Raw genomic sequence first — 57,671 nt, 5'->3', positions numbered from 1 at the left:
TACCAGTATGTTAAGGCTCGCTTAGTTAACCCTAAGGTTGGTGGTTTCCCTGCCAATAACGCCGAAGACAAACTGTATTCAAAAGATATGTATATTAAGGCTGACTAAGAAGCAGCTGAAAAATAAATTAAGCGCTGCTCCCGGGATGGGGGCAGTGCTGGTTGTTTGTATCTTTTTGATACTGACAACACCCTAACTGTCACAGACTGAAATATAAACGGTGTAGTTTATGATTAAATTCATCGCAAAACGGATTTTTGAAGCAATACCAACTTTGTTGGTATTAATAACAATTTCCTTTTTCCTGATGCGTTTCGCACCAGGTAATCCTTTCTCCAGCGAGCGCCCGCTGCCGCCGGAAGTTATGGCAAATATCGAAGCCAAGTATGGTCTTGATAAGCCTGTTTTTGAGCAGTACACAACTTACCTTGGCAATATTGTCCAGGGTGATTTTGGCCCGTCATTCAAATATAAAGATTTCACTGTAAATGAACTGGTTTCAAAAGCTTTGCCTGTATCGGCGAAGATCGGTTTCTTTGCATTTATCTTTGCTTTGGTTATGGGGGTGACAGTCGGAACTCTGGCGGCCTTGAAGCAAAATAGTTGGCTGGACTATACCATTATGTCGACGGCCATGGCCGGGGTGGTGATGCCCTCATTTATACTTGCTCCGGTTCTGATTTATATCTTCTCAATCAATCTTGGCTGGTTGCCTGCCGGTGGTTGGAACGATGGCTCGGTTAAATATATGCTGTTGCCGATGTTTGGTATGTCGCTGCTTTACGTGGCCACCTTTGCCCGTATCACCCGTGGTAGCATGATTGAAACCTTGAACAGTAACTTTATCCGTACTGCTCGCGCGAAGGGCCTGAGTTACCCTTACATCATCATCAAACATGCGCTTAAGCCTGCTTTGCTACCTGTTGTTTCATACATGGGCCCGGCTTTCGTCGGTATCATCACCGGTTCGGTTGTTATTGAAACCATCTTTGGTCTGCCGGGGATCGGTAAATTATTTGTTAACGCCGCCTTTAACCGTGATTACTCACTGGTTCTTGGTATCACCATTCTTATCGGTACGCTGACCATTATTTTCAACGCAGTCGTTGATATTGTGCTTGCGTACATTGATCCGAAGATTCGTTACTAGGAGGCCTGACAAATGATGCTTACAAAAAAAGATAGTGTGAAGGCCGTAGAGAAATTTTCAGAACAACTGGAAATTGAAGGCCGCAGCCTGTGGCAAGATGCGCGCATTCGTTTTATGCGAAATAAAGCCGCGATGTTCAGCCTGGCTATTCTGTTCCTGATCACACTGGCGGTTATCTTCGGCCCGATGTTCAGCTCTTATGCGTTTGATGATACCGATTGGTATGCTTTGCACGCAGCACCGAGTTTTGGTCCTGAAGGCCACTTATTTGGTACCGACAGTCTTGGTCGTGACCTGTATACCCGTACCCTTGTTGGTGGTCGTATTTCCCTGATGGTGGGTATTCTTGGTGCGCTGGTTGCCGTAGTAATCGGTACATTATATGGTGCGACTTCTGGTTTTATCGGTGGCCGAACCGACCGCATTATGATGCGTCTTCTGGAGATCCTTTACTCCATTCCTTTCATGTTCTTCGTTATTGTTCTGGTAACTTTCTTTGGCCGTAACATCATGTTGATCTTCGTAGCGATCGGTGCGATTTCATGGTTGGATATGGCGCGTATCGTTCGTGGTCAGACATTGTCACTGCGCAGTAAGGAATTCATTGAAGCAGCCCATGTTTCCGGCGTAAGCCGCTGGCGTATCATTACCCGCCATATCGTACCGAACGTGCTTGGTATTGTTGCTGTGTACTCAACCCTACTTGTACCGGCGATGATCCTGACAGAATCATTCCTGAGTTTCCTTGGCCTTGGTGTTCAGGAGCCTATGACTAGCTGGGGCGCATTGCTTCAGGAAGGCTCTCAGACTATGGAGGTTGCAATCTGGCAGCTATTGTTCCCTGCTGCATTTATGGTCGTAACCCTGTTCTGCTTTAACTATGTGGGTGACGGTTTGCGTGATGCACTGGATCCAAAAGACAGATAAGGACAAGTAGTTCTTTAGCTCACAGTGGTTAGCAATACGCTGAGGGCTAAAGGCGAAACGTTATAAGGAAGTATTATGAGCTTATTAGATGTCAAAGATCTACGCGTAGAATTTAAAACACAAGACGGTATCGTCACCGCGGTTAACGATCTGAATTTTTCCCTGAAACGCGGGGAAACCTTAGGTATTGTTGGTGAATCTGGTTCTGGTAAAAGCCAGACTGTATTCTCCATTATGGGGCTGCTGGCCAAAAACGGCATGATTAGTGGCAGCGCTAAGTTTGAAGGTCGTGAAATCCTTAATCTGCCGGAAAAGGAACTGAATAAGATTCGTGCTGAGCAGATCGCGATGATTTTCCAGGATCCGATGACTTCTCTCAATCCATACATGAAGGTGAGTGATCAGCTAATGGAAGTGCTGATGCTGCACAAGGGTATGGGTAAGACAGAAGCATTTGAAGAGAGCGTCCGTATGCTTGAGGCGGTGAAAATCCCTGAAGCACGCAAGCGTATTTCAATGTATCCCCACGAATTTTCCGGCGGTATGCGTCAGCGCGTGATGATTGCGATGGCACTGCTTTGTCGTCCGAAACTTCTGATTGCCGATGAGCCAACAACTGCCCTTGATGTGACTGTACAGGCTCAGATCATGGAGTTGCTTAACGAGCTAAAGAGCGACTTTAATACCTCGATCATTATGATCACTCACGATCTCGGTGTTGTTGCCGGTAGCTGTGACAAAGTACTGGTGATGTATGCCGGTCGTACGATGGAGTACGGTAAAATCGATGAGATTTTCTATAAGCCGTCCCACCCATATACAGAAGGCCTGTTGAAAGCTATTCCACGTCTGGATACCGAAGGCGAAGAACTGCCAACTATCCCAGGTAACCCGCCTAACTTGCTGCATCTGCCTGTTGGTTGTCCTTATCAGGAGCGCTGCCATAGGGTGTCGAGTCGATGTAAGCAGGAAGCACCTGTGCTGCAGGGGTTTGCTGACGGTCGTTTACGTGCGTGTTTTTCTGATATGGGGGCGTTGTAATGGAAGCACAGAAAAAATTATTGCTGGACGTTAAGGATTTGAAAGTCCACTTCGATATCGCTCAGAAGTCAGCATGGCCGTGGACAAAACCCCTGAAACTGAAAGCGGTTGATGGTGTTGATATTCGTCTTTATGAGGGGGAAACCCTGGGCGTGGTGGGTGAGTCCGGTTGTGGTAAGTCGACCTTTGCCCGTGCTGTAATTGGCCTGGTTGAAGCAACAGATGGTGATGTGGTTTGGCTTGGTCAGGATTTGACGAAGCTCAGCCATGCCGGTATGCGCGAGAAACGTAAAGAAATCCAGATGATTTTCCAGGATCCGCTGGCATCGCTGAACCCGCGTATGACGGTAGGTGAAATTATCGCCGAGCCTTTGAAGTCCTTTTATCCGGAAATGTCTGCAGATGAAGTGAAGCAGCAGGTTAAAGGAATGATGGCGAAAGTGGGCTTGTTGCCAAACGTGATTAACCGTTACCCACACGAGTTTTCCGGTGGTCAGTGTCAGCGTATTGGTATCGCCCGAGCTTTGATCCTGAAGCCGAAACTGGTGATTTGTGATGAACCTGTTTCAGCACTTGATGTGTCTATCCAGGCTCAGGTAGTTAACCTGCTTAAATCGCTACAGAAAGAAATGGGCCTGAGCCTTATCTTCATTGCACACGATTTGTCGGTTGTTAAGCACATATCAGATCGCGTTTTGGTTATGTACCTGGGTAATGCGGTTGAATTGGGTGAAGGTGATGCGCTGTTTGCTGAGCCTAAGCACCCATATACCAAGGCATTGATGTCAGCAGTGCCGATTCCGGATCCGGCTCTTGAGCGCAAGAAAGAAATAGAGTTGTTGGAAGGCGAGTTACCATCTCCGATGAATCCGCCATCTGGCTGTGTATTCAGAACTCGTTGCTCTCAGGCATCTGCGGGTTGTGCAGAGAAAAAGCCACAGCTTCTGGGTAATGACGTTCACTCTGTTGCCTGTCTGAATGTACATTAATTCAAGCCTGTGACAGGCTTAAAGCGCGGTGTAAAAGCCGCGCTTTTTTTTGCTTGGTTATTCCGTTTGGGAATGGGATTGGTGTGGGTTATTCGACAGGGTACCAGTAACCAAGGTTGATAAGCTGAGTCAGCAGAGCCATAAAGGCCGGGTGATCCAGCTGCTTACCTAGCAGCTCACGGGTTATCTGTTCCTCATCGCACAGATAACCTGCCGCGTGGCCGCATTCAGGTGGTAGTTCAAAACGCTCTCCGTTGATATAAAGAATATGGGGCTGTTCCGGATAATAGAAAGCACGTAGGCCACCAAGGCGCTTGATGATTTCCCCCTCTTCAAGGAACTGGTAAGTTTCACTGATCTGCCATGGCGGTTCCGCGGAAATGATATCCAGTTCGTGGCGACTATTGCTGAGGTATTCCCCCATCCACTGTTTCAGTCTTTCTGGTTCATCAAGCAGACTGCGCATCATTCCTTCAAGAGCCCGGTATTCTGTATCAAGGATTGCACCACTGTTTTCTCGAGCTGGTAAATCCGGGTTGTGGTAGTGGGAATCGCCTATCTCGTTGGCAATAACAAAGTCAGCAAAACTGCTCAGAAGCTCTTGTTTTTTCGGTGAACGGAAGCCAACAGAGAAACTCATTGAGGTTTCGATTGCGTAACCATCATGTGGGAAGCCTGGTGGGATATATAGGATATCGCCGGGCTCAAGCGTTTCATTAATGATTGACTCAAAGTCTTCTATTTGGCGTAGAGCAGGATGCCGACACTTTTCTTCGTAATCATCTGATTTAGGTCCGACGCGCCAGTGGCGCTTACCTGACCCCTGAATGATGAATACATCATACTGGTCGATATGAGGACCAACGCCGCCACCGGGAGTGGAGTAACTGATCATCAGATCGTCAAGCAGCCAGTTTGGCAACTGGCGGAAAGGTGTAACAAGGCGAGCTGCGCCTTCATGCCAGTGGTTTGCAGCTTGGACAACGAAAGACCAGTTATTTTCTGGTACCTTATCGAAGGTTAACGGCCCGTGGTGTACATCCCACTCGTCACCGCGCTTGGCGATATAACGGGAATCGACTTCTTCTTCCATTGCCAGACCAGCCAATTCGTCGGGGCTGATAGGATCGACAAAATCATTAAATCCTCCTCTAATAATGGTCGGTTTTTTCTGCCAGTACTCGGCAAGGAATTCTTCAAATGAAAAAGTCAGCTGATACATATAGTCATTATTGTTGTTGAGCATTGCCGCGATTATAGCGCATTACTTACTAACCGTATTGGTACTTGCTGGTGGCTGTTATTTTGAAACAAGGGGGAAGGGCTGCGTTTGAGGCAATAAAAAGGCCGACATGATGCCGGCCTTGGATAATTCATGACGTTTATGCTTTACAGCTTGTCAGTCAGCTTCACTGCATCACCGATGTAGTTAGCTGGCGTCATCTCTTTCAGACGGGTCTTCTCGTGCTCAGGAAGCTCTAGGCCGTCGATGAAGTTACGCATGCCCTCACCGTCAACACGCTTACCGCGAGTCAGTTCTTTCAGTTTCTCGTATGGTTTTTCGATACCGTAGCGACGCATTACTGTTTGTACAGGCTCAGCCAGTACTTCCCAGTTTTTGTCTAGCTCAGCCTCAAGTGCAGCCTGGTTAACTTCCAGCTTGCTGATACCTTTCAGAGTTGAAGTGTAAGCAATGATAGCGTAGCCACAACCCACACCCAGGTTACGAAGCACTGTTGAGTCAGTCAGGTCACGCTGCCAGCGTGAAACAGGTAGCTTCTGTGCAAGGTGAGCAAAGATAGCGTTAGCCAGACCCAGGTTACCTTCAGAGTTTTCGAAGTCGATTGGGTTCACTTTGTGCGGCATAGTTGAAGAGCCGATTTCACCGGCAATTGTCTTCTGCTTAAAGTGGCCCAGTGCGATGTAGCCCCATACGTCACGGTCGAAGTCCAGCAGGATAGTGTTGAAGCGTGCAATAGCATCAAACAGTTCAGCGATGTAATCGTGTGGTTCGATCTGGGTTGTGTACGGGTTCCAAGTCACACCAAGAGATTCAGTGATGAACTCTTCGCTGAATTGGTGCCAGTCAATATCTGGGTAAGCAGAAAGGTGTGCGTTGTAGTTGCCAACAGCACCGTTGATTTTCGCTAGAATTTCAACGTTTTTGATTTGCTTGAATTGACGCTCCATACGGTATGCAACGTTTGCCATTTCTTTACCCATTGTTGATGGGGAAGCTGGCTGACCGTGGGTACGAGAAAGCAGAGGTACTTCGCGGTATTCGTTTGCCAGAGCTTTAATTGCATCGATGACGTTGCGGATTTCAGGCAGGATTACTGTCTCACGTGCTTCGTGCAGCATGAGTGCATGGGAAGTATTGTTGATATCTTCAGATGTACATGCAAAGTGAATGAATTCGTTCACTGCGTGTAGTTCTGGTACTTCTGCAACTTTTTCTTTCAGGAAGTATTCAACAGCTTTTACGTCGTGGTTAGTTGTGCGCTCGATTGCTTTGATTCGAAGCGCATCTTCTTCACTAAACTCAGCAGCAATACGGTCAAGGAACGCGTTTGCTTCGTCGCTGAATGCAGGAACTTCCACGATAGCATCAGTAGCAGCCAGTTTTTGTAGCCAGCGGATTTCAACGATGGTGCGGTACTTAAGCAGGCCGAATTCGCTGAAGATGCTGCGAAGTACACTTGTTTTACTTCCGTAGCGACCGTCTACCGGGGAAACAGCAGTCAATGCTGACAGTTCCATGTTGCTCTCTCCTGATTAATTAGAGGGTTAATACAATGTGTTACAAAATCGCCGGGCTGTATCTGTAAAAGGTTTACGACACAGGCAGGGCGACAAAAATGAACATGCCGGATAAGGGCAGGATCAATTAAAAAGGTTAGCAGCGGGCCAGCAGGATTTTGGCTTGCTCGACCATCTGCTTGCGACCAAAGATCAGGTGACGACGTTTACCGCCAACCTGACGCCACAGTACTGCTGAGCGAATAGCAGCCAGCAGCAGGGCTCGCACTTTATGCTGAACGCTTTGCTGCTGCAGGTGCGCCGGTGTGCCTGTAACCTGGATACGAGGTCCCAGCGGGCTGATGATATCAAGGTAAATGCTGGCCAGGTTGCTGATCATTTGGTCTTCAAGCAGCTCGAAGTGATCAACCTGACGTTTCGCCGTATCAATTCGGTCACCCAGTTGTGCCATGCTGTCACGACGGCTGGACAACTTACGTTCCAGTGCCATAACGCTGACCAGGTAACGCGTAATTTCATTGCCAGACGGTGTATTGTCGATTTCGTCTGACAGCGTTTCCAGGCCAATGCGCAAATTCGATTCGCTACCGAAAATTTCCAGGGTATTTGCCGGGTCAGTAACAAGAATACTGTTAAGGCAAGCGTCCAGCGCATCGTTGTCACAGTGGCCGTCGCGGGCCACTTTCTGGACAAGTTTTACTGCCTGGCAAATACCTGCAAATGCGATAGTACGGTCATATAAAGTGTGTGCCACGTGCGACAACTCCTTTAGATTCGCTTCTCAATAATACCGCCACCCATACATACGTCGCCGTTGTAGAACACAGCAGACTGGCCCGGTGTTACAGCAATTTGAGGCTCATCAAAGATAACTTTGATGTTTTCATCATCGATAGGGATGATGGTACATGGGATATCTTGCTGTCGGTAACGGGTTTTCACTGTGCACTTCAGCGTTTCACGGATAGGCTGGCGATCAACCCAGTGAAGCTGGGAAGCAATAAGGCCTTCTGATTTCAGGCGCGGATGATCTTTACCCTGACCAACAATCAGTACGTTGCGCTCAACATCTTTGTCGACAACGTACCATGGGTCTTCACTGCCGTTACCGCCTTTCTGTCCACCGATATGCAGGCCTTTACGTTGGCCCAGAGTGTGGTACATCAGTCCCTGGTGCTCGCCGATCTCTTTACCTTCGGCGGTTTCAATCTTGCCTGGCTGTGCCGGCAGGTATTTACTCAGGAACTCAGTAAATTTACGCTCACCGATAAAGCAGATACCGGTTGAGTCTTTTTTCTTTGCTGTTACAAGACCTTGTTCTTCAGCAATGCGGCGAACTTCTGGTTTCTCCAGTTCACCTACCGGGAACAGGCTGCGCGCGATCTGCTCGTGACTCAGTGTGTACAGGAAGTAACTCTGGTCTTTGTTATTGTCGACACCGCGAAGCATTTGTGGCTTCTCGCCTTCCTGAGTCGGGAAGCTGCGGCGAGTGTAGTGACCCATCGCAATGTAGTCGGCTTCCAGAACTTCATCGGCAAACTCCAGGAATGCCTTGAACTTGATTTCTTTGTTGCAAAGAATGTCAGGGTTCGGAGTACGGCCTGCTTTGTATTCTGCAAGGAAGTACTCGAAGACATTGTCCCAGTATTCAGCTGCAAAGTTGATGGTGTGCAGGTGAATACCTAGTTTGTCACATACAGCTTGTGCGTCTGCGAGATCCTCTGCTGCTGAGCAGTACTCTTCATTATCGTCTTCTTCCCAGTTCTTCATGAACAGGCCTTCCACTTGGTAGCCCTGTTGAAGCAGCAAGTAAGCGGATACAGAGGAATCAACGCCGCCGGACATGCCGACAATGACTTTTTTCTGGCTGTTATCTGACATATTTCTCTTCAATCATTAATGGTGTTAAGAGCGTAATTCTAACAGAAAGCTTTTTACTGAAACAGAGCGAGAGCAGAATCACACTTTAATAATTTTATTGGCTTTTTTGATCTCTGTTCACCATCGTTTTTTCTGGGCTCTAAGCCAGCATGAGCCAAGAATAATAATGTCTTTGTTCTTAACTAGTTACTTTGCTTTAAATGTCACGCAAACGTTTGCGTGGTGGTATGATAGTAGATGCCAGTAAGAATGTGTAGCTTTTTTAAATCAAAATGGGAGAGCTGCCGACAACAGTTGTCGGCAGGTGATTGTTTGATCAGAAGTTATTCGCCGTTAGTCGGGAGCTTAACTTCACGCCATTCGCCCGGCGCAAGCCCGTCAACTGTCCAGTCAGCCATTTGGTAACGGATCAGACGCAGGGTAGGGAAACCGATATGCGCAGTCATGCGGCGAACCTGACGGTTTCGGCCTTCTTTTAGAGTGATTGCCAGCCAGGTTGTCGGAATATTTTTTCTTTCACGGATCGGCGGAACGCGATCCCATACCGTTGGCTCCTCCATGCGCTCAACGCCAGCAGGTAAAGTCGGCCCGTCTTTTAGGGTGACGCCTTTTCGGAGTTGATCGAGCTGCTCTTCTGTTGGTGAGCCTTCGACCTGAACCCAATACACTTTTGCCTGCTTGGATTTCGGCTGGGTCAGTCGTGCCTGGAGGACGCCGTCGTTAGTCAGAACCAGTAGACCTTCGCTGTCTTTATCCAGCCTTCCTGCCGGGTAAATGTCTTTTACCGGGACGAAATCAGACAGTGTTTTATCTCCCGGTTCGCCGGTGAACTGGGTCAAAACGTTATATGGTTTGTTAAATAAAATGATCTTCTGTGGTCCACGAGGACGTTTAGGTTTATTAATTCTTCTTGATGTTCTACGCTCATTAGTTGAACGTCTTTGTTGACGAGGTGAGGTGTTTGGCTTCATAAATAGCGTGTTATACAAGGAATACTAAGTTGACGGGCATATTATACGCGAAAAACATCCTGAGTGGCGTATCGATAAAATTTCAAGTATGATTTGCGCGCATCTTACAAAAAGATAACAAATGGACGCTAGGAGATTTAAATGGATAGTAAAGTAATTGTACCAGCAAATGGTCATAAGATTACTCTGGACGCACAAGGTAAACTGGTCGTTCCTAACAACCCGGTTATCCCATATATTGAAGGTGATGGTATCGGGGTTGATGTAAGCCCTGCAATGATTAAAGTTGTCGATGCGGCTGTAGATAAAGCCTACGGCGGCGACCGTAAGATTGAATGGATGGAAATCTATACGGGTGAAAAATCTACACAAGTTTATGGCGAAGATGCCTGGTTGCCTCAAGAAACCCTGGATTTCATCCGAGAGTACAAAGTTGCAATTAAAGGACCGCTGACTACCCCGGTCGGTGGTGGTATCCGCTCTCTTAATGTGGCTCTTCGCCAAGAGCTGGATCTGTATATTTGTGCTCGTCCTGTTCGTTATTTTGAAGGTGTACCAAGCCCGCTTAAGCAACCTGAACTGACTGACATGGTTATCTACCGTGAGAACTCGGAAGATATTTATGCCGGTGTCGAATATCAGGCCGGTACAGAAGAAGCAGATAAAGTTATTCAGTTTCTGCAGGAAGAAATGGGTGCTACCAAAATCCGTTTTCCACAGCAGTGTGGTATCGGTATTAAGCCTGTTTCAGAAGAAGGTACAAAACGTCTGGTTCGTGCCGCTCTTCAATACACGATCGATAATGACCGCGATTCACTGACTTTGGTTCACAAAGGCAATATCATGAAGTTCACCGAAGGTGCCTTTAAGGACTGGGGCTATGAAGTTGCTGCTGAGTTCGGTGCAGAGCTGCTGGATGGTGGCCCGTGGATGGTGATGAAAAATCCGAATACCGGCAAAGAAATTATTATTAAAGACTGCATTGCCGATGCATTCCTGCAGCAAATCCTGCTGCGTCCTGCCGAGTATGACGTGATCGCAACTATGAATCTTAACGGTGACTATATTTCTGATGCTCTTGCTGCGCAGGTTGGTGGTATCGGTATCGCTCCGGGTGCCAACATCGGTGATGGTGTGGCTCTGTTTGAAGCGACACACGGTACTGCTCCTAAGTATGCTGGTCAGGATAAAGTTAACCCTGGCTCTCTGATCCTTTCGGCTGAAATGATGCTGCGTCATATGGGTTGGACAGAAGCTGCTGATTTGATCATCAGCTCGATGGAAGCGGCTATCAGTAATAAGACTGTAACTTATGACTTCGAGCGTTTGATGGATGGTGCGACGCTCCGTAAGTGTTCTGAATTTGCTGACGATATGATTGAGCAGATGAAGTAAGTCATACCGACTTTGAATCATCACGAAATGCCCGGCCTTGGCCGGGCATTTTTGTTTGATACCAAACAGAACAATAATCGATCCAATCAGAGTGTTGTTACTCGTTTGAGAACAGCCCAAATTAATGGAGATATAGTGGCTCGACATCAAAGTTATCGTATTAAATGATTGAAATTGAGACGGTACCCCTCATTTTTACTATGAGTGGCTGAACGTTGATGTTCGCAGTGAGATTTTAGCTTATGATAAAAGGTGATTGGGTAAATAGCCTGGGATTGTTTATAAAAATGTTAATAAATGAAGGCGAAAATATTCATTAATTATTCACTATTGGAACTTGTTTTTCGCCCGGAACCGGTGTCGAGTAGAGAGAGTGATAGCCTCTTAAGGCTGCGAAGTATTTGTATCAGGTAAAGAAAAGGCGAGCCTTTTGCTCACCTTTTGGAAATGACGTACAAAGTTGAAGTGGTTTACTTCATAGCATCAGCTTCAACCGGGACTATCTCTTTGGCATGGTAACCTTTTGGCCCAGTTTCAACCGTATAGTTGACTTGTTGGCCCGCTTTGAGAGTTCGGTAGCCATCCATCTGGATAGTTGAATAGTGTGCAAAAATATCGCCTTCACCGTCTTCTGGGCAGATAAAACCGAAGCCTTTTGCGTTGTTAAACCATTTAACTGTACCTGTTGCCATGCTTTACATCCCTCTTTGCATTCAAGTTCCATTTTGCATTAGTAGCCACTTCTTTTAACACGATTTGCATACTAATGCTATTTTGATGCAGTTAATATCAAATACAGGTTACACTTTAGTAAAATGAGCTAGACAGTCAAGTGCATATTATAACATTTTCATAAAATGCGTGGTTGTACGTGAGATGATGTAGCAAGCACTTGAACAAATGACTAAGATGAGACTATGAGCAAGTTATATGAATGGATTATTCCTGAGTCTGATGTACTAGACGAGGAAGAGACTCAGGTTAAGCCGCCATCGATGTATAAAGTAATTTTAAACAATGATGATTACACTCCGATGGATTTTGTGATAGAAGTGTTACAGAAGTTCTTCTCCATGGATCTGGAGAAAGCAACACAGTTGATGCTTACTGTGCATTATGAAGGGAAAGCAGTATGTGGAACCTTTACCGCTGAAGTCGCCGAGACGAAGGTGGCACAAGTGATGATGTATGCAAAGGAGCATGAACATCCGCTACTGTGTACGATGGAAAAAGCCTGACTTTTTCCGGCACACCATAATTAAGTGGTATTTAGGGGAGGTGCCTTATGCTAAACAAAGAACTTGAAGCTAGCTTGAACGGTGCTTTTGCACGAGCGAGAGAAAAGCGCCATGAGTTTATGACTGTCGAGCATTTGCTCTTGGCATTGTTGGAAAATGCCGCAGCGCAAGAGGCACTGTTAGCTTGTCGTGCGGATCTGGATAAGCTGCGTAAAGAGCTTGATTCATTTATTGAACAGACCACACCTTTGATTCCGGCAGATGATGAAAGTCGTGAAACTCAGCCAACACTGAGCTTCCAGCGTGTTCTTCAACGTGCGGTTTTCCATGTTCAGTCTTCTGGTCGGAGCGAAGTGACCGGCGCAAACGTGCTGGTGGCGATCTTTAGTGAACAGGAATCTCATGCAGCTTATCTGCTTAAGAAGAGTGACATTAGTCGTCTTGATGTCGTTAATTACATTTCTCACGGTACAGTTAAAGACAGTGATAACGACGATCTGAATGGTCCGGATGTGGGCGGTGATGAGCCGCGTGCAGAGCAGGGTTCTGAAGATAAACTGGAAAATTTTGCGACTAACCTGAACCAGTTGGCACGTGCCGGTGGTATCGATCCGTTGATTGGTCGTGATTTTGAACTTGAACGAACGGTACAGGTACTGTGCCGACGCAGGAAGAACAACCCGTTGCTGGTAGGTGAAGCCGGGGTGGGTAAGACTGCGATTGCTGAAGGTCTGGCTTGGCGCATTGTTGAAGGCCAGGTGCCGGATATCATCAAAGATTGTGTGATTTACTCGCTGGATATCGGTTCATTGCTTGCCGGTACTAAGTATCGCGGTGATTTCGAGAAGCGTTTCAAAGGCATCTTGAAGCAGCTTGAAAAAGAAGAGCATGCCATCCTGTTTATTGATGAAATCCATACTATCATTGGTGCCGGTGCAGCTTCTGGTGGCCAGGTGGATGCGGCTAACTTGATCAAACCGCTGTTGAGTAGCGGTAAGATCCGCTGCATGGGTTCAACGACTTATCAGGAATACAGCAATATCTTTGAGAAGGAACGTGCGCTGTCACGCCGCTTCCAGAAGATTGATATTGTAGAGCCGTCACTGGATGACACCACTAAGATCCTGATGGGTCTGAAGCCGAAGTACGAAGCTCATCACGAAGTTCGCTTTACCAATAAGGCAATTCGTGCGGCTGTTGAATTGTCGGCCAAATACATCAATGAGCGTCACCTGCCGGATAAGGCAATTGACGTTATTGATGAGGCGGGTGCTCGCTGCCGTCTGGCTCCGGCCAGCAAGCGTAAGAAAACCGTTAATGTCAGCGACATTGAGGCAATGATTGCCAAAATGGCGCGTATTCCAGAGAAGTCAGTATCATCGAGTGATCGAGATGTTCTGCAGACTCTGGATGAGAAGCTGAAAATGCTGGTGTTCGGTCAGGATGAGGCTATCGATGCTCTATCTGAAGCTATTAAGCTAAGCCGTGCAGGTCTGGGGGAAGAGAATAAGCCTGTTGGTTCATTCTTGTTCGCCGGTCCGACCGGTGTCGGTAAGACAGAAGTAACCGTTCAGCTTGCTCGCACACTGGGCATTGAACTACTGCGCTTTGATATGTCTGAATACATGGAGCGCCATACTGTGAGCCGTCTGATCGGTGCGCCTCCGGGTTATGTTGGTTTCGATCAGGGGGGGCTATTGACTGATGCGGTTATTAAGAGTCCGCACTCTGTTGTACTGTTGGACGAAATCGAGAAAGCTCACCCGGATGTCTTCAACCTGCTACTACAGGTTATGGATAACGGTACGCTGACTGATAACAACGGTCGCAAAGCGGATTTCCGTAACGTTATTTTGGTGATGACAACCAACGCTGGTGTGACAGAGACAGTACGTAAGTCGATCGGTTTGATCCAGCAGGATCACAGCCATGATGCGATGTCTGAAATCAAGCGAGTGTTTACGCCGGAATTCCGTAACCGTCTCGATGGTATCATTTGGTTCAACCATCTTGAAAAAGAGGTTATTTCTCAGGTGGTGGATAAGTTCATTGTTGAACTGCAGGCTCAGTTGGATGCCCGCGGTGTTTCAATGGAAGTGTCTGCGGCTGCCCGTGAGTGGTTGGCAAATAAAGGCTACGATAAATCTATGGGTGCTCGTCCGATGGCACGGGTAATTCAGGATAACCTTAAGAAGCCAATGGCTAATGAGTTGTTATTCGGCGAGTTGGTCAACGGAGGCTCTGTGCGAGTTGACTTGGTCGATGACAAGCTGGATTTCCAATTCAGTAGCGAGATGGAACCTGTTCATTAATCGCTACTAAGTAATAAAAATAACCGCCTTTATGGCGGTTATTTTTTACGCTGATTCACGTGATTATCATCCAGCTTGATAGGCTGAATGGATTTTCAGATAAAATAAAACCCGGCCTTCATGCCGGGTTTTATTTTGTCTCTTTAATCTTGGTACAAGATTAACGCGCGCGGAAGACGATGCGGCCTTTAGACAGGTCGTATGGAGTCAGCTCCACAGTCACCTTGTCACCAGTAAGAATACGGATGTAGTTCTTGCGCATTTTACCAGAGATGTGAGCGGTAACTACGTGACCGTTTTCCAGCTCAACGCGGAACATAGTGTTAGGTAGTGTATCAAGTACAGTACCTTGCATTTCAATTACGTCTTCTTTTGCCATTGAATCCTCTTAGGCTACCAGCCATTCTTCTGATCGGGCTGGATAATGCCTCGAAACTGTTTAAGTGTAAAGTTTAGGCCGCAATTTTACCCTTGCTCTAATCCTTTGTCAGCTACTGTGACCTATTAAAACGTATTTTCTCCATTTTTTTGCCGAATTGGGTACTACGTAAACACAAATCAATGTAATGAATGTTTATTGCCAGTGACCATCAAGTAGTTTCTGGTAAGGCTTGAAGCGAACTTTATAGTTCATTGCCTTGCAGTCATCGATTTGGTAGCCGGGGTAGAGCCATTTTCTGTCGGTTAGCTGGCAGTATCGGATTTGATACAACACACAAAATGTACCGAGAGATAAATGAGAGTCGGGGTCGAAAAAACTGTATACCGCACTGAGCGCGTCATGAAACACATCTGTGACAGCAACGGCCACTAGAGTATCGTTTTCATAGACGTGCAGGAACAGAGTATCCATCCACTCTGCGGTACAGAAATCATAGAATTGCTCACGGTTGGCCGGGTACATACTCCCTTTAGCATGTCGGGCCCGGATATATTTTTCATAGAGCTCAAACCAATTATTATCGAGCTCGCTTTTAAATTCCCAGCGCAGCTGTTTCATCTGATTTAGCTGTCGTTTCTGGCTTTTGGATGGTGTGAAGTGTTCACAGTCAATCCGGAGTGGAGTGCAAGCATGGCATTGTTGACACATCGGACGATAAACGGCGGTACCGCTGCGACGGTATCCCGAGGCAATCAGTACGCCATAACCCGGTGCTGTCAGCCAGTGATGATCCATCACCACGCCTAACTGCTCTTGTTCATCTGGTAAATAATTACATGGCGACACAGGGGTAAGGCCAATCCGAAGTGAAAGTTTGTTATAGCTTGTCATGATTATGCCTGATATAGCTCCCGCGGTTGGAAACAGCCTTCTTTAAGTATGGCATCTCTTTGCAATTGTAAAAATTGCATAAAAGGTCCGCGTTCAATTTCGACAGCGCCGAGTGAAGCAAGGTGGTCGTTCATGATTTGACAGTCGATCAGAGTGCCGCCATGAGCTGTGAAATGCTGACAGAATATCCACAGGGCTATTTTCGAGGCGTTATCTGCCAGCGAGAACATAGACTCACCGCAAAAAATGGTGCCGACCTGAATGCCGTATAAGCCCCCGATTAGTTCGTCGTTGCGCCAGACTTCCACTGAGTGACAGTGCCCGAGGTTATGCATCAGCTGGTAGGCCTGCTTCATTTCATCGGTGATCCAGGTCTCTTCCGCCCCGCGGCTGTCGGCACACAGTCGGATTACCTCGTGACAGGCTTTATTCAGGGTGACCTGATACCCTGATTTTCGGAAGTACTTACGCAGGCTTTTGCTGGGCTTAAACTGATCCGGAAGAAAGATGGCACGGGGGGCCGGGCTCCACCAGAGAATGGGTTCGCCATCGGAGTACCATGGAAAGATACCGTGACGGTAGGCTGAGATCAGTCGCTCCGGGCGTAAATCACCACCGAACGCCAACAAGCCATTGGGTTCATCCAGGGCCGTTTCGGTCACCGGGAATTGAATATGCACCGGGTCAAGCTCCGGTAAGTAAATTGCCATAAGTTCTGTGTATCTGGTTTTGAAAATAGTGTTGCCGGCCTGAAAAGCTGTCGGAATATTTACCGCATGCTATCTCTGTTTATTAGGTCGGTCAGAGCATAAAATAAGGATAAATTACCAGTCTTGGGGAAATTATAAAATGAGAAGGCTATTAATGTTACTGCTATTACTACCAATAGCAGTGACTGCTGCACCGTATAACCGAAATGAAGCCCGTACCGTCAATCAGGTAGTCTTCGGGGAAGTTGACTCTGTTCGCTATATAACCCATCAGGAAGTCGTGAACTCACAGCGTAATGGCTGGGAAACCTTGTTAGGTGGTGTTATCGGCGGCTTGGTAGGTAATCAGTTCGGTGGCGGCAGCGGACGTGAAGTCGCGACAGCTGTTGGTGCGGTCGCCGGAGCCAGTATTGCTCACCATCGTCAACCGACTCAGAAAATTGTGAATTACCGTTTGGTTGAAATTTTGATTAAAGCAGAAGACGGACAGTTGATTGATGTAATACAGGATGTTGATCAGCAAATGCTTTTCCAACGTGGTGACAGTGTCCGGATTCTGTATTTCGACGACGGTGTCAGGGTTGATAAAACATTCTGATACTGAAAGAAAAAACTAAAAAGCGAGAGCCATTTGGCTCTCGCTTTTTTTTGTATCAACGGATCTTAGATTCGGTTACACAGTTCAGTATAGCGGCCATTCAGCGCCAGCAATTCAGTGTGTTTACCGCGCTCAATGATTTCCCCTTCGTCCATCAGGCAAATCTGATCCATCTCTTCAAGACCGACCAGGCGGTGGGTGATGAACAGAACGGTTTTCTCTTTTGCATGCTCGATTAACAAAGAAATGATCTGCTGCTCAGTTCGGCGATCAAGACCTTCGGTTGGTTCATCCATCAGCAGGATAGGGGCATCATGCAACAGAGCACGGGCAATCCCGATACGACGACGCTCACCACCGGACAGCTGACGACCACCTTCTCCAAGCCATGTATCCAGACCTTTACCTTTAAGTAGGGTCTCAAGGCCGACTTTCGTTAATACCTTGCTGAACTCTCTATCTGAGCCCTCAGGTTTTGCCATCAGCAGGTTTTCACGCAGGGTGCCGTTAAAGATGTCCACTCGTTGGCTGACGACTGTGATAGCCTGACGTAGCGAAGCTTCCTGCCACTTCGGTAGCTCAACACCATCAATACTAATTTTACCTTGCTGTGGATCCCAGTTACGAGTCAGTAGTTGAAGCAGGGTGGATTTACCACAACCGGTACGGCCGAGCAGAGCCAGTTTCTCGCCCTGTTTCAGGCTGATAGAAATGTTCTTCAGCACAGGTTGGTCACTGTCGTAGTAGGTATAACTGATATCGTCGATAGCAATATCACCGTTAACCTGAGCCTCGTGGCCTTCTGGATCAAACGGCGTATCAGGTGTTGCTTCAATGATTTCATTGAGGCGGCGTGCTGAAGTCAGCGTTTGTCCCAGATACTGGAACGCACCGGCAACTGGCATCATCAGTTCAAAGCTTGCCATGGTTGCGAAGGCCACCATAGCAACGAGCGGATCCGGTGTTCCTCCGCCTATACCATCAGCGGCAATCCAGGTGATCAAGACTAAAGTCCAGCCTGTTGCCGCCATCAGGATAGCATTGGCAAGACCGGTCAGGCTGGCCATCTTTCGTTGCGCTGCCAGAAGGGTATCCTGTTCAGACAGGGCTTGTTCGCGATAGCGTTCTTCGGCATTAAACAGAAGTAACTCAGCTTGCCCCTGAAGCCAGTCAAGCAGCTTCACCCGGTAATTGGCTTTGGCATAGGTCAGCGCTTCGCCATTAGTTTTACCTAGGCGGTAGAAAATAACCGGTAGCGAAAACATCAGCAGCAGTAGGATGAAGCCCAGCATCAGTCCGACAGTCAGGTCAAACCAGGCAAGAAAAGCCGTTATCGTAAGTAGCCCGATAACCCCCACAATTAGTGGGCTGACAAGACGCAGGTAGACATGATCCATAGCATCGACATCCGCAACCAGGCGGTTTAGCAGATCTGCATCACGAAGGTTTGCCTGGCGGCCCGGGATCAATGGTGTCAGCTTACGGAAGAAGAACAGGCGCAGGTCTGCCAGTAGCTTGAAAGTCGCATTGTGGCTGACGACACGTTCGCCCCAGCGACCGGCAGTTCGGGCCATCGAAAAACCACGGACACCGGCTCCCGGCAGCATGTAGTTGAACGTCTCACGGGCGATCGTCAAACCGGCAACAGCCGATGCGGCAATAAACCAGCCGGACAAAGTCAGTAGGCTCATGGCAGACAGCAGGGTTGCCAGGCCAAGCAGCATACCCAGTGTCAGGCCGAACCAGTGTTTACGATATAGTTTCAGGTAAGGGATTAAATCACGCATCGAGATCCCTCTTGTCAGTATTAGCCAGCATGTCAGCCAGTAACCCTTGATGTTTAATGTGGTCGAAGTGACCGTTTTGTACCAGCTTGCCGTTTTCCATCACCAGAACCCGATCCATTACTGAAAGCTGGTCAAGTCGATGGCTGACCATCAGGGTCGTTTGTCCTTTAGTAGCCATGGCAAGACTGTCCAGAACCAGATGTTCACTGTTGGCATCCAGGCTGGCTGTCGGTTCGTCCAGCAGCCAGAAGCCACCGTTTTGCAACATGGCACGGGCAACAGCAATTCGTTGGGCCTGACCGACCGACAGACCTCCGGAGCGATCACTGACCTGATGCTGGTAGCCTTGTTCAAGGCGACCGATAAACTCATCGGCATAGGCCTGGCGTGCTACCTGGCTTACGTGATCATCAGTCGCTAATGGATTACCGAGTGTAATGTTGTCTCGTACTGAGCCATGAACCAGAAGCGGGTTTTGACCGACCCAGCTGATAGTTTGGCGCCATTCGCTATGGTCCAGTTCTTTCAGTTCGATGCCGTTAATTTTTAGGCTGCCGCGGTATGGCAGAAAACCGAGCAGGGCATTCAGCAAACTGGTTTTACCGGCACCACTTGGACCGACAAGCGCAATTTGTTCCTGGGAGTTAATATCAAAACTTAACGGACCAGCCAGCACCTGACCTTGAGGGCTTAGTACTTCAAGGTTTTCTGCGTTGATTTGAATCGTTTCCGGCGATGGCAGTTCTTCTGAACCTGCCGACATCTCATCTGCTTCGGTATTCAGGAATTCAACAATGGATTCCGCTGCACCGATTGCTTGTGCTTTGGCATGGTAAAAGGTGCCCAGATCGCGCAGAGGCTGGTAGAACTCAGGTGCCAGAATCAGGATAAACAGTCCGGTAAAGAGTGAAACTGACGTACCGTAGTGACCGAAATCCAGCTCACCGATATAAGTGAAACCGAAGTAAACGGCGACGATCGCCACCGAAATGGCAGAGAAAAACTCCAAAACAGCAGATGAAAGAAATGCCAGACGAAGTACTTCCATGGTGCGCTTGCGCAATACATGCGATGCGGCATGCAAGTTCTCAGCTTCAACTTCAGCACGGTTGAACAGTCGAAGTGTAGACAGACCTTGCAGGCGGTCGTAAAAATGCCCGGACAGGCGTTGTAGTGCTTTGAAGTTGCGTCGGTTGGCATCAGCAGCCCCCATCCCGACCAGAGCCATGAAAATAGGGACCAGTGGCGCAGTGATTAGGAAGACCAAACCTGCTGCCCAGTTCAGCGGGAACACGGCAAACAGGATAACCAGTGGAACCAGTACCGCAATCGACATTTGTGGAATGTAGCGAGCGAAGAAATCCTGCATTTCTTCAACTTGTTCCAGCACCAGGCTTGCCCATGTACCGGCAGGTTTGCCTTTCATGTAGGCAGGGCCCAGGGCGTGTAATCTGTTCAGAATAAGTTGGCGGATGTGGAGACGAACTTGTTCGCCACAGCGGTAGCCGCAGATTTCACGTCCCCAGCTACAGACGGCCCGAAGACCAACAATTACAATCAGGCCGAAAAAGCTGCCGACCAGCTGATATTTGTCAGTATGTTCGATGATAAGTTGGTGAAGGATATGTGCTAAAAAGGCTGCCTGACCAATAAGCAGCAACCCTGAAAGGAAACCAAGTCCGACACTTAGAATCAGCCAGCGTTTGGCCAGTTTGCTCTGTGATTTCAACCACTTGGTTAAATTGCGTTGTAATTTTTTATCCATAAGAATTCTTGAGCTGCGACGGGCAGCTATCAGAAAAAGAGAAGGCTCATTTGCGGCCGCTTCAGGTAAAAGCGGCCAGATTTATTATTGTTGTTCTTCTAAGGCATCCAGGAAGCGCTCAGCATCGAGTGCTGCCATACAACCAGTACCTGCCGAAGTAATTGCCTGGCGGTAGGTATGATCCATAACGTCACCAGCAGCGAAAATACCGTCAACGCTGGTTTGTGTCGCATTACCTTCAGTGCCAGACTGAACCTTGATATAGCCATTGGCCATTTCTAGCTGACCTTCAAAGATTTGTGTATTTGGCTGGTGGCCGATTGCAATGAAGGCTCCCATTACATCCAGATCTTCGGTAGTCTCAGACTGAGTATCTTTGATACGAACGGCGGTAACGCCCATGTCATCACCCAGCACTTCGTCCAGTACTCGGTTGGTATGCAGGACGATATTTCCATTCTCAACCTTGTCCATCAGACGCTTGGTCAGAATTTTCTCTGAACGGAATGTGTCACGACGGTGGATAAGGTGAACTTCAGAAGCAATATTGGAAAGGTAAAGTGCTTCCTCAACGGCAGTGTTACCACCACCTACAACGGCAACTTTCTGATTGCGGTAGAAGAATCCGTCACAGGTTGCACAGGCAGAAACACCACGGCCTTTGAAGTTTTCTTCCGACTCTAATCCTAGGTATTTTGCCGAAGCGCCGGTAGCAATGATTAACGCATCACACGTGTACTCACCATTATCGCCTTTTAGGCGGAATGGACGCTGGCTGAAGTCTGTTTCGCTGATATGGTCGAAGATGATTTCAGTCTCGAACTTTTCAGCGTGCGCCTTCATTCGTTCCATTAGCGCCGGGCCAGTCAGGCCTTCCGCATCACCAGGCCAGTTTTCCACATCAGTGGTTGTTGTTAACTGACCGCCTTGCTGCATTCCTGTTACCATCACCGGATTTAGGTTAGCGCGGGCTGCATAGACAGCGGCTGTGTAGCCAGCCGGACCAGAACCAAGGATGAGCAGTTTACAATGTCTTACGTTACTCATTACTTCTCCAGGCTGAAATGAGATTATTATCATGTAGAAAGCTGATTGTAGGTAAATTAATGGCGTAATGAAAGAGTCCCAAGTCTGTCTCGCCCTGATGATGACATGCTTGGTAAGGATTCGTTGTAAAGCAAGGTTGCTGAAAACAGAAACGGGAAGCCTGAAAAAGCTTCCCGAAAGTTAGAAGTCGCTATTTATCAACAGGATAAGTCAGTGCATGCTTATCGCTACTGCCGGGTCGGTAAAATGCAGGTCGAAGGCTTCAGCGACTTCCTTATAGGTGACTTTTCCTCGCATGATATTTAGCCCGGCAAGGAAGCCCGGATCATCAAGCAGCGCTTGCTTGTAGCCAAGCTGAGCCAGTTTAACCACATAGGGAAGGGTTGCGTTATTCAGAGCAAAGGCTGATGTTCGGGCTACAGCTCCCGGCATGTTGGCCACGCAATAGTGAACGACATCATCAACAATATATATCGGCTCAGTATGAGTCGTTGGCTTCGATGTTTCGAAGCATCCTCCCTGATCAATAGCGACATCGACTAAGGCTGAACCTGCTTTCATTATCTTTACGTGCTCTGCGGTAATGAGCTTTGGCGCAGCCGCTCCGGGGATAAGCACAGCTCCGATAATGGCATCCGCTCCGGGTACCAGCTTATCGATAGCCTCGTCGGTGGAATAGATAACTTTGGCCTTGCCCTGAAATTCCCGGTCAAGGGCCCTGAGTGTATCCAGGCTGCGATCCAGAATAGTGACATCTGCCCGCATTCCCACAGCCATCCTTGCCGCATTGGATCCGACAACACCTCCACCCAGAATAATGACCTTCGCCGGTTCTACCCCCGGAACACCGCTGAGAAGCAGTCCTCGTCCCCCCTGAGAATTCTCTAAAGCCTGGGCGGCAGCCTGGATAGACATTCTGCCGGCGACTTCCGACATCGGGGCTAATAACGGCAATCTTCCGTAATGATCCGTGACTGTTTCATAAGCGATACAGATAGCTTTGCTGTCGATTAAGTCTTTTGTTTGTGGAAAATCTGGTGCAAGATGGAGATAAGTGAATAAAATTTGTCCTTCGCGGAGCATAGCTCTTTCTTCTGCCTGAGGCTCTTTTACTTTGACAATCATCTCTGATCTGGTAAAAACTTCTTTGGCAGTTGGAATAATAGAAGCACCGGCAGCCTGGTAGTCTTCATCAAAAAGACCAATACCTGCACCGGCATTGGTTTCGATGAGTACCTGATGGCCTAAGGAAACGAGTTCACGAACACTGCTGGTGACGAGTCCAACTCGATATTCGTGATTTTTAATTTCTTTGGGAACGCCAATGATCATCCTGCTTCTCCCTTGGCATCGTAGTTCTAATTGCTATTGACAAGGTTGTAAATGCGAAGATAAAGGCAGTATAGTTTGACTATCAGAGTATTTGATTCTAAAAATTAAAAAGTTGTAGTATATTTTTTTGCAAGGAAGTAAGAAGGTGGAATAAAAAATGGTAGATACCAAGAAGAAACCATCCAAGGAATTGGATAGAATTGACCGTAACATCCTGAATGAACTGCAAAAAGACGGTCGTATTTCAAATGTCGAGTTATCTAAACGTGTAGGTTTGTCTCCAACTCCATGTCTTGAACGTGTTCGCCGATTGGAACGTCAGGGTTATATCAGCGGCTACACTGCGCTGCTAAATCCTCAGTTCCTTGATGCCTCTCTTTTGGTATTCGTCGAAATTACGCTTAATCGTGGTGCCCCGGACGTATTTGAACAGTTTAACAAATCTGTTCAGGAGCTTGAGGATATCCAGGAATGTCACCTTGTTTCCGGTGATTTCGATTACCTTCTCAAGACCCGTGTATCGGATATGTCAGCCTACCGTAAGCTGTTGGGTGAAACCCTGCTGCGCTTACCGGGCGTGAACGATACTCGTACCTATGTTGTAATGGAAGAAGTTAAGCAGACCAATAACCTGGTTATTAAGACTCGCTAATTTCTGCAACATCACCGTCTTAACGGTCAATAATCAAGCGGCTTCGGCCGCTTGATTTGTTTCTGCATCTTATCAATTTTACTGTTGAGTCGATGTGATTAAAAGTTGAGCGCTTGTCAGGCTAATTGACACAGGGATGAACTTATCTGAAGCGATCGCGTTTACAATAGGATAAGCGCTATGTTGAGGGATGGTTTTTATCGTCCTTTACATCTCTTTATTAGTCAAAAAGTGACGCTAAGTAGTATAAGATAGTGCGATAGATTTGAAGCCGCCTGAATGATTGCGGGAGAACCGCCGAACTATCCTGACATGCACAAGAAGCGGATAGTGCAGGGGATAGCTATCGGTTCAGGCGAAAAATAAGAAGATAGTTACACCGGAGTGTTTTTTGAGGAAAATTAAAGGCAAACAGCAGCCCAAACCGCGCCTTTCAGGAGGGCAGCGCCTGCTAGAAAGCTTTTTGATCCTGGGGATTTTAGCCGCCATTTTTATCATGATTGCCCTCGTCAGTTTTGACCCGGCTGATCCTTCGTGGTCGCAAACGGCCTGGGAAGGGCCGGTGCAGAACAAGGCAGGCGCTTTGGGTGCACTAGTTGCTGACACCTTCTTGTTTACTTTGGGCTCTCTGGCTTACCCGCTACCAGCTGCAATAGTTTTGGGGGCCTGGATTCTCTTCCGTCGCCGTGAAGAACGTGAATCTATTGATTACATGATTTACGGTACCCGTTTACTGGGGCTTCTCCTGCTTTTTCTTACCGGCTGTGGTCTGGCAGACTTGAATTTTGATGACATCTGGTATTTCTCATCAGGTGGTGTGATCGGTGATGTGGTTTCTAATATGGCCTTGCCGATATTTAATATCCTCGGAACGACTCTGGTTCTGATGTTCTTCTGGGCTGTAGGTTTTACGTTGTTTACCGGCATTTCGTGGCTAACGGTTGTCGATACTTTAGGCGAGACGACGTTGAAGGCTTTTGCATGGTTGTTCAATAAGTTCCGCTCTGACAAATCAGAAACCTTGACGCCGTTTGAGGCTGAAATTCCGGGTGAGAAGCAGACATCTTATGCCAGTCAGCTTTCTCCTGAGCCCGAGCTTGCCCATGATGCTGATGATGTCCTGCTGGCTCCAAGTAAAGACAAAGTCGATGACGTATTAGTTGCTGATCATAAAGAACCTTTGCTGAATGAACCTGACTGGAGTCATGAATCATCAGAACCTAAGATTGTGATGCCGGAGCGAGCGAGGTCTGTTACAGCTCAGCATCCGGAACCTGTTGTTGAACAGCATGATAGTGCAACACTGATTGCTGAAGCTTCGACAGACGTTCCTGAACCGCAGGCCCCTGTGACCTCAACCACGCAAGCAAAAGGTATGACAATCTCCGAGCTTGAGCGGGAACTCGAGCGGGATGAAAATTTCACTGTTTATATGGAAGAAACTGAGGTTTCTGACTTCTCTGAACAGCAGACTGTTGAGCCACCACTGACTGTGGAAGATGTTCAGCGAGAGCCGGAACCGCAGCCTGAACCAGTGATTCATACACCAGAATTGCAGTCACCAGTGGCAGAGCCTCAACCTATAAACAGCCAGTCAGAGCCTGTTGTTGATTCCGCTTTCGCCTCAACTGAAGTTCTGACTCCGATACAGGAATCTGTGGTTGAATCCCCTGAAGAATATTCACATTCAGTTCAGACTGAGTCCGTAGAATCGGAACCTGTATCAGAGACGATAAGCGAACCGATACCTGAACAGGTCACTGAACAGGTCACTGAACAGGTATCAACAACGAACGTTACTGATACGGTTGCTGTTGAAGAAGAACAGGTTCCGGCTATCAGTCATGATATTGAAATTGGTGTTCAGGACGGCATGTCTGAGCTCGAGCGCGCCTCTCATGAACAAGATGAAGAGGAAATGAGCGATGAGGAAGCCTTCCTGAAGAAAATCAGGGATGCACAAAAAGCGGAGGCTCATGCTGCTGGCCTTGATAATCCGTTCCTGATGAAGAAAGAGGCGGATTTGCCTGCTCCGACATCACCGATGCCAACGTTGGATCTGCTGGCACCGGCCAAACAGAATGTACAGCCGGCCAGTGAGGAAGAGCTAAAGCAGACGGCGATGCTCGTTGAAAATAAACTGGCTGATTATAAGATCAAAGCTAAAGTGGTTGGTGTATATCCGGGACCGGTTATTACCCGCTATGAGTTGGATCTGGCACCGGGAGTTAAGGTTAGCCGCATTTCCGGGTTGGCAAAAGATCTGGCGCGTGCATTGTCAGCTTCTGCTGTTCGTGTGGTTGAAGTCATTCCGGGAAAGCCTTATATCGGTTTGGAACTACCGAATGTAAACCGTGAAACCGTGTATATGTCAGAAGTGGTTGGTAGTGAGCGCTTCCAGAACATGAAAGCTGCACTGCCGATTGTTTTGGGCTATGACATTGCCGGTGAAGCGGTTGTTGCTGATCTGAGTAAGATGCCTCACTTGCTGGTGGCCGGTACGACAGGTTCAGGTAAGTCGGTTGGTGTGAACGTCATGATTGTGAGCTTGCTTTATAAGTGTAAGCCTGAAGACTGCCGCTTCATCATGATTGACCCGAAAATGCTGGAACTTTCAATTTATGAGGGGATCCCGCATCTGTTGACTGAAGTTGTTACTGACATGAAAGATGCCAGCAATGCGCTACGTTGGTGTGTTGGTGAAATGGAGCGTCGTTATAAGCTGATGGCTGCCGTCGGTGTTCGTAACCTGGCCGGCTTCAACGCCAAGCTGGAAGAGGCCGCCGCTGCTGGTCACCCAATCCATGATCCTTTGTGGAAGCCTGGTGACAGTATGGATGAATATCCGCCACGACTGGAAAAAATGCCGAGTATCGTGGTGATCGTTGATGAATTTGCCGACCTGATGATGGTGGTCGGTAAGAAGGTGGAAGAACTGATTGCTCGATTGGCTCAGAAAGCACGTGCTGCCGGTATCCACCTTGTGTTGGCGACTCAGCGCCCATCGGTTGATGTTATTACTGGCTTGATCAAGGCAAATATTCCAAGCCGTATGGCCTTTACCGTATCTACCAAGACTGACTCAAGAACCATTCTTGATCAGGGCGGAGCTGAATCTTTGCTTGGTATGGGTGATATGCTTTATCTGCCAGCAGGTCAGAACCATCCGGTGCGCGTTCACGGGGCGTTTGCTTCCGATGACGATGTTCACAACGTAGTAAACGACTGGAAAGCCCGCGGTAAGCCACAGTATATCGATGGTATTCTCAATGCCGATCAGGGTGCTGAAGGTCTGCTGCCAGGTGAGACTCCGGTAGGTGGTGATGACGATCTGGATCAGTTGTTTGATCAGGTTGCAGCATTTGTTGCTGAAAGCCGCCGTGGCTCAGTTTCTGGTGTCCAGCGCAAGTTTAAGATCGGTTATAACCGTGCTGCGCGAATTGTTGAGCAATTGGAAGCTCACGGCATTGTCAGTGCACCGGGACATAATGGTAACCGTGAGGTATTGGCTCCGCCACCGCCACCACGAGACTAAATGGAATCACTACAAGGTAAAGAGAATGATTAAAAAAGTAGTCATGGGGTTGCTGATCGCAGCGCCTGTCTTATTGTCATCTGCCGCATGGGCCAACCCTCAGCAGGAGTTGAGTGCTCGTTTGAGCAAGGTGAATGCCTTCAGTGCCGATTTCAAACAAAAGGTTGTTAGCCCGGAAGGTGATCTGTTAGTTGAAGGCGAGGGGGATGTCGCTATTCAGCGTCCGAATCTTTTCCGCTGGAATACCGTGGTGCCTGATGAAAACCTGTTGATCTCTGACGGCAGAACGTTGTGGTATTACAGCCCTTTTGTTGAGCAGGTGACGGCGATGTGGCTGAAAGATGCAACTGAGCAGACGCCGTTTGTGCTGTTAACTCGAAACAGTGCTGCCGACTGGGAAAAATACAATGTCGCTCAGACTGCCGATACGTTTACTCTGACGCCAAAAGACAAAACGGTTCAGGGCGGTAAATTTGTCGTAACAGTGGCCCAGAACGGTGAAGTGCGAGGCTTTACTGTAGTTGAGCAAGATGGTCAGCGTAGTAACTTCAGTTTCAGTAAATTCACTGCGCGTACGCCAACTGGTGATCTGTTTAAGTTCACACCGCCAAAAGGTGTCGAGCTGGATGACCAGCGTAATTAATATGTTTTAGAGCTGAGTCTCTGAACGTGAAACTTCTTTAAAACTGGTGGTACTTGATACCACCTTTTTCTGTATTTGAGGGTTGTTATTTTGAATAACTTAAGCCTGGATTTTTCTTCTGATTTCCGCCCGCTGGCCGCAAGAATGCGACCTCGTACCGTTGATGAATATATTGGTCAGCACCACATTCTAGGTGAGGGTAAGCCACTTCGTCGAGCTCTTGAAGCTGGTCATTTGCACTCTATGATTCTGTGGGGACCACCGGGAACAGGAAAAACAACCTTAGCTGAAGTGGCAGCAAACTACGCGAATGCAGAAGTTGAGCGGGTGTCGGCGGTAACATCCGGCGTTAAAGATATTCGCGCTGCGATTGATAAGGCTCGTGACAACAAGATGGCCGGACGCCGAACCATTCTGTTTGTGGACGAGGTGCATCGTTTTAATAAAAGCCAGCAGGATGCTTTTCTACCGCATATTGAAGACGGAACGGTTACTTTTATCGGCGCCACGACAGAAAACCCGTCGTTTGAACTGAATAACGCACTTTTGTCCCGTGCCCGGGTATATAAGCTGAAATCCCTCGAAACAGATGAGATTCTGCAAGTGATTGATCAGGCACTGAACGATAAGAATCGTGGTGTCAGTGATACGAACCTTTGTTTCGTTGACGATGTAAAAGATCGCTTGGCAGATTTGGTATGCGGTGATGCTCGCATGTCCCTGAACTATCTTGAACAGCTGATTGACATGGCAGAAGAGGATTCTCAGGGCGTTAAACAGATCACTTTGCCGCTGTTGGCTGAAGTCGCCGGTGAGAAAATCGCCCGCTTCGATAACAAAGGCGATCTTTGGTATGACATGATTTCTGCGGTCCATAAGTCGATTCGGGGTTCAAGCCCGGATGGAGCACTCTATTGGTTTGCCCGTATGCTTCAGGCTGGTTGTGATCCGCTTTATGTTGCGCGTCGTCTGCTGGCGATTGCTTCTGAGGATATCGGTAATGCCGATCCGCGGGCGATGCAGGTTGCGATTTCTGCTTGGGATTGCTTTACCCGTGTTGGCGCTTACGAAGGTGAGCGAGCAATCGCTCAGGCGATAATTTATCTTGCTTGTGCGCCGAAAAGTAATGCTGTCTATACTGCCTTCAACAAAGCTAAGCAAGATGCGCTCAATCATCCCGATTATGAAGTGCCGAACCATCTTCGTAATGCACCGACCAAATTGATGAAAGAGCTGGGCTATGGTCAGGAATACCGTTATGCCCATGATGAGCCGGGCGCTTACGCTGCCGGTGAATTTTATTTACCACCAGAAATGAAAGGAACTCGTTACTATTTTCCAACAAATCGGGGATTGGAAACTAAAATTGCCGAAAAGTTAGATTATCTTGCTTCTTTAGATGCAAAAAGCGCGTTAAAGCGCTATCAATAATAAGGCTTTTTGGGTATTGTTGAATGATCAGCGTTAGGTTGCCTAACGCCTTCTGAATTAAAAGTTATTTAGCCATCAATCCGGTTAAATAATCTGCATTTTAGAACACAACGAGCACAGGATTAGCATGCTAGATTCTAAATTACTTCGAACTGAGCTGGACGCAACAGCCGAAAAATTAGCGCGCCGTGGTTTCACTCTGGATGTTGAGCAACTACGTTCCCTAGAAGAAAAACGTAAGTCTCTTCAGGTTAAGACTGAAGAACTTCAGGCTCTGCGTAACTCGCGATCGAAGTCCATTGGTCAAGCGAAAGCTAAAGGTGATCACGAAGAAGCTGAACGCATCATGGCTGAAGTTGGTAACCTGGGTTCTGAGCTGGATGAAGCGAAGAAAGGTCTGGCTGATATTCAGGCAGAGCTGGATGCTATCACGCAATCTGTACCAAACGTACCTCATGATTCTGTACCAACCGGTAAAGACGAAGATGAGAATGTAGAAATTTCTCGTTGGGGTGAGCCGAAGGCTTACGACTTCGACGTTAAAGATCACGTTGACTTGGGTGAAATGGGTGACGGTCTGGACTTCGCTAGTGCAGTTAAACTGTCTGGTTCACGTTTCATCGTAATGAAAGGCCAGTTCGCTCGCCTGCACCGTGCAATTGCTCAGTTTATGCTGGACCTTCACACTGAAGAGCACGGCTACACTGAAATGTACGTACCTTACCTGGTAAATGCAGACAGCCTGTTTGGTACAGGTCAGCTGCCTAAGTTTGGTGAAGACCTGTTCCACACTAAGCCAGCTACTGAAGAAGGTATCGGTATGTCGCTGATCCCTACTGCAGAAGTACCGCTGACAAACATGGTTCGTGATACTATCACTGAAGAAGAAGATTTGCCTATTAAGATGACTGCTCACACACCATGTTTCCGTTCTGAAGCCGGTTCTTACGGCCGTGATACTCGCGGTCTGATCCGTATGCACCAGTTCGATAAAGTTGAGCTTGTTCAGATCACTCGTCCTGAAGATTCAATGGACGCGCTTGAAGAGCTGACTGGTCACGCAGAAAAAGTACTTCAGCTGCTTGAGTTGCCATACCGCAAAGTTGTTCTGTGTACTGGCGACATGGGCTTCGGTGCAACTAAGACTTACGACCTTGAAGTTTGGGTTCCTGCTCAGGAAACTTACCGTGAAATTTCTTCATGTTCTAACATGTGGGACTTCCAGGCTCGTCGTATGCAGGCTCGTTTCCGTCGTAAAGGCGAGAAGAAACCTGAACTGCTTCACACACTGAATGGTTCTGGTCTGGCTGTTGGTCGTACTATGGTTGCTATTCTGGAAAACAATCAGGAAGCAGACGGTCGTATCCGCATCCCTGAAGCACTGCGTAAGTACATGAACGGTGCTGAATACATCGGTTAATTGATTGCCGTAAGTTAAGAAAAACCCAGCCTTATGGCTGGGTTTTTTTATGACGCAATCTTGATGGTAAGTCATCACTGTTAGCTATGTAGTAACAGTGATGAGTTTATTTATTTTGTGCGTTGAATATCTTTAGGCTCAAACGTCGCCATGGCATTACCTGATGCGCCTGGCTGATCGGTCAGTACCTGATTTTGTTCAATGGTGTAGTAGTAGTCGACCAGATCGTCATTGTTGGTAAAGGCATCATCCGGAATTACTTTGATGATTTCGTTAACCAATTCACCGACAATCGCTGCACTCAGTACACCACCGTCAACCTGGCTGGCAATAATCTGAGAAGCTGCCTTCACAATTACTTTCGCCAAATCACGGTAGTTAGTGTTGCTGTCGTGCTCCATCAGAACAATGTTTGCAGCACCCCAGCGGTAACGGTCCCAGTAGATCATGATTTGATTCGGGTAATAGTCTTTACCCTGGTAATCAAGGTAAGGCATTTCCACTACATCTAACTTTGGTTCATCACGGCTTGGGCTCACACCACTTACCAGCGCGTAAATTTCAGCTTTACCTGAAATCCACGGTTCGTGGTCATCCTGAAGAGAAATTTTCTTCAGGACAGTCGTTGAGATGAACTCTTTATCATCAACTGTCGTATCTGCAATTTTTAGCTGGTTTGCAAAGCCTGGCATGTTATTTTCTTCAAACGCAGATTGCATAACAGACAGGCCAGCACGCATCGCTTCTTTTTCATTAACACCTACGATGAAAACAGGTTGTTCTGGCAGAACATCGGCACTGCCAAACACAGTCTCACCGTTAATGTCGAACATTTCGATTGTGTCGCCAGCTTCTACAGAATCAGGCTGGTAAGTAAACAGCGGTTTTTCACCATCCTTCAGCTTTGCAATCATTTCTGGATCTGCAAGGCTGATGTTTAGTAGTGAAGAGGTTTCACCGTTGATACCACGTTTGGTTACAGCAGCTTGATCGGCGCTGAAGACCATTGCCTGCAGATCGTTATCATCGCTGTTAGCGACCAGTTCATTCAGCGGCACACTGGTATAGTCTTCAGAGATTTGCTTTGTTAGCTGTGTTTCGAAGTCTTGATAGTTTGTACTCAGCTCCTGTGCAATTTGGCGTTTGCTTTTCGCTTCTGTACTCAGGTTAGCTGGTTGATCCTGATTATCCTGGCAACCGGCAAGTACCGTTCCCAGGATTAACAGAGTCGCCCCTAAGGTGATTCTTCTCATTATGTGTCGTCCTTATATAAAACATATTGCGTCAATTTATATAAGCGACAGGTTTTATAATGATTTTAATTCGTATTCAACTTGATGACTGTATTTTGAACAGATTTGTTGGGAATAGGTGGGAGGTGGACTGAAAGCTCTTCGGCAATGTCCACTAAGACCATGTCGAACAGTAAATAAATAGTATCAGAAAGTTTCAGTGAATATTGGTAAAGTCTTTCTTTATTATTTGTTAAATTATTATCTTGAAGCGGGATCACATCAAATTCTGCCCGCAGCTCATCCAATTGAAGATGTGAAATAGTGCGATGGTTCAAATGGGCGATTTGTTTCATCCGGCGGTTAATAATATTCGCATGAAGTGCCAGCTCTCGCTGGTGGTTGCTGACCCGCTCGGGCCGATAGTTCTCAATGGAGTAGCGAAAACGGCTCAGACTGTCTATTGCATTGAGCACAATTGGCCAGATTTTTTGGTAGTGCTTAAACTGTGGATCTTTTTCGGCACATAGCAGGCTTTGGGTAATGGTATCGTCAATCAGATACATGACATGGCGGATTGTTTTGCCATGACAAACCTGATTACGCCGAAGTGAATAGTGGGGCCATTCATTAAGTAGTACCGTAATTCGCTTCATCAGAATACGATACATTGGTTTATGGGCCATATCAGCCTGACTGAGCAATGTTTTTATCAAACTCTGAATAGCCAGTGATTCATTGAGGGCTTTATCATGGTTCTCTGTGTGAGGATGACTTAGCACCCAATGAGTTTTGCGACGATGGAAACGCAACAGGTGGATGAGCTGTCGAAGTCCGATAACCTGATTGAATTGTTGCTGAAGTCGGGAGTTATTCTGCTTATTGCGATAGAAATAAAAGCCGATACCAGCTGTAATTGCGATTGAAAGCATTAAAAATAGCATAGTTCCCTCCCGCATTGAGTAATGCTGTATCGGGATTTCTGCAATTAGTATGCCCCGAAAGAAACCGAAATCTGACAATATTTATTGTTAATAATCAGTAGGATATGTTTTGGTTGTTTTAGAGTGGGAAAATGTTGGTGCATTCTGGGGCAGGCATGCCTCAATATGGTGCAAAAGGCCCCTTGCGGGGCCTTTATGTCGCTATTCTTCAATCGTTACTTCTGCTACTTCAGTCAAAGTTTGCAGCTTTGGCTTCTTTGTGAAGATGGACTTCCTCATCTTTTTCACCCGCAGTTGGATCCATGAAGCGATCCATATCAAGTGCACCTTCAGACTTAGCAACAATACAAGTTACAGCGCTGTCACCGGTAATATTTACCGCGGTACGAATCATATCAAGCAGGCGGTCAACACCCATGATGATCGCGATACCCTCAACAGGCAGACCAACTTGGTTCAGAACCATTGCCAGCATGATTAAGCCTACACCCGGAACACCGGCAGTACCGATAGATGCCAGAGTTGCTGTCAGGATTACTGCCATGTAATCACCCATCGACAGGTCAATATTGAATGCCTGAGCGATGAAGGCTGTCGCAACACCCTGCATGATGGCAGTACCATCCATGTTGATGGTCGCACCTAGTGGGACAGTAAATGAAGCAACGCGGTTACTTACACCAAGGCGCTTAGTTGCTGTTTCCATGGTAACTGGAATTGTTGCGTTAGAAGACGCTGTGGAGAATGCGAACATGATGGCATCTTCCATTTTCTTTAGGAACGTCTTCGGACTCAGGCCGGTAAATACCTTTAGCATGGTGCTGTAAACTACCAGGCCATGAAGCAACAGGGTACAGGTTAGTACCAAGAAGTAACCCATCAGGTTGTAGATAGCATCCAGGCCGATACCGGTAAACAGTTTCGCCATCAGGCAGAACACACCGTAAGGTGCGATGTGCATCAGCAAAGCAACAAGCTTCATGATGACTTCATTCAGATCGGCAAAGATACCAGCAATGCGCTCACCGGCTTTACCGGCAGCACTGATTGCAACACCGAATAGAATCGCAAAAACGATGATCTGCAGTGTATTGCCTTTCGCCATAGAGTTGATCGGGTTGGTTGGGAACATACCAATGATCACATCACCCAGAGATGGAGCTTCTTTTGCAGCAAAGGTGGTTGCTGCTGAAAGATCTGCACCTGCGCCAGGTTCAAACAAGTTACCCATGGTCAGTGCCAGGGTGATAGCGATTGCTGTTGTAGTCAGATAGAACAACAGAGTTTTCCCTCCAAGGCGACCAAGGGTGCTGATGTCACTCAGCGTACTGGTACCACAAACAAGGGAAACGAAAACGAGCGGTACGACTAGCATTTTCAAGCTAGCAATGAAGATTGCACCACCAACGTCAAACAGGCCATTCACTATGTATTCGTGAACAAATGAAGTCTCTGCAAAAAGGGAGCGAATAGCGAATCCTGTCAATATGCCCAATACCATGCCGAGGATTACTCGGGCCGTTAGGGACATTTTTTTATTTTGTGTTGGCATGAAATAAACACTCCTTATAAATATTCACTCTGTAAATCATTCACCAGAGCGCGGAGCAGGGTAACAGCAGTTTAGGTGTTAAGGCGAAGTAAAATGCCGTATAAAACATAAAGGTATGTTTCAGATCACACTTTTTTCGTCAGAACGGCATCTTATAAACATTAAAATTAACCTGAATTTAACCTTGCGATTGATAATTAACCGTTTTTACCGCGATATTTGGCTCTAAATGCAAAATAGAGCGATCTCTATTCCGATTTATTACCGGTTTCTGATGTAGATAAAAATAGCCGTTAACATCTAAATTTGCCTATAAAATCTTCTTTTAAGTACGGATACAGAGTGATGGTAATGATTTGGTTAATGGAACTGTAGGCACTCAGAGGTTTTGGCTATTTAAAGTCGCTTTTCTATTAAATGCTGTTAAATGCATTTGAATGAATAAAATGTCATGTTTATTCATTGCCTACATTTTAAGACAAGGGAAAATAATGCGGAATAAAAGTAAAAGAAGAGAAAGATAGCGGTGAGGCTTAAGTAAGAAAGGCCAAGTGGTATAAGAGATGAGGAGAAAAAAAAGGAGCCGAAGCCCCTTTTTATACGGAATTGTCGTTGTAATGCCTTAATTACATTACACGCATGCCAGGCTGAGCACCTTCATGTGGTTCCAGAATCCACAGATCTTTACCACCAGGGCCAGCAGCAAGAACCATACCTTCAGACATACCAAACTTCATCTTGCGAGGTTTCAGGTTCGCCACCATTACAGTGTGCTTGCCGATCAGGTCTTCAGGTTTGTAAGCTGACTTAATGCCTGCAAACACTTGGCGAGTTTCACCACCAAGATCCAACTGAAGTTTCAGTAGCTTGTTCGCTTTTGGCACTTCTTCACAAGAAACGATTTTAGCGATACGCAGATCGACCTTAGCAAAATCATCAAACTCGATTTCTTCTGCAATCGGTTCATCAACTAGCGGGCCTGTAGGTTTTGCTGCCTGCTCTGCTGCTGCTTTTTCTGCCGCCGCGTCTTCTTTAGACGTTTCAATCATTGCTTCAACGTGCTTAGGATCGATACGGTTGAACAGAGCCTTGAACTTAGTGATTTCATGACCAGTCAGTGGCTGGGCAATGCCTTCCCAAGTCAGGGTTTCGTTCAGGAAGCCTTCTGTACGCTCAGCAAGCTGAGGCATTACCGGCTTCAGGTAGGTCATTAGAACGCGGAACAGGTTGATACCTACAGAACAAATTTCCTGTAGCTCCTGATCTTTACCTTCTTCTTTAGCAACAACCCAAGGTGCTTTCTCGTCAACGTACTGGTTAGCTTTATCTGCCAGTGCAGTAATTTCACGGATAGCGCGGCTGTATTCGCGGTTTTCGTACAGTTCAGCAATGCGATCTGCGGCTGCTGCGAATTCAGCGTACAGCTCAGGCTCTGCGAAGTTTTCAGCCAGTTTGCCTTCGAAACGCTTGCTGATGAAACCAGCATTACGAGAAGCCAGGTTAACAATCTTATTTACTACATCGCTGTTTACGCGCTGAGTAAAGTCTTCCAGGTTCAGGTCCAGGTCGTCGATACGGTTATTCAGTTTCGCTGCGTAGTAGTAGCGCAGGCACTCAGGGTCCAGGTGCTTCAGGTAAGTACCGGCCTTGATGAAAGTACCTTTAGACTTAGACATTTTCGCACCGTTTACGGTTACGTAGCCGTGTACGAATACGTTGTTTGGCTTACGCAGACCGGCACCGTCCAGCATTGCTGGCCAGAACAGGCTGTGGAAGTAAACGATGTCTTTACCAATGAAGTGGTAAAGTTCGGTTGAGCTGTCTTTGTTCCAGAACTCATCAAAATTCAGGTCATCGCGCTTGTCACACAGGTTCTTGAATGAACCCATGTAGCCGATTGGTGCATCCAGCCATACGTAGAAGTATTTGCCTGTTTCACCTGGGATTTCGAAACCGAAGTAAGGCGCATCACGTGAGATGTCCCACTGCTGAAGACCGGATTCGAACCATTCCTGCATCTTGTTTGCAGTTTCATCCTGAAGGGCACCAGATTTGGTCCACTCTTTCAGCATGCCTTCGAACTGAGGCAGGTCGAAGAAGAAGTGCTCAGAATCTTTCATTACCGGTGTAGCTCCGGAAACTGCTGATTTCGGATCGATTAGATCAGTCGGGCTGTATGTTTCGCCACAGCTGTCACAGTTATCACCGTACTGGTCTTCTGCCTTACACTTCGGACAGGTACCTTTAACGAAACGGTCCGGCAGGAACATTTCTTTTTCAGGGTCGAAAAGCTGAGAAATTGTACGGTTGGTGATGTAGCCTTTTTCTTTCAGCTGAGTGTAGACAAATGATGCCAGCTCGCGGTTCTCATCAGAATGCGTGCTGTGGTAGTTGTCAAAGCTGATATCGAAGCCAGCAAAGTCAGCCTGGTGCTCTTTGCTCACTTCGGCAATCATCTGCTCAGGTTCCATACCCATCTGCTGGGCCTTAAGCATGATTGGAGTACCGTGTGCATCGTCTGCACAGATGAAATGAACTTCGTTGCCGCGAAGGCGCTGATAGCGCACCCAGATATCCGCTTGCACATGCTCAAGCATGTGACCCAAGTGGATAGAACCGTTAGCGTACGGTAGGGCGCAGGTCACCAGAATTTTTCTTGGATTTGCAGCCATAATTACTTTTTCGCTCATGATGGGTAATAAAGATAGTAAGTTCCAGATAGTACCTGAAGGACGCCGTATTTCCTAGCGTCAAGCGGTGATATTAGGCGGTTTCGATGGCTGAAAAACGGTTCCGGCGATTAAGTTTGGTGCCAGTACGTTGTAAGCGGCATAAATCGATGAATAAATAAACGCTTAGCGCTAAAAGTAAAAGGTAAATTTGCGTTATTGCTACGTTATAAATAAGGCAGGGTTAAGTATCAAAAACAGAGTGGAAAGGTGAGGTATTTGTAGCAGCGGTCAATAAGCTTTGGTGGTAGGATGTGCGGGACAAAATTGAATGGAGCGCTAAATACGATGAGTAGTGACTCAATGACCCGTTTTGAAAATGTTGCCGATATTTGCCGTTGGCTTAACCAGTTTGAGCATCCATGGCTTCATCATGAGTGGGCTGATACGCCGCATGTGGTATCGGTATCAGCTGAAGGTGTCGTGACGATCACTTTGCCTTTCGCCGCGCAATCAGTTGCTGAGCTTCTTGAGCAATGGATTATTACTCAGCAGCAGCTCAACCACGTTGCCAAGAATATGGCTTTCAACGTCACCATCCGGGTTGCGCCTCTGGCAACCGGAGAAAAAACACCTGTTAAGGGTGTAAAGAACATTATTGCAGTGAGCTCTGCCAAGGGCGGTGTCGGTAAATCGACCACGGCAGTTAATTTGGCTCTGGGGTTACAGAAGCAGGGCGCAAAGGTCGGTTTGCTCGATGCAGATATTTATGGTCCGTCAGTTCCGCTAATGCTGGGAACTCAGGACGAGAAGCCGCAGTCGCCTAACGGCACAATGATGCTGCCTGTAGAATCATGCGGTTTGTATACAAACTCAGTTGGTTATCTCGTTCCTGCAGAAAATGCGACTATCTGGCGTGGGCCGATGGCGTCGAAGGCGCTGGAGCAGATCATCAGTGAAACATGGTGGCCGGATTTGGATTATCTGGTTATCGATATGCCGCCGGGTACCGGTGATATCCAGTTGACGCTGGCGCAGCAAATTCCGGTTACCGGTGCTGTTGTGATCACTACGCCTCAGGATCTGGCGCTGGCTGATGCCATCAAGGGTATCAATATGTTCCACAAGGTTGAGGTGCCGGTAGTTGGTGTTGTAGAAAACATGAGCTATCACATTTGCAGTAACTGCGGACACCATGAGCCGATTTTCGGTACTGGTGGTGCAGAGCGAATGGCAGCTGAACATTCAGTTCCGCTATTGGCGCAACTTCCTCTTCATATCAAGATCCGTGAAGATATAGATAGTGGTAAACCAACTGTAGCGGCTTCACCGGATTCTGAGCAGGCAGTTGCATACATAGAACTGGCAGGACAAGTCGCCAGCCGATTGTTCTGGCAAGGCGAACCTGTGGCCGAGCAGATTACAATTCGCACAATGTAACCTTTTTACTGAAACAATTGTGCAAACAATCTAGGCAAATGTGCCGGATGCCTCTTTTTTGCTGGCATCCGGCCGCATAAATCTCTATAATCAGGCGGTTTATTTATACCTATTCGAATAGCTATCTGATGCCTGTGAGCGGCACAGATGGTTGTTTAAATATGTGTTTCTACCTCGCTACGTTTGTCTTACAGGTGCTTTCTGATATGTCTGAAAACTCACACCAATGCGTAATTATCGGTATCGCAGGTGCTTCTGCGTCCGGTAAAAGTCTGATTGCCAACACAGTCTATAAAGAGCTAAAAGAAAAAGTCGGTGATCATCAAATCGGTGTTATCACGGAAGATTGTTACTATAACGATCAAAGTCACCTGACCATGGATGAGCGGGTTAAAACTAACTACGACCACCCGAATGCGCTGGACCACGATTTGCTTTGCGATCACCTGCAGCAGCTGGTGGAAGGTAAAGCTGTTGAAGTACCTCAGTACAGCTACAGCGAACATACCCGCATGACTGAAACTTCAACAATGACGCCGAAGAAGGTGATCATTCTTGAAGGTATCCTGCTTCTTACTGATCCTCGTCTTCGTGAACTGATGCACGCAAGTGTGTTCATGGATACTCCTCTGGATATCTGCCTGCTTCGTCGACTTCAGCGTGATGTAGCTGAGCGTGACCGTACTATGGAATCTGTTCTGGAGCAGTACCAGAAGACAGTTCGTCCAATGTTCATGCAGTTCATTGAGCCTTCTAAGCAGTATGCAGATATTATCGTTCCTCGTGGTGGTAAGAACCGAATTGCGATTGACGTGCTGAAAGCACACATTGCACGACTGCTAAAATCGTAACTGTTTATTAAGGCTGACATTGTCAGCCTTAATTTTATCGGTTACTAAGTATCGAATAATGAACAGGCAGCCTTAACGGCTGCCTGTTTTTTTGTTTTAATCAGGCATATAACTCATGGTAGTAGCCATGAAAACGTTGATCGGGGTGGATTCCAGATGATCAATGAATGTTGACGTATAACACGAGGACGCGATGAAAAAGCTTTTATACGCTTTGTTGGCGGTATTACTTGTAGTGGTAGTGGGCATTGGCGCTTTGCTGGCGTTGGTGGATCCTAATCAGTTTAAGCCATTGATTGCTGAACAGGTAAAAAAAGCCACAGGAAGGGAGTTAGTGGTAAGCGGTGATATCAGCTGGCGCTTTTTCCCTAGTATCGGTTTTTCTTTGGGGAAAACTGAATTCAGAAACCCGGAAGGTTTTGCCGAACCAAACATGGTGCAGCTTGAAAGTGCGGAGCTGTCTGTATCTGTGATGCCGCTGTTCTCGCGTCAGCTGGAAATTGGCAATGTTAGCCTCCATGACGGCAGGGTATTTATCCAGACTCGCAAAGATGGCCTATCAAACCTTGATGGTCTTGGGCAACAGACAGAAGTGAAAGCTGAACCTTCTGTGAAAGATGAAGCCCCGGTAGCAGAGCCGTCCACTCAAACTGAGCCAAAAGCAGCTGAAGTCTGGACTATCAGTCTGGCTGGTGTTGAATTGGTGAATGCCAGTGCCGTGATTCGTGATGATAGGGCGGGAACACTGACAAATGTGTCGGCGCTTAACTTTAATCTGAGCCGTTTCGCACCGGGTGAGTGGGCACAAGCAGAGTTCGATATTACTGGCCTGAACGGTGAAATGAATTTCTCGGCTAAAGGTGCTACTGAGCTGTTTATTGTTCCTGAGCTGAACAATGCTGAGCTGAAGAATCTGCAACTGTCAGCCTTGGCAAAAGATAAGGTTAATGATATTTCTTCTGTCACATTGGCCTTGGATAAGCTTAAAACCGGGGATTGGTCGTCGGTTACCTTCAGCGCGAAGGGACAGGTGCCAAATTTAACCTTTGATGCGAAAGGTGAAACCCGCTTTATGCTGAACGAAGCAATGGACGTTGTGAAGCTGCAAGGGTTGGTACTGGATTCTGGGCTGAAAGGTGCGACACTGCCTCGTCCTGAAATGGCGGTGAAGTTAGCAGCAGATGCTGATTATGATGTGAAGCAGGGTATGGCTACCTTGAAGCAGTTCAAAGCAGATATTGATGAGATCAGCGTGAATGGTAACGGTTCATTCAAGAGTGCTGATATTCCGGTAATTCGTTTTGCCGTGAAGAGTGACAATATCGATCTTGATGCCTTCCTTGGTTTGGATAATGCCAAAAAAGAAGAAGAGCAGACTCAGACTGCTTCTGGAAACGGTGGTCAGGCAGGGCAAGCTGGTAGCGCGGGAACGGCTACTCAGGCTGCAAAAGATCAGGAACCAGATCTTTCTGTACTGAAGACGCTTGATGTCGCGGGTACTGTTGAACTGGGTAAACTGAAAGCTGCCAATGCAAAGCTGGCGAATGTCCTGGTTGATATGAAGATCGCCAAAGGTGTGCTGACGCTGAAGCAGCTTGCGGCAAACCTTTATGACGGTAGTGTCAAAGCTCAGGCAACAATTAATGCTAACGGTAAGTTGCCGACCTATAAGGTGAGCAAGCAGATCCGTGGTGTTCAGATCCAGCCATTATTGGTTGATCTGGCCGATAAAGATGTACTGGCGGGTAAAGGTGATATTACTGTTAACGTCACAGGTACAGGCTTGGCAGAAAAGCGCATCCGTGAAAACATTTCTGGTGCGATTGATATTAATTTTGCCGACGGGGCTATCTATGGCGTAAATATTCCAGAGATGATCCGTGAAGCTAAGGCGAAGCTGAAAGGTCATTCAACTGAATATGTTAAGGAAGAGCGCAAAACTGATTTTTCATCCATGACAGCTACGCTGAAGCTAGGTGCTGGTAAAGCATCGACCAATAACCTGGATATTGATTCGCCACTGCTGCGCATTGATGGTAACGGTGAGACAAACCTCGTTAGTGAAGACATTGATTTTACGGTCAGCACTTCTGCTGTTGCGACCAGTAAAGGGCAGGGTGGTAAAGGTGTTGATGAGGTGGCGGACTTAACTGTGCCGATTGATGTGAAAGGTAACTGGAGTGATCCTAAATTTTCACTGAACCTTGCTAAGTTGCTGAAAGAAAACAATGAGCTTGAAAAGAAAGCTCACAAGGAAGTTGAACGCGGCCTTGAGAAGTTGCTGGGCGATAAAGTCAAAGATGATGAAATCAAGAAGGCGGCGGATAAGCTGCTGAAAGGATTGTTTAATTAAGCTGTGTTCGTTCATATCCGGTTTGAATTAGCTCAGATCGGATATGGTATTCAGATAACAGAAAGGCTTGCTACTGTAGCAAGCCTTTTTCTGTATTAGCTGTCTGTCTGATTCCAATCGATGATTAGGCGTTCACTTTTTTCTTTTTATTGGCTTTTTGTGATTCTAAAGTGGCCTGGAAGGCTTTTAGCAGATCAACTGCGGATAGCATACCGACCAGTTTTCCGGTTTTATCCAGTACCGGAGCTGCACCGATATTATGATCCAGAATAGTGCCGACCGCTTTGGTTAGAGTGTCATACGTTCGGACGTGAACAACATCCCTGATCATGACATCACCGATGTGTAAGTCATTCGTAAGGTCGTACTCATGGCCGATGTCCGGCGATTCGTCGACCCAGCGCGGACGCCGCAGTTCGCGGTCACTCACGATTCCGATGAGTTCACCATCTTCATTAGTCACTGGCAAGTGGCGGATAGCCTCATCTCGCATAACAAAGAAAGCTTCACGAAGTCCGGCTTCCGGCTGAATGGTAATGACTTTGCGTGTCATGAATTCAGAAACTTTTTTTGGCATTGCATCTCCCCTTTATCCGAGTGAATTAATGTTGCCTGATTTAAAGTAGCGAATTGTAATTAACTGAACTGCGACCGAACCCGTAGTTTTACTTTTGTTTACTATACTTTTGCGCTGAACTTCTATCATCACTCTTTCGTAATTTGATATGATTTGTCGGAATATGTCGGCAGTTGAATTTGGTTGTCGAAAAGGATGCAGTAAAAGGGTAAAGGAGGTTTTCTTGGATTCAGTGACTCAGGCAGCGTTAGGTGCGGCAGTTGCCGGTGTTGTCGCCGGCAGAAAATGTTCGCCTAAAATCCTTTTGGCTGGGGCTGCTCTAGGAACGCTGCCAGATTTGGATGTGTTAATAAGCTACGGTGATCCGGTTTCAGATATGGTGAAACACCGTGGTTTTAGTCACTCCATGCTCGTTCTGTTGCCTTTTTCACTTTTGTTGGCGGGCTTCTGGCACAAGTGGTGGCCGACTCGTTTCAGTTTTCGACATTTGTGGTTGTTGATTGCTGCCTGCCTGATCACTCATCCGCTGCTTGATGCATTTACGTCATACGGTACACAGCTCTTGTGGCCGTTTTCGGTGAGCGTCGCTGTTTCCAGTATCTTTATTATTGATCCGCTCTACACCCTTCCGTTGTTACTTATGCTTGTTGCTGGTCTTATATGGCACCAGCAGATGGCAAGGTTATGTCGTATTGGATTGGTGATCTCTTCCTGTTATCTGATTTGGTCCGTTGTCGCTCTGAATATTATTGAGGATCGGGTAAGGGAGCAGTTGGACGGAACACCGCTGGCCGGTAGTCCGGTATTTATTACACCGACGCCGATCAATACCGTACTTTGGCGGGTTGTCGTGCTTGATGGTGAAACCTATTGGGAAGGATTAACCTCACTGCTTGATGAACAGCCAGACGTTGATTTTTTAGCGAAAGAGCGTGGTAGCTGGCTATTAGCGGAGAAGTCAGTTTATCTGAATATGCTGGAATCATTCACCCATCATTTTGTTAAATATGAACAGGTTGGAGCTAGTATCAAAGTAACGGACTTGCGCTTAGGCTTAGCTGAGTATCTGCCTTTCCAGTTTGTTCTTGCCAGTCAGAATAGTGAAGGAAGTTGGGCGGTTACTGATCCACAAAGATTAGAAGGGCCGAGAGTCAGTCCGAAACATTTGCCAGCCTTATGGTTAAGACTGTTAGGCAATCAGGATATTGATGCAAACTTATGCCATATAAAAGAGTGCCCTAAGCCAATTCATATTGGTGTTTAATGCTGGCACGAAATACGTGCATGACAAAATGTTGCACAATGTGAATAGTCGGTGAATATATGCGTCAATTCTTGTAGCACATATATCTTTACGGTACGCCGTTTTTAAGGTGGCCTTCACATATCATTGAGTTAGTAAATATTAGCTGAAGCTATTTGATTTCTGTCAATAGCGAAGCAGCATACTGCAGGCAATCTACCCCTAAAGTATTGTGCTCTCATAGTGAGGGCCGCATTTTTCGATATAGGGAGATAACGGGTATGCTGTATTTGGAATTTGTATTCCTCCTTCTCGTGTTGTATGCAGGCAGCCGCTTCGGTGGTATTGGTCTGGGCGTGGTGTCCGGCCTTGGTCTGTTGGTCGAAGTCTTTATTTTCCGCATGCCGCCGACATCGCCGCCAATTACGGTAATGTTGATTATCCTGGCGGTTGTAACTTGTGCATCGATCCTTGAAGCCGCCGGTGGCTTGAAGTACATGCTTCAAGTGGCGGAGCGTATTCTGCGTAGTAATCCTAAGCGTGTAACAATTTTAGGTCCTTTGGTTACCTACACCATGACTTTTATGCTGGGTACTGGCCACGCGGTTTACTCAATCATGCCAATCATCGGTGACGTTGCACTGAAAAACGGTATCCGCCCTGAGCGTCCGATGGCGGCGTCTTCTGTGGCATCTCAGCTGGCAATTACAGGTAGTCCGATTTCAGCTGCAGTTGTTTACTACTTGGCTCAGCTTTCAGGTATTCAGGAAAGTATTCACCTGCTGAGTATTTTGATGGTTACTGTACCATCAACGCTTTGCGGTACTCTGCTGCTTTCTCTGTACAGCATGCGTCGTGGTAAAGAGTTGAAAGATGACCCTGAGTACCAGCGTCGTCTGAAAGATCCTCTGTGGCGCGATCAGATCCTGCATACTACATCAACATCTCTTGATGAGAAGCTGCCAGCTTCAGCCAAGCATGCAGTATTGCTTTTCATCTTGGCGCTGGCTTCAATCGTTGTTGTTGCTATGGTGCCTGAAATCCGCACCATCGGTGACGCTAAGCCAATCAAGATGTCTGTTATTATCCAGATGATGATGCTGGCATTCGGTGGTCTGATTCTTCTGGTTACCCGTACCAATGTACAGAAAGTACCTGAGGGTGTGGTATTTAAATCTGGTATGGTGGCAGCCATTGCGATCTTCGGTATTGCATGGATGAGTGATACTTACTTCCAGTATGCAATGCCTTCATTTAAGTCTGGTATTACTGAAATGGTTCAGGATTACCCATGGACATTCGCACTGGCACTGTTCATTGTGTCTGTAGTGGTTAACAGCCAGGCAGCGACAGCGCGTATGATGCTTCCTGTTGGTATCGCAATGGGTCTGAACCCGGCATTGCTGATTGGTCTGATGCCGGCTACTTATGGTTACTTCTTTATCCCTAACTACCCATCAGATATCGCAACCTGTAACTTTGACGTAACGGGTACAACTAAGATCGGTAAATGGTACTTTAACCACAGCTTCATGGTGCCTGGCCTGATTGGTGTGGTATCAGCCTGTACTATCGGTTATACCATCGCTCAGGTTATTGTATAAATTACCTGTTTTGATGAAAGCTAAATGCCAGTTCGCTTTTGCGAACTGGCATTTTTTTATATCTCACCTATGCCTTCAATTGCATTTGAGATCTTGCTCGTGTCATTGATGAAAAAAAAGTTATATAACTCAAATGAATAGACTACTCTTGTTTATATAATTCGAATGTTTCACTGCATCAGTGAGGTCGCCTGTGAATAAAAAGAATGATTTTAAAAAGCTAAGAGAAAAGATGCATGAAAGAGCACTGGAGAGAGCTTTAAGCTTTTATAAAAGAAAACACCAGAAACTGGCTCGGTCCTAGTGCTGCTATAAATAATATTGCTAAACAAAATTAATTAATATTTAAAAGGGAGCCGAGGTTCCCTTTTATCGTATCTAGGCACAGATTATTTAGTTGCGAGGATGTTTGTTTCAGTAGCTTCAGTCTTCCGGTTGATTCTTATTTGGATCTGTTACTATCTCGTAAGGCCAGTAATGATGGCCTATGCGGATGATTAAGGTTGCTGCAGCCAGGATAAAAGCAGCTAGTGATAACCAAACGACGAAGATTCCATCTAGTTCCTTCATACCTAGGGTGATATAACGGGCAATGGCCATGATCGCAATGTAGATTGGATAGCGAACCGGAATTTTACCGTGGGTAATAAACTGCTGAACCATCGCCAGTACTTCAAGGTAGATAAACATCAACAGGATATCGGTCAGTTTAATTTCTCTGTTCACATAGACATGAACAAACTCGCTGATCATGGCAGCAATGGTCGCAAGGGTGATAGCAACCAGTAAAATAGCTTCCAGAATATGGAACAGCTTTAAAAACCGGTGGCTGAATCCTTTGGGTAAATTTGAAGGCATTGGTATTCCTTAAGCGTAAGGTGATTATGTTTATTATCAATGCCTTTATTATATAAACGAATATTGGAACGGAAAGACAAACTGTCCGCCACTGCTGATAGATGGTGTATTGCTGATACAGGTGATGAAACTTTGTTCGTTGCTGGTGATTTGGTGGTAGAGCTGGATATAGAGGGGAGTATCGTCAGACATAGTTGAGAAGGAGAAAGGAAAGGAGCCAGTCGTCTTCCTTTCCTGATAAATTGTATGAGAGGTAATCGTTGGTTACCAGTCAACGCCTTGTCGGGCTTTGATACCGCTTTCGAAAGCATGTTTCACATTACGAACTTCTGATACAGTATCAGCTATTTCCACCAAGCTGCGGTGAGCTCCTCGCCCTGTAACGATGACAGATTGCATCGCAGGACGATTGGCGATAGCTTCAATCACTTCTTCTAAATCGATATAGCCATAAGTGACCATATAGGTCAGCTCATCAAGTAACACGACATCATAGCGCTCATCAGTCAGCATTCGCTTACATTCAGCCCAGGTTGCCTGAGCGGCGGCTGTATCCGCTGCTTTATTTTGTGTTTCCCAGGTAAAGCCCGTGGCCATAACGGCGAAATCGACGCCATGGGATTCAAGCAGATTTCTTTCGCCGCAATCCCAGGTGCCTTTGATGAACTGGCCTACGCCACATTTTTGTCCGTGTCCGACTGCTCTGGCAATAGTGCCAAAACCTGAAGTTGATTTTCCTTTGCCATTACCTGTGATGATTAGGAACAGGCCTTTTTCATCTTGTGCTGCTTCAACTCGGGCATCGACTTCTTGTTTGATTTTTTGCTGACGTGCTTTATGTCGTTCGTCTTTATTGTTTTGTTCAGTCATGCTGAGCCCTTCATATTATTCACTTTTGGGTACTGGATTTATTGCTTGAGCATAGAGTTAAAGTAATGCCAGTAACGTCATATATCCGGCAATTTCACATATTTGTTGAGCTGCTCCGAGGCAATCACCGGTATAGCCACCAAGCTGTTGGTTAAACCATTTTCCGCACAGAAAACGGGTGAGCAGCAATATTGCTGTCAGCATGCATGCGGATTCTAGTGGCAGTATAAGTAATATAATCAATCCAGTAGCAATTAAAACCCACAAATCGTGCAGACTTTGCTGATTGGCGAGTGGTTTAACCTTACTTTGCTGATCTGCCCGGACATAGGGGTACGAGAAAATCAGGCTGGCTGCGCATATCCGGCTCAGTGTATGTCCGATAATAAAAAACTGTGCTGGTAGCCATACGTCAACTTCCGCTGCTGATGACAGAGCCAGCCACTTAAGGCCTAATGCCATCACCAACGCACACGCTCCGTAAGTGCCAATACGAGAGTCTTTCATGATCGCCAGCTTTTGTTCTGGCTGCCAGCCGCCCCCGAAGCCGTCAAACACATCGGCCAGCCCGTCTTCATGGAAGGCCCCGGTAATCAGCAAGCTGCTTATCATGGCCAGTGCAACAGCAATTGCTGGTGGGAGGACTATGAGCGCAGTAAGGTAAACAGCGGCGCTAATCAAGCCGACAATCAGGCCGACAGCTCCGAAGTAGCGGTTAGCCTGATTTAGCCTTTGTGGGGAGTAAGGGGTATCCGCAGGGATCGGAATTCGGGTAAAGAAAGCCAGGGCAACCAGAAATATTTGCCACTGTGCTTTCAAACCAGCCGCTTCCTCGTGTTGAAGAGACTGTTCTTCGGAATTATTCACAAGGCTGTCGGAACTCAAACGGTGACTCCTGCATCGTCGAAACTTGCCATATTATTGTAAAACTCACAGGCTGCTCGAATGAATGGCAGGGCCAGTGCAGCACCGGTTCCTTCGCCTAACCGCAGGCCTAAATCCAGTAAGGGGGTAGCGTTAAGATACTGTAGCATTCGCTGATGGCCGGATTCTTCGGAACAATGGCAGTAGATGAAGTAATGATTAGCTTCAGGGTGCATAGCCGTTGCCAGCATAGCGGCGGCTGTCGCTATAAATCCGTCAACAAGCACTGTCATTTTCAACTCTGCTGCTTTTAGCATTCCTCCGGTGATTTGAGCTATCTCGAATCCGCCGAGACAGGCAAGGATCTGCATCGGATCATCAAGTCGTTCTCGGTGTAAATCCAAAGCACGGGTGATCAGTGCTTGCTTCCGTTGCATCTGCGTATCATCGATACCTGTTCCGCGTCCGATACATTCGTCGGCAGGAATTTTTAAAATAGCAGCCATAATTGCCGAGGCACTACTGGTATTACCGATCCCCATTTCGCCGAATCCGACCAGGTTACAACCATCTTGATGAAGTTTTTCAACCAGTGCAGCACCATAATTAATACCTCGTAGGGCAGCATCTGGAGACATGGCGGCTTGTTGGCTAAAATCTTCTGTTCCATATCCCAGCCTTTGTTTTATTAGCTGCGGGTGATCTTCCGCTTCAACTTTAGTTCCGGCATCGATGACTTTGAGGGACATGTCACTGGTGCGACAAAAGCAGTTTATGGCTGCGCCACCGGCAAGGAAATTCATCACCATCTGCGTTGTTACTTCACTCGGGGCAATGCTCAGCCCGTGTTTGGCGACCCCATGATCACCGGCAAAAACCAGTAGGTGTGGCTGACTGACAGTGATGGTTTCAGATTGCTGGATCAATGCCAGTTGTGTTGCGATATCTTCCAGTTGGCCGAGAGCTCCGACAGGCTTGGTTTTATTGTCGATTTTGTTCCGGATTTGTTTTTCAGAAGACGTGATGGGTGAAGCAATAGAAAACATGGATGCCACTCTCCCTGTTAATGGCAATGGTGAAGGCTGGTTTTGCCGCTGTATTCGGCTAAGGAATTTTGCGCCACCTAAGCGTCTATGGCAATGGCATCAACTAAAAAAACGGAAATTACATCGTCGGCAGTAATTAGTGTATAGAATCCGCTCTTAATATATGGCACGATATACCGTATATGATAATTACTGTTGCCTGACGAGACCCAATCATGCCATACAAATCATTATTGATATTATTATTCAGCTTTATTGTTAGTGGTTGTTCCAGTCGCTTGCCGACCGAAGATGAGCAGCAAAGTAATCTGGTCGTATATCGTGACAAGATGACTGAAGTTGAATATATCAGTGATGCAACGGGTATGCAGTGGGTATCACCTGCGTTGGAAATCTCCCAATACAGCAAGCTGCTTATCGAGTCGGTAGGACTACATCAAAGTGCTACAGCGGTACGGCAGATCCCGGAACCGGTGCTGAAACGGGTTTCCCAGCGATTAACGAATGTGCTTAAAACTGAGCTTGGTCAGGGTGTTGAATTAGTCGATAGATCCGGTGTGGATACCGCCACGCTGAAGATTATGATTAGCCGCGCCAGTACGGATATGGAAGATTTGCAAATCAACGAAGTACTGCCGTACGGAGTGCTAATTGGTGGCGCGAAGGCGCTTTTAGGCACTAGGGATCGTAATGTGCGTATTTTAGTTGAATCTCAGCTGGTGGACAGCCGAACAGATGAAATTCTGGCAGAGCGGGTTGGGGTGATCCTTGCGAAAGGTATCTTGGAAAATGATAAGGTTGAGCTGGAATATGAGCAGATCAGGGATACAGTTGACCGCTTTACTCAGGATATTGTGCATTTCATTCGTCTGACCGCGTATCAGGCGACGCTAAATGAAACAGAGCAGGGCTAAGCCCTGCTCGTGGGGCGTTTTAATATTTCGGCATCGGATTAGATGCTGTGAAGGATGGCCTCGACGGTATTGTCGTAGTCCATGCCAACCTGTTCCGTTGCCAGAGGGAACACACTTCGCGCCGTCATACCCGGTGCAGTGTTGATTTCAATGGCATAGAAGTGATCATTTTCGTCAGCAATCACATCAATGCGTCCCCATCCGGATGCATTCAGGGCGCGGAATGCTGCCAGAGAAAGCGCCTGGATCCTTTCTTCTTGCTCAAGTGTCAGATTGGCTGGGCAGTGGTAGCGGGTATCTGATGACTTAAACTTCGCCTCGTGACTGAAGAAAGAGTGAGAGTGCTCGATTTCTACAGTTGGTAATACCCTGTCACCAAGAATACTTACCGTAAACTCTCGCCCGGAAACAAAGCTCTCGATCAATACTTTGTCTTCATATTTGAATGCTTCGTCAATAAAGCGCTCTAGTTCTTCAAGGTTGTTTGCACGGTTAATACCGATGCTACAACCTTGAGTTGCCGGTTTTACGACAAGAGGGAATTTGTAACCGTCAAGCAGTGCAGGCAGTGCATCTTTCTGGTAGTTGGACTGGTAGATTTCGAAGAAGCGAGGAGTCGTGATGCCGGAGGCCTGCCAGACTTTTTTGGTCATCGCTTTATCAATACCGACAGCAGATGCACGGTGGTCACTGCCAGTGTAAGGAATATTCAAGAGCTGGAGTGCGGCCTGGATCGTACCGTCTTCTCCGTCACCGCCATGCAGGGCCAGAAAGGCTTTATCAATATTCAGTGCCGGCAGGCTTGTGAAATCAAAGGATTCGTCAACATCAATGTCTATAACATCGTAACCTTTTCGCTTTAAGGCTCCGGAAACTGCAGTACCAGACATTAATGAGATGTTGCGTTCACTTGAAGAACCACCATATAAAACAGCGACTTTTTTTACCACGATGAGGTTCCCTCTTACGTAATATGGAATGTATATTATCTTGTTGAATGCGAATCAGAATGCAATCAGTGGCTAAGCAATAGTATTTCTATTAGCGCTGCGTATATTATCACTAGGAATTGATATGTCTAATAATACCTACAGAGTACTTGTTGTTTGTATGGGCAACATTTGTCGTTCACCGACGGCTGAAGCGGTTGTTCGCGCTAAGGCAACAGACCGTGGTGTTGCACTTGAAATTGATTCTGCGGGGACTATTGGTTATCACCAGGGCGAGCAACCTGATCAGCGCGCCAGAGCCGCAGGTGAAGCAAGAGGGTATAGTTTTTCCGGGATCCGCGCACGCCAGGTGGTCGCAAATGACTTTGAGCGTTTCGATCTTATTCTTGCCGCAGATAAAGCGAATCTGGATGACTTGCAACGTATTTGCCCGCAGCAGTATCAAGATAAACTCGGCCTGTTTCTGGATTATTCAGAAAGCGGAATAGTTGAAATTCCGGACCCTTATTACGGTGGTGTCCGTGGGTTTGAATATGTGCTCGATTTGATTGAAGAAGCGACTGACTGTTTGCTTGAGAAAATCAGCACCAGATAAAAAAACGCCCGCAATTGCGGGCGTTTTTCATAAACAGCAATATTATGCCAGGGTGTCGGTTGCAACCTTGTAGCTAGGGTCTTCCATTAGGTTAACCTCAACTAGGTTACCGGCTTTTTTCAGCAGAGATCGACACTCAGGGCTCAGGTGGCGGATATGCAGGGTCTTGCCCTGATTGCCATAACGGTCTGCGATAGTATCAATTGCTTCGATAGCTGAGTGATCGGCAACGCGAGAGTTTGCAAAATCAATGATGACATCGCTTGGGTCATTTTTCGCATCAAACAGCTCCAGGAAGTGTGACGCTGAACCAAAGAACAAAGGACCATTCACTACATAAACTTTAGAGCCGTTTTCAGTGATATGGCTTGTTGCATAGATACGCTTCGCGTGCTCCCAAGCAAATACCAGTGCAGAGTAAATCACACCCACTACAACAGCGATAGCAAGGTCGGCTGCGACGGTCACACAGGTTACCAGGATGATGGCAAAGAAGTCGTGCTTAGGTACTTTGCGGGCCATCTTGAAGCTCGCCCATTCAAACGTACCGATAACAACCATGAACATAACACCGACAAGGGCTGCCAGCGGGATCATTTCGATCAGGTCTGAACCAAACAGGATAAACAGCAGCAGGCCTACAGCGCCGGTAATTCCTGAAAGACGACCACGACCACCAGAGTTAATGTTGATCATTGACTGGCCGATCATCGCACAGCCACCCATTGCGCCAAATACAGAACATGTCATGTTTGCAATGCCCTGACCAACACATTCACGGTTGCCCTGACCACGAGTACCTGTCATTTCATCAATAACAGTTAGGGTAAGCAGAGACTCAATAAGACCAACTGCTGCCAGGATCAGAGAGTACGGCAGGATGATTTGCAGCGTTTCCATGTTGAAGCCAACTTCAGGCAACGCGAATGTCGGTAGAGAGCCGGCAAGGGTTGCAGTTTCATCGCCACTCATTGTGCGTACGAAGTCTACAACCGTGCGGGAGTCAAGGCCAAGAAGGTGTACCAGTGCTGTTACTGTAATGATGGCAACCAGTGAAGATGGAACAGCCTTAGTCAGCTTAGGCAGGAAGTGGATGATTGCCATTGTTAGCGCCACAAGGCCCAGCATGATGTAAAGCTGCGTACCTTGCATCCACTGTAGAGCACCGGATGCGTCTGGCACTTTGAACTGGCCCAGCTGGGCAAGGAAGATAACGATAGCCAGACCGTTAACAAAACCGATCATAACCGGGTGCGGTACCATACGGATAAATTTACCCAGTTTGAATACCCCTGCCACGATCTGCAAAACACCTGCCAGCATGATTGCTGCAAACAGATATTGAACGCCGTGATCAGCAACAAGGCTTACCATTACGACAGCCATTGCGCCAGTTGCACCTGAGATCATACCAGGGCGGCCACCCAGAACAGCTGTTACCAGGCCTACGATAAAGGCGGCGTATAGACCAACCATTGGATCGACACTTGCAACGAAAGCAAAAGCAACGGCTTCTGGTACCAGTGCCAGGGCAACGGTAAGCCCTGAAAGAACGTCATTTTTGACGCTTTGACGCGAAAATTGAGGGAATTCAAACATTTTCTTTGGTTTTGTTCCGGTTCAGTTATCTAAAGAGCAAATGAAGTTGCGAATGCTACAGAAATCTGTGATTTAGTTCAACTTTCAAGCGCAGTTTAAGCGCAAAAGTGTTAGCAACAATAAGATTCTTTGATATCTGTAGTATTAAGCCGCTAAAAACTAAAAAATGACCAATCAGAAAATTCAGCCAAAAAAAAGCCATGCATTAAGCATGGCTTTTTACTGATTTTAATGACTTAGTTCACTGAAGGCTTTGTCATTGGCGCCGTAGCAAAATTAGTTGCTGTCTGGCTGCCTGCCGCACGGGCATTTGTGCGAGTTTCACGCAACGGTGCGATTGCAACAACTGTGCTATCAGCGGTTTCTTCCGGAGCCGGTGCTTTAGCCATTGCCGAAACAGCGTGACGGCCACGAGGTGAGGTCGCTGTGACAATCGCGTGTGCAGTCGTCTCTGCTTCAGTTTTCACCTTAGCAACAGCTTCTTCAGCAACGGTTTCTTCTACTGCAACTTCTACAGTTTCAGTTGGCTTGGTTTCTGCTTCAACCTTAGCTGGTGCAGCTTCAGCCATTACTGGTTCAGCAATTGGTGTTTCAACTACTTGCTCAGTTTGTGCTTCTTCACTGCGAAGAGGGAAAGCTTTACCCATTGCCAGTTCAGGTATCGCCACACCACCCAGTGCTGTAGCTGGTTTGGCTTCTGTAACTACTTCCGTTGGTTTAGCTTCAGCTTTCTCTGGTGCCTGCTCTTCGACAACCTCTTTCACTGTCGGTTTAGTTGCACGAGTCCAGACTTTACCCATAGCCATTTCAGGAGATGCAACGCCTGATGTCAGACGCACAGCCTTTGGTTTTTCAACAACAGAGATTACATTCTCCATTGCGTCAAGGGTATCTGCCACTTCTTCAACAGCTTGACCTACTGCGTCAGAAACAGCTTCAGTATCAACTCCTTTCTCCGGACGGGTATCACGCATGCGGCGGCGACGCTGGCCACTTGCACGCAGATGACGAGGAGAGCGACGGTTACGGCGCTGGCCATTTTCCTGCTCGTTACCCTCTGCCTGTTCAGTTTCCGCTTTTTCAGGCTGTGTATGCTGAGCCTGCGCTTCTTTCGCCATAGCCATACCTTGCTCCTGTAGCGGAGAAGGTTTCTTATCTTCTGCTACTGGCTCAGTCTTCTGGCTTTGTACTTCAGTTTGCGGCTCATCAGTGATACGCACTTTTTTGCGTAGCTGACGGCGCTGGCGACGTTGCTTAACCTTAGTTGCCTTTTCTTTCTCTTTTTCCTGCTCGCGAGGTTCCTCTACAGCGGCTTTTTCAGCTTTCGCTGCTTGAGCTTCTTTACGGCGCTGCTTCTGAGCCTGGATTTCTTCGCGACGAGCCTGGCGCTTTTGCTCTTGAGCATCTTCGCTGCGTTGCTGACGCTGCTTAGCCTGTTTCTCAGGCTGCTGACGTTCCTGCTTCGCTTTTTCACCGCGACGGCGCTGTTTAGGCTGCTGTTCACCGGCTTCACGAGTATCACGCTCAGCTTCCTGTCGGCCACGTGAATCTTTACCGCGACGTTCTTTACGTTCACCACGACGGCTGTCTTTGCGCTCACCACGACGGTCTTCCTGACGTTCACCTCGACGGCCACGCTTAGCTTGTTTCTCTTTCGGCTTCTCTTCTACCTCTTCCTGGGTACCAGAGAACAGGTTTGAAAGAGCAGAGAATAAGCGGTTGAATAGGCTTGGTTTGTTCTCTTCTTTCTGTGTTTTCGCTGCCGCTTGTTTTGCCGCAGGAGCTTTCTTAAGTTGAGGTTGTTCTTTTGGTGCAGCAAAGCCTTGAAGAACTGGCTCTTCACGCTTCTTAACCACACGTTCAGGTGTCGTTTCCGCTGCTTCGGCTTCTTTCATCGCTTCCAGAGTACGAGGCAGGTGGTATGACAGCGTGTCATGCTCATCACCACTACGAACGCGAACAACGTCGTAGTGTGGTGTTTCCATGTCTGCATTAGGAACGATAATAACGCGCACATCGTGAGATTTTTCGATGTGCTGTACAGATTTACGTTTTTCGTTCAGCAGGTAGGACGCGATAGTGATCGGAACAATCGCAAGTACTTGCGATGTATTGTCTTTCAGCGCTTCTTCTTCGATCAGACGAAGAATCGACAGTGACAGAGATTCACTGTCACGGATAACGCCGGTACCGCTACAGCGCGGACAGACGTGGTGGCTCGCTTCTGCCAGTGAAGGGCTCAGGCGCTGGCGGGACATTTCAAGCAGACCGAAACGGGAAATACGGCCGATCTGTACACGAGCTCGGTCCATACGAACAGCTTCGCGAAGACGGTTTTCAACTTCACGCTGGTGACGAACCGGTGTCATATCGATAAAGTCGATAACAACCAGGCCACCCAAGTCACGCAGGCGAAGCTGGCGAGCGATTTCGTCGGCTGCTTCAAGGTTAGTCTGCAGTGCTGTTTCTTCGATATCGCCGCCTTTAGTTGCACGGGCTGAGTTGATATCGATTGAAGTCAGGGCTTCAGTCGGGTCGATAACAATTGAACCACCTGAAGGAAGACGCACTTCACGCTGGAAAGCCGACTCGATCTGGTTTTCGATTTGATAGTGATTGAAAAGCGGTGTTTCTGTGTTTTCGTACAGTTTAACGCGAGACAGGAAGTCCGGGCGTACCTGCTCAATATGGTTGCGGGCACGATCGTAAATCTTCTTGCTGTCGATAACGATTTCACCGATATCACGACGCAGGTAATCACGGATTGCACGGGCAATTACGTTACTTTCCTGGTGGATAAGGAAAGGTGCCGGTGCAGAATCAGCTGCCCCTTTTACTCGCTCCCAGTGGTTCAGCAGGTAGTTCAGATCGTAAGCCAGATCTTCTGCTGACTTGCCGACACCGGCTGTACGCACGATAAGACCCATACCTTGAGGCAGATCCAGTGTGCTTAGTGCCGCTTTTAGCTGAGTGCGCTCTTCACCTTCGATACGGCGTGAAATACCACCGGCACGAGGGTTGTTAGGCATCAGTACAAGGTAACTACCAGCAAGAGAAATAAAAGTGGTTAGAGCCGCGCCTTTGTTGCCTCGCTCTTCCTTATCAACCTGAACAATAACTTCCTGGCCTTCTTTCAGGACTTCCTTGATGTTAGGACGGCCCTGGTAGGTGTAGTCTGCCGGGAAATAATCGCGAGCGATTTCTTTTAGTGGAAGGAAACCGTGACGTTCAGCACCATAGTCAACGAACGCTGCTTCCAAACTTGGTTCGATACGGGTGATACGGCCTTTATAAATATTTGCTTTTTTAGATTCGTGGCCAGGGCTTTCGATATCTAGGTCGAATAGCTTCTGTCCATCAACTAATGCGACGCGCAACTCTTCCTTTTGAGTTGCGTTAATCAACATTCTTTTCATTCTATTGTACTCGTTTTTGTCGTTGTGTTAGTGACTCGAACAACGAGTTCATATTGGTGGTGCCTGACTCCAAGTCTGTTTGTTCGTGCAACCTCACGGCTGGAATTCAGGAGCGCTATCTGGCAACACGTATCGACCAACTGCAACAAGATGATTAGATCAGGGAATATACAGCTGGTATCACCGTTTTATGCGGCGGTATCTCTCACACCAATAAAAAAAATCGTTAATCGAATGCACTAAAAATCACTCCGCTGACTATAACGTCTTACGCCATGTGCTGCGTTTTTCACCGGGGCTGCATAATTAATAATCACTTAGGTGATAATTTGCTCATAGTGTTACAAGCGTAGGCACATTTTCCTACTCTCGCACGCAATCATAGCAGGGTGACTTTTTTGCGGCAATCTGCTTTGTAAGCGTGATAGAATCAAAAACTATGAAAGATGATAAACCAAAAGTGCAATTCATCGAGATTACAGATGACTTTGCAGGCCAGCGAATCGATAACTTTCTTCTGGCTCGGCTGAAAAACGTTCCCAAAAGTATGATTTACCGTATCTTGCGTAAGGGGGAGGTTCGAGTAAACAAAAAACGGATAAAACCTGAATATAAATTGTGTGACGGTGACCTTGTCCGTGTTCCGCCGGTGCGGGTTCCTCAAAAAGAAGAACAAGCGCCGATAAGCACAAAACTGGATAAGGTGGCAGAGTTAGAATCCTGCATTATCTATGAAGATGACCAAATGCTGATTCTTAATAAACCATCCGGTACGGCAGTTCATGGCGGCAGCGGTTTGAAGTTCGGTGCCATTGAAGCTTTGCGTGCGCTGCGCCCGCAGGCCCGATTCCTCGAACTGGTTCATCGTATTGACCGAGATACTTCCGGTATCCTGCTTGTGGCGAAGAAGCGTTCAGCGCTTCGTAAGTTGCAGGAGCAGTTCCGTAACAAGACAGTGCAAAAGTACTACTTTGCACTGGTGATGGGTGAGTGGAAAGCCAGCTGTAAGAAAGTGACTGCACCGCTGTTGAAAAACGAAGTAAACAGTATCGTTCGTGTTAATCCGAACGGTAAGCCGTCTGACACCCGTTTTAAGGTGATTGAGCGTTTAGATCAGGCAACTCTGATACAGGCTAGCCCGGTAACAGGTCGTACCCACCAAATCCGGGTTCACTGTCAGTATACCGGTCACCCGATTGCTTGGGATGATCGTTACGGTGATCCTCGCTTTGATGCT

The 57,671-nt window shown here is 47.2% G+C and carries 47 protein-coding genes (2 of these 47 cut by a window edge); 22 read left to right on the top strand and 25 right to left on the bottom strand.

All coding sequences use genetic code 11. The annotated features are described in order from the left end of the window. The 5 genes from C942_RS15535 to oppF form a co-directional block, all read left to right on the top strand. Window positions 1-108, top strand: the final stretch of a protein-coding gene (locus C942_RS15535; protein WP_007467310.1) for an ABC transporter substrate-binding protein. 1,524 nt of this gene lie to the left of the window's left edge; 108 of the gene's 1,632 nt are visible here — the last part of the coding sequence; its start codon lies off the left edge, out of view; it ends in the stop codon at window positions 106-108. A 121-nt stretch (window positions 109-229) separates the two neighbouring features. Further along, the gene (gene oppB, locus C942_RS15530; RefSeq protein ID WP_007467309.1) at window positions 230-1,150 is read left to right on the top strand and encodes an oligopeptide ABC transporter permease OppB; all 921 of its coding nucleotides are present in this window, start codon (window positions 230-232) and stop codon (window positions 1,148-1,150) included. Window positions 1,151-1,165: 15 nt separating this feature from the next. Next, the gene (oppC, locus tag C942_RS15525) at window positions 1,166-2,077 is read left to right on the top strand and encodes an oligopeptide ABC transporter permease OppC (protein WP_036800490.1); all 912 of its coding nucleotides are present in this window, start codon (window positions 1,166-1,168) and stop codon (window positions 2,075-2,077) included. Between the two features lie 75 nt (window positions 2,078-2,152). Beyond that, a complete protein-coding gene (oppD, locus tag C942_RS15520) occupies window positions 2,153-3,118 on the top strand; it encodes an ABC transporter ATP-binding protein (RefSeq protein WP_007467305.1) in 966 nt (321 codons plus the stop codon). Next, complete coding sequence (oppF, locus tag C942_RS15515) at window positions 3,118-4,107, top strand: murein tripeptide/oligopeptide ABC transporter ATP binding protein OppF (RefSeq protein WP_007467302.1); 990 nt, start codon at window positions 3,118-3,120, stop codon at window positions 4,105-4,107. The genes oppD and oppF overlap by 1 nt, the downstream gene beginning before the upstream one ends. An 88-nt stretch (window positions 4,108-4,195) precedes the next feature. On the opposite strand, the gene C942_RS15510 is transcribed toward oppF, so the two are convergent. The 5 genes from C942_RS15510 to rluE form a co-directional block, all read right to left on the bottom strand. Further along, complete coding sequence (locus C942_RS15510; protein WP_036800487.1) at window positions 4,196-5,329, bottom strand: ribosomal protein uL16 3-hydroxylase; 1,134 nt, start codon at window positions 5,327-5,329, stop codon at window positions 4,196-4,198. A 167-nt stretch (window positions 5,330-5,496) separates the two neighbouring features. Further along, the gene (purB, locus tag C942_RS15505; RefSeq protein ID WP_007467298.1) at window positions 5,497-6,867 is read right to left on the bottom strand and encodes an adenylosuccinate lyase; all 1,371 of its coding nucleotides are present in this window, start codon (window positions 6,865-6,867) and stop codon (window positions 5,497-5,499) included. Between the two features lie 136 nt (window positions 6,868-7,003). Next, the gene (gene hflD, locus C942_RS15500; RefSeq protein WP_007467295.1) at window positions 7,004-7,621 is read right to left on the bottom strand and encodes a high frequency lysogenization protein HflD; all 618 of its coding nucleotides are present in this window, start codon (window positions 7,619-7,621) and stop codon (window positions 7,004-7,006) included. A 14-nt stretch (window positions 7,622-7,635) separates the two neighbouring features. Beyond that, the gene (gene mnmA, locus C942_RS15495) at window positions 7,636-8,748 is read right to left on the bottom strand and encodes a tRNA 2-thiouridine(34) synthase MnmA (RefSeq protein ID WP_007467293.1); all 1,113 of its coding nucleotides are present in this window, start codon (window positions 8,746-8,748) and stop codon (window positions 7,636-7,638) included. A gap of 323 nt (window positions 8,749-9,071) precedes the next feature. Continuing rightward, window positions 9,072-9,719, bottom strand: coding sequence for a 23S rRNA pseudouridine(2457) synthase RluE (gene rluE, locus C942_RS15490; protein ID WP_036800409.1), 648 nt, complete (start codon window positions 9,717-9,719; stop codon window positions 9,072-9,074). Between the two features lie 141 nt (window positions 9,720-9,860). Here rluE and icd point away from each other — a divergent pair, with 141 nt between their 5' ends. Continuing rightward, window positions 9,861-11,114 carry an NADP-dependent isocitrate dehydrogenase gene (gene icd, locus C942_RS15485; protein WP_007467287.1) on the top strand — a complete coding sequence of 418 codons (1,254 nt, stop codon included), beginning with the start codon at window positions 9,861-9,863 and terminating at the stop codon, window positions 11,112-11,114. 470 nt (window positions 11,115-11,584) lie between these two features. Here the strand turns inward: icd and cspD are convergent, their stop codons facing one another. Next, a complete protein-coding gene (gene cspD, locus C942_RS15480) occupies window positions 11,585-11,806 on the bottom strand; it encodes a cold shock domain-containing protein CspD (protein ID WP_036800406.1) in 222 nt (73 codons plus the stop codon). 225 nt (window positions 11,807-12,031) lie between these two features. On the opposite strand from cspD, the gene clpS reads away from it, so the two are divergent. Together clpS and clpA are read left to right on the top strand one after the other, a co-directional pair. Next, window positions 12,032-12,352, top strand: a complete 321-nt coding sequence (gene clpS / locus C942_RS15475; protein WP_007467283.1) for an ATP-dependent Clp protease adapter ClpS — start codon at window positions 12,032-12,034, stop codon at window positions 12,350-12,352. A 47-nt stretch (window positions 12,353-12,399) separates the two neighbouring features. Then, on the top strand, window positions 12,400-14,664 hold the full coding sequence (gene clpA / locus C942_RS15470) for an ATP-dependent Clp protease ATP-binding subunit ClpA (RefSeq protein WP_007467281.1): 2,265 nt from the start codon (window positions 12,400-12,402) through the stop codon (window positions 14,662-14,664). Between the two features lie 160 nt (window positions 14,665-14,824). Here clpA and infA read toward each other — a convergent pair whose 3' ends face one another. The 3 genes from infA to aat all read right to left on the bottom strand — a co-directional run bounded on the left by infA (window position 14,825) and on the right by aat (window position 16,647). Next, window positions 14,825-15,043, bottom strand: coding sequence for a translation initiation factor IF-1 (infA, locus tag C942_RS15465; protein WP_005493784.1), 219 nt, complete (start codon window positions 15,041-15,043; stop codon window positions 14,825-14,827). A gap of 195 nt (window positions 15,044-15,238) precedes the next feature. Then, on the bottom strand, window positions 15,239-15,937 hold the full coding sequence (locus C942_RS15460; protein ID WP_007467274.1) for an arginyltransferase: 699 nt from the start codon (window positions 15,935-15,937) through the stop codon (window positions 15,239-15,241). Between the two features lie 2 nt (window positions 15,938-15,939). After that, window positions 15,940-16,647, bottom strand: a complete 708-nt coding sequence (gene aat, locus C942_RS15455; protein WP_036800402.1) for a leucyl/phenylalanyl-tRNA--protein transferase — start codon at window positions 16,645-16,647, stop codon at window positions 15,940-15,942. Between the two features lie 139 nt (window positions 16,648-16,786). Between aat and C942_RS15450 the strand changes: the two genes are divergently transcribed. Then, window positions 16,787-17,245: a glycine zipper 2TM domain-containing protein gene (locus C942_RS15450; protein ID WP_036800399.1), complete on the top strand. Its 459-nt coding sequence runs from the start codon at window positions 16,787-16,789 to the stop codon at window positions 17,243-17,245. 65 nt (window positions 17,246-17,310) lie between these two features. On the opposite strand, the gene cydC is transcribed toward C942_RS15450, so the two are convergent. The 4 genes from cydC to ald form a co-directional block, all read right to left on the bottom strand. Further along, complete coding sequence (gene cydC / locus C942_RS15445) at window positions 17,311-19,032, bottom strand: heme ABC transporter ATP-binding protein/permease CydC (RefSeq protein WP_007467267.1); 1,722 nt, start codon at window positions 19,030-19,032, stop codon at window positions 17,311-17,313. Beyond that, window positions 19,025-20,797, bottom strand: a complete 1,773-nt coding sequence (gene cydD, locus C942_RS15440; protein WP_007467265.1) for a heme ABC transporter permease/ATP-binding protein CydD — start codon at window positions 20,795-20,797, stop codon at window positions 19,025-19,027. Before cydD ends, cydC begins: the two co-directional genes overlap by 8 nt. Window positions 20,798-20,881: 84 nt before the next feature. Further along, window positions 20,882-21,844, bottom strand: coding sequence for a thioredoxin-disulfide reductase (trxB, locus tag C942_RS15435; RefSeq protein ID WP_007467262.1), 963 nt, complete (start codon window positions 21,842-21,844; stop codon window positions 20,882-20,884). Window positions 21,845-22,054: 210 nt separating this feature from the next. Beyond that, complete coding sequence (ald, locus tag C942_RS15430; protein ID WP_007467258.1) at window positions 22,055-23,176, bottom strand: alanine dehydrogenase; 1,122 nt, start codon at window positions 23,174-23,176, stop codon at window positions 22,055-22,057. Between the two features lie 157 nt (window positions 23,177-23,333). Between ald and lrp the strand changes: the two genes are divergently transcribed. The 5 genes from lrp to serS all read left to right on the top strand — a co-directional run bounded on the left by lrp (window position 23,334) and on the right by serS (window position 30,857). Then, complete coding sequence (gene lrp / locus C942_RS15425; RefSeq protein ID WP_007467256.1) at window positions 23,334-23,828, top strand: leucine-responsive transcriptional regulator Lrp; 495 nt, start codon at window positions 23,334-23,336, stop codon at window positions 23,826-23,828. Window positions 23,829-24,219: 391 nt separating this feature from the next. Next, complete coding sequence (locus C942_RS15420) at window positions 24,220-27,363, top strand: DNA translocase FtsK 4TM domain-containing protein (RefSeq protein ID WP_007467255.1); 3,144 nt, start codon at window positions 24,220-24,222, stop codon at window positions 27,361-27,363. Window positions 27,364-27,388: 25 nt separating this feature from the next. After that, complete coding sequence (gene lolA / locus C942_RS15415; RefSeq protein ID WP_007467253.1) at window positions 27,389-28,006, top strand: outer membrane lipoprotein chaperone LolA; 618 nt, start codon at window positions 27,389-27,391, stop codon at window positions 28,004-28,006. A gap of 144 nt (window positions 28,007-28,150) precedes the next feature. Further along, window positions 28,151-29,437, top strand: a complete 1,287-nt coding sequence (locus C942_RS15410; RefSeq protein ID WP_269744766.1) for a replication-associated recombination protein A — start codon at window positions 28,151-28,153, stop codon at window positions 29,435-29,437. Between the two features lie 127 nt (window positions 29,438-29,564). Next, on the top strand, window positions 29,565-30,857 hold the full coding sequence (gene serS / locus C942_RS15405) for a serine--tRNA ligase (protein WP_007467249.1): 1,293 nt from the start codon (window positions 29,565-29,567) through the stop codon (window positions 30,855-30,857). Between the two features lie 110 nt (window positions 30,858-30,967). On the opposite strand, the gene C942_RS15400 is transcribed toward serS, so the two are convergent. From C942_RS15400 to metG, 4 genes are all read right to left on the bottom strand, one after another. Beyond that, a complete protein-coding gene (locus C942_RS15400) occupies window positions 30,968-32,110 on the bottom strand; it encodes a DUF3103 family protein (protein WP_007467246.1) in 1,143 nt (380 codons plus the stop codon). 65 nt (window positions 32,111-32,175) lie between these two features. Beyond that, the gene (locus tag C942_RS15395) at window positions 32,176-33,033 is read right to left on the bottom strand and encodes a hypothetical protein (RefSeq protein ID WP_036800394.1); all 858 of its coding nucleotides are present in this window, start codon (window positions 33,031-33,033) and stop codon (window positions 32,176-32,178) included. Window positions 33,034-33,262: 229 nt separating this feature from the next. Next, entirely contained in the window at window positions 33,263-34,585 is a 1,323-nt protein-coding gene (locus C942_RS15390) for a dicarboxylate/amino acid:cation symporter (protein ID WP_007467241.1), read from the bottom strand. 626 nt (window positions 34,586-35,211) lie between these two features. Further along, window positions 35,212-37,257 carry a methionine--tRNA ligase gene (metG, locus tag C942_RS15385; RefSeq protein ID WP_036800481.1) on the bottom strand — a complete coding sequence of 682 codons (2,046 nt, stop codon included), beginning with the start codon at window positions 37,255-37,257 and terminating at the stop codon, window positions 35,212-35,214. A gap of 360 nt (window positions 37,258-37,617) precedes the next feature. Here metG and apbC point away from each other — a divergent pair, with 360 nt between their 5' ends. The 3 genes from apbC (at window position 37,618) to C942_RS15370 (ending at window position 41,898) form a co-directional block, all read left to right on the top strand. Continuing rightward, window positions 37,618-38,694, top strand: coding sequence for an iron-sulfur cluster carrier protein ApbC (gene apbC / locus C942_RS15380; RefSeq protein WP_036800391.1), 1,077 nt, complete (start codon window positions 37,618-37,620; stop codon window positions 38,692-38,694). Window positions 38,695-38,900: 206 nt separating this feature from the next. Continuing rightward, a complete protein-coding gene (gene udk / locus C942_RS15375; RefSeq protein ID WP_007467235.1) occupies window positions 38,901-39,545 on the top strand; it encodes a uridine kinase in 645 nt (214 codons plus the stop codon). 193 nt (window positions 39,546-39,738) lie between these two features. Beyond that, window positions 39,739-41,898 (top strand): AsmA family protein, encoded by a 2,160-nt coding sequence (locus tag C942_RS15370; RefSeq protein ID WP_007467233.1) that lies wholly within the window; start codon window positions 39,739-39,741, stop codon window positions 41,896-41,898. A 124-nt stretch (window positions 41,899-42,022) separates the two neighbouring features. On the opposite strand, the gene C942_RS15365 is transcribed toward C942_RS15370, so the two are convergent. Further along, complete coding sequence (locus tag C942_RS15365; RefSeq protein WP_007467230.1) at window positions 42,023-42,475, bottom strand: CBS domain-containing protein; 453 nt, start codon at window positions 42,473-42,475, stop codon at window positions 42,023-42,025. Window positions 42,476-42,698: 223 nt separating this feature from the next. Between C942_RS15365 and C942_RS15360 the strand changes: the two genes are divergently transcribed. Both C942_RS15360 and C942_RS15355 read left to right on the top strand, forming a co-directional pair. Beyond that, entirely contained in the window at window positions 42,699-43,739 is a 1,041-nt protein-coding gene (locus tag C942_RS15360; protein ID WP_007467228.1) for a metal-dependent hydrolase, read from the top strand. Between the two features lie 260 nt (window positions 43,740-43,999). Beyond that, window positions 44,000-45,322, top strand: a complete 1,323-nt coding sequence (locus C942_RS15355) for an anaerobic C4-dicarboxylate transporter (RefSeq protein ID WP_007467226.1) — start codon at window positions 44,000-44,002, stop codon at window positions 45,320-45,322. A gap of 423 nt (window positions 45,323-45,745) precedes the next feature. Here C942_RS15355 and C942_RS15350 read toward each other — a convergent pair whose 3' ends face one another. The 4 genes from C942_RS15350 to cobT all read right to left on the bottom strand — a co-directional run bounded on the left by C942_RS15350 (window position 45,746) and on the right by cobT (window position 48,960). Further along, complete coding sequence (locus C942_RS15350; RefSeq protein WP_007467224.1) at window positions 45,746-46,180, bottom strand: phosphate-starvation-inducible protein PsiE; 435 nt, start codon at window positions 46,178-46,180, stop codon at window positions 45,746-45,748. A 264-nt stretch (window positions 46,181-46,444) separates the two neighbouring features. Then, the gene (gene cobO, locus C942_RS15345) at window positions 46,445-47,050 is read right to left on the bottom strand and encodes a cob(I)yrinic acid a,c-diamide adenosyltransferase (RefSeq protein WP_007467220.1); all 606 of its coding nucleotides are present in this window, start codon (window positions 47,048-47,050) and stop codon (window positions 46,445-46,447) included. Between the two features lie 57 nt (window positions 47,051-47,107). Next, window positions 47,108-47,935, bottom strand: coding sequence for an adenosylcobinamide-GDP ribazoletransferase (locus C942_RS15340; RefSeq protein ID WP_007467218.1), 828 nt, complete (start codon window positions 47,933-47,935; stop codon window positions 47,108-47,110). Then, complete coding sequence (gene cobT, locus C942_RS15335) at window positions 47,932-48,960, bottom strand: nicotinate-nucleotide--dimethylbenzimidazole phosphoribosyltransferase (protein ID WP_007467216.1); 1,029 nt, start codon at window positions 48,958-48,960, stop codon at window positions 47,932-47,934. The genes C942_RS15340 and cobT overlap by 4 nt, the downstream gene beginning before the upstream one ends. A 215-nt stretch (window positions 48,961-49,175) precedes the next feature. On the opposite strand from cobT, the gene C942_RS15330 reads away from it, so the two are divergent. Further along, window positions 49,176-49,874, top strand: a complete 699-nt coding sequence (locus C942_RS15330) for a DUF3313 domain-containing protein (RefSeq protein ID WP_007467214.1) — start codon at window positions 49,176-49,178, stop codon at window positions 49,872-49,874. A 38-nt stretch (window positions 49,875-49,912) separates the two neighbouring features. Here C942_RS15330 and C942_RS15325 read toward each other — a convergent pair whose 3' ends face one another. Beyond that, window positions 49,913-50,824 carry a D-alanine--D-alanine ligase gene (locus C942_RS15325; protein ID WP_007467212.1) on the bottom strand — a complete coding sequence of 304 codons (912 nt, stop codon included), beginning with the start codon at window positions 50,822-50,824 and terminating at the stop codon, window positions 49,913-49,915. Window positions 50,825-50,948: 124 nt separating this feature from the next. On the opposite strand from C942_RS15325, the gene C942_RS15320 reads away from it, so the two are divergent. Next, the gene (locus C942_RS15320) at window positions 50,949-51,419 is read left to right on the top strand and encodes a low molecular weight protein-tyrosine-phosphatase (protein ID WP_007467210.1); all 471 of its coding nucleotides are present in this window, start codon (window positions 50,949-50,951) and stop codon (window positions 51,417-51,419) included. Between the two features lie 42 nt (window positions 51,420-51,461). On the opposite strand, the gene C942_RS15315 is transcribed toward C942_RS15320, so the two are convergent. Both C942_RS15315 and rne read right to left on the bottom strand, forming a co-directional pair. Then, window positions 51,462-53,018 carry a SulP family inorganic anion transporter gene (locus tag C942_RS15315; protein ID WP_007467208.1) on the bottom strand — a complete coding sequence of 519 codons (1,557 nt, stop codon included), beginning with the start codon at window positions 53,016-53,018 and terminating at the stop codon, window positions 51,462-51,464. A gap of 236 nt (window positions 53,019-53,254) precedes the next feature. After that, on the bottom strand, window positions 53,255-56,425 hold the full coding sequence (rne, locus tag C942_RS15310; protein WP_007467206.1) for a ribonuclease E: 3,171 nt from the start codon (window positions 56,423-56,425) through the stop codon (window positions 53,255-53,257). Window positions 56,426-56,873: 448 nt separating this feature from the next. Here rne and rluC point away from each other — a divergent pair, with 448 nt between their 5' ends. Further along, on the top strand, window positions 56,874-57,671 hold the 5' portion of the coding sequence (gene rluC / locus C942_RS15305; RefSeq protein ID WP_007467204.1) for a 23S rRNA pseudouridine(955/2504/2580) synthase RluC. 150 nt of this gene lie beyond the right edge of the window; 798 of the gene's 948 nt are visible here — the first part of the coding sequence; it begins with the start codon at window positions 56,874-56,876; the stop codon falls past the right edge of the window.

It is taken from the genome of Photobacterium marinum, assembly GCF_000331515.1.
GTDB classification, from domain to species: Bacteria; Pseudomonadota; Gammaproteobacteria; order Enterobacterales; family Vibrionaceae; genus Photobacterium; species Photobacterium marinum.
Note: the sequence above shows the minus strand (reverse complement) of the source record. Positions and strands in the feature narration are given on the sequence as shown.

What these genes read in the sequence shown, in the direction of transcription:
- oppB (WP_007467309.1), top strand. Translation starts at nt 230, where the DNA reads ATGATTAAATTCATCGCAAAACGGATTTTTGAAGCAATACCAACTTTG.
- oppC (WP_036800490.1), top strand. Translation starts at nt 1,166, where the DNA reads ATGCTTACAAAAAAAGATAGTGTGAAGGCCGTAGAGAAATTTTCAGAA.
- oppD (WP_007467305.1), top strand. Translation starts at nt 2,153, where the DNA reads ATGAGCTTATTAGATGTCAAAGATCTACGCGTAGAATTTAAAACACAA.
- oppF (WP_007467302.1), top strand. Translation starts at nt 3,118, where the DNA reads ATGGAAGCACAGAAAAAATTATTGCTGGACGTTAAGGATTTGAAAGTC.
- C942_RS15510 (WP_036800487.1), bottom strand. Translation starts at nt 5,329, where the DNA reads ATGTATCAGCTGACTTTTTCATTTGAAGAATTCCTTGCCGAGTACTGG.
- purB (WP_007467298.1), bottom strand. Translation starts at nt 6,867, where the DNA reads ATGGAACTGTCAGCATTGACTGCTGTTTCCCCGGTAGACGGTCGCTAC.
- mnmA (WP_007467293.1), bottom strand. Translation starts at nt 8,748, where the DNA reads ATGTCAGATAACAGCCAGAAAAAAGTCATTGTCGGCATGTCCGGCGGC.
- rluE (WP_036800409.1), bottom strand. Translation starts at nt 9,719, where the DNA reads ATGAAGCCAAACACCTCACCTCGTCAACAAAGACGTTCAACTAATGAG.
- icd (WP_007467287.1), top strand. Translation starts at nt 9,861, where the DNA reads ATGGATAGTAAAGTAATTGTACCAGCAAATGGTCATAAGATTACTCTG.
- cspD (WP_036800406.1), bottom strand. Translation starts at nt 11,806, where the DNA reads ATGGCAACAGGTACAGTTAAATGGTTTAACAACGCAAAAGGCTTCGGT.
- clpS (WP_007467283.1), top strand. Translation starts at nt 12,032, where the DNA reads ATGAGCAAGTTATATGAATGGATTATTCCTGAGTCTGATGTACTAGAC.
- clpA (WP_007467281.1), top strand. Translation starts at nt 12,400, where the DNA reads ATGCTAAACAAAGAACTTGAAGCTAGCTTGAACGGTGCTTTTGCACGA.
- infA (WP_005493784.1), bottom strand. Translation starts at nt 15,043, where the DNA reads ATGGCAAAAGAAGACGTAATTGAAATGCAAGGTACTGTACTTGATACA.
- C942_RS15460 (WP_007467274.1), bottom strand. Translation starts at nt 15,937, where the DNA reads ATGACAAGCTATAACAAACTTTCACTTCGGATTGGCCTTACCCCTGTG.
- aat (WP_036800402.1), bottom strand. Translation starts at nt 16,647, where the DNA reads ATGGCAATTTACTTACCGGAGCTTGACCCGGTGCATATTCAATTCCCG.
- C942_RS15450 (WP_036800399.1), top strand. Translation starts at nt 16,787, where the DNA reads ATGAGAAGGCTATTAATGTTACTGCTATTACTACCAATAGCAGTGACT.
- cydC (WP_007467267.1), bottom strand. Translation starts at nt 19,032, where the DNA reads ATGCGTGATTTAATCCCTTACCTGAAACTATATCGTAAACACTGGTTC.
- cydD (WP_007467265.1), bottom strand. Translation starts at nt 20,797, where the DNA reads ATGGATAAAAAATTACAACGCAATTTAACCAAGTGGTTGAAATCACAG.
- trxB (WP_007467262.1), bottom strand. Translation starts at nt 21,844, where the DNA reads ATGAGTAACGTAAGACATTGTAAACTGCTCATCCTTGGTTCTGGTCCG.
- ald (WP_007467258.1), bottom strand. Translation starts at nt 23,176, where the DNA reads ATGATCATTGGCGTTCCCAAAGAAATTAAAAATCACGAATATCGAGTT.
- lrp (WP_007467256.1), top strand. Translation starts at nt 23,334, where the DNA reads ATGGTAGATACCAAGAAGAAACCATCCAAGGAATTGGATAGAATTGAC.
- lolA (WP_007467253.1), top strand. Translation starts at nt 27,389, where the DNA reads ATGATTAAAAAAGTAGTCATGGGGTTGCTGATCGCAGCGCCTGTCTTA.
- C942_RS15410 (WP_269744766.1), top strand. Translation starts at nt 28,151, where the DNA reads ATGCGACCTCGTACCGTTGATGAATATATTGGTCAGCACCACATTCTA.
- serS (WP_007467249.1), top strand. Translation starts at nt 29,565, where the DNA reads ATGCTAGATTCTAAATTACTTCGAACTGAGCTGGACGCAACAGCCGAA.
- C942_RS15400 (WP_007467246.1), bottom strand. Translation starts at nt 32,110, where the DNA reads ATGAGAAGAATCACCTTAGGGGCGACTCTGTTAATCCTGGGAACGGTA.
- C942_RS15395 (WP_036800394.1), bottom strand. Translation starts at nt 33,033, where the DNA reads ATGCTATTTTTAATGCTTTCAATCGCAATTACAGCTGGTATCGGCTTT.
- C942_RS15390 (WP_007467241.1), bottom strand. Translation starts at nt 34,585, where the DNA reads ATGCCAACACAAAATAAAAAAATGTCCCTAACGGCCCGAGTAATCCTC.
- metG (WP_036800481.1), bottom strand. Translation starts at nt 37,257, where the DNA reads ATGGCTGCAAATCCAAGAAAAATTCTGGTGACCTGCGCCCTACCGTAC.
- apbC (WP_036800391.1), top strand. Translation starts at nt 37,618, where the DNA reads ATGACCCGTTTTGAAAATGTTGCCGATATTTGCCGTTGGCTTAACCAG.
- udk (WP_007467235.1), top strand. Translation starts at nt 38,901, where the DNA reads ATGTCTGAAAACTCACACCAATGCGTAATTATCGGTATCGCAGGTGCT.
- C942_RS15370 (WP_007467233.1), top strand. Translation starts at nt 39,739, where the DNA reads ATGAAAAAGCTTTTATACGCTTTGTTGGCGGTATTACTTGTAGTGGTA.
- C942_RS15365 (WP_007467230.1), bottom strand. Translation starts at nt 42,475, where the DNA reads ATGCCAAAAAAAGTTTCTGAATTCATGACACGCAAAGTCATTACCATT.
- C942_RS15355 (WP_007467226.1), top strand. Translation starts at nt 44,000, where the DNA reads ATGCTGTATTTGGAATTTGTATTCCTCCTTCTCGTGTTGTATGCAGGC.
- C942_RS15350 (WP_007467224.1), bottom strand. Translation starts at nt 46,180, where the DNA reads ATGCCTTCAAATTTACCCAAAGGATTCAGCCACCGGTTTTTAAAGCTG.
- cobO (WP_007467220.1), bottom strand. Translation starts at nt 47,050, where the DNA reads ATGACTGAACAAAACAATAAAGACGAACGACATAAAGCACGTCAGCAA.
- cobT (WP_007467216.1), bottom strand. Translation starts at nt 48,960, where the DNA reads ATGTTTTCTATTGCTTCACCCATCACGTCTTCTGAAAAACAAATCCGG.
- C942_RS15330 (WP_007467214.1), top strand. Translation starts at nt 49,176, where the DNA reads ATGCCATACAAATCATTATTGATATTATTATTCAGCTTTATTGTTAGT.
- C942_RS15320 (WP_007467210.1), top strand. Translation starts at nt 50,949, where the DNA reads ATGTCTAATAATACCTACAGAGTACTTGTTGTTTGTATGGGCAACATT.
- C942_RS15315 (WP_007467208.1), bottom strand. Translation starts at nt 53,018, where the DNA reads ATGTTTGAATTCCCTCAATTTTCGCGTCAAAGCGTCAAAAATGACGTT.
- rne (WP_007467206.1), bottom strand. Translation starts at nt 56,425, where the DNA reads ATGTTGATTAACGCAACTCAAAAGGAAGAGTTGCGCGTCGCATTAGTT.